Here is a 56,347-nt window from a genome sequence, read left to right as displayed (position 1 = left end):
GTTATGGGTTTGATCGATATTTCCTGTCTCACGGATAGAAGGCATCCCTTTATGCTTGGGATGGCTGCTACTGCCGCACACGCCATCGAGCGCGAGGTCAGCGTACACACGAAAAAAAACGAAGCCGAGCTCATCAGCCATTGTCTGGAAAAAATCGATTCGGATCAGCCGTTTATCGTGTGCAATGAAAAAGACAAAATCGTAGCTGCGAGCAGACCGGTGCGGGAACGTTTTTCTGACTGGAGGAGAATGGATGTCAATGATCTGTATGAGCGCGGGTTTACCGGCGTGCACAAGCAGCCGATTTTCTCCGCCAAAGACGGGAGGCCCCTCGGAAAGTCGATGGCACTGGCTGAAGTGTCCCGCAAAAAAACAGCTCCATCACTCGTACCCCGTTTCATCTATCCGGGAGAAACAGGAACAAGCCGGGCGTTTCAGCAGGCGCTTAACGACATGAGGCTTGCGGCTCAGACGGATGCGAATGTATACATATGGGGGGAGACGGGCTCCGGAAAGGAACTTGCCGCAAGGGCCATTCATCAGGCAAGCGCCCGGAGAAACGGCCCTTTTATCGCCGTCAACTGCGGCGCCATTCCTGAAAGCTTGATGGAGAGCGAATTGTTCGGCTATACCGAAGGCGCATTTACAGGAGCAAAGCGCCGCGGTTCAAAAGGAAAGTTTGAGCAGGCTCACCGCGGTACGATTTTTCTCGATGAAATCGGTGAAATCCCTTATCAGATGCAAGTGGCGCTCTTAAGGATCATCGAAGAGCGGAAGGTCACTCCGATCGGCGGAACCCGTGAAGTTCCCCTCGACATCAGAATCATCACAGCAACACACCGTGATCTGAAAGATCTTCTCCAAAAAGGAAAGATACGTGAAGATCTGTATTACCGCCTTCATGTTTATCCGGTAAAAGTACCGCCGCTCAGAGAGCGCAAAGAGGACATACCTGATTTGTTCCGCCACTATCAGCAGCAACACGGGTGGAAGGCCGATTTTCCGCCGATTTTTTTCAAGCGGCTTCAAGAATATCACTGGCCGGGAAACGTCCGTGAGCTCTTTAATACGTTTGAAAGGCTCAGGGTTTTATTTCCGGACGGCGGGCTGATCGCCCCCTCCCAATACAGTGCGGTGCTGGACGGACTCCATTGGAAAAGCGGCGCGCCTTCTGAAGAAGACCGGCTCACATTCAGAGAACGTGTTCAAAAACAAACGATGATGGAAGCTTTGCAAAAAACGAAAGGAAATGTGTCCGAAGCGGCCAAGCTGGCCGGAATTCCAAGAAGCACATTTTACAAGCGGCTTCGAAAGTATAACCTATAACCTCTCGGCGCCCAAAGCATGACGCTGACACCGGCTAAACAGATTACAGCCCCGGCCCAATCATAGAGGTCGGGGGCTTTTTTGTCCACCAGCCAACCCCAAAGCACAGCCAGAATAATAAATACGCCCCCGTACGCGGCATAGACGCGCCCGAACGATGGAAACGCCTGAAAAGCCGGGATTATACCGTAAATGATTAAAGTCAGCCCTCCGGCTACCCCGTACCACAGCGGTTTGGATTCCCTCAGCCACAGCCATACGAGATAGCCCCCGCCGATTTCAGCCAAGCCCGCCAGCAAAAATAAACCGATTGCGATCAGCATCAACAACACACTCCAATTCAGTTAATTGCCTTTATTCTACACGACATGAAACGGCCGGGAAAGTTCCCGTTTTTCGGGAAAATAAACAGAACGCGAGTATAGGAACTGTCTTTGCCGAACCTGTTGGAACGGCTCCTTCAGCATGATATAAGTAAATTGTAAACGCTTATAAGGGGGCTTTAAAAATGGATAAAACGTATTCGATTGTCATTGCAGGCGGAGGAAGCACATTTACCCCGGGGATTGTATTGATGCTCTTGGACAATTTGGATGATTTCCCGATCCGACAGCTGAAATTGTATGACAATGATGGGGAGCGGCAAGACAAGATAGCCGGCGCCTGTGAAGTGTTGGTTCGAGAAAGGGCTCCGCACATTCAATTTTTAGCGACAACCGATCCGAAAGAGGCGTTTTCCGATGTTGATTTTGTCATGGCTCATATCAGAGTCGGCAAATATGCAATGCGCGAGCTCGATGAAAAGATCCCTCTGAAATACGGAGTCGTCGGCCAGGAGACGTGCGGACCCGGAGGGATTGCGTACGGAATGAGGTCGATTGGCGGCGTCCTTGAGCTCATTGATTATATGGAAACTTATTCACCTGATGCGTGGATGCTGAACTATTCAAACCCGGCTGCAATCGTTGCCGAAGCGACGAGAAGGCTGCGGCCGACATCAAAAGTGCTGAACATTTGCGATATGCCGATCGGTATCGAAGACAGGATGGCTCAAATTCTCGGGCTGTCATCACGGAAAGAGATGGTCGTCCGTTATTACGGTCTTAATCATTTTGGCTGGTGGACGTCAATTTGTGACAAAGACGGCAATGATCTGATGCCGGCGATCAAGGAGCACGTCGGGAAGTTCGGCTATATTCCTGAACATGAACATGAAAAGGCTGAGGCCAGCTGGAACGACACGTTCAAAAAAGCGCGGGAAGTATATGAACTCGATCCTGAGACGCTTCCAAATACGTATTTGCAATATTATTTTTATCCCGATGACATGGTGAAAAAATCAAACCCTGAATTCACGCGGGCGAACGAAGTAATGGAAGGGCGGGAAAAATTCATTTTCGGCGAGTGTGAAAAAATCGCAAAAGCCCAATCCAGCGCCGGCAGCAAAATCAAAATTGATGACCATGCTTCATATATTGTCGACCTTGCGCGCGCCCTTGCTTTTAATACCGGTGAACGGATGCTTTTAATTGTTGAAAATAACGGAGCGATCCAAAACTTCGATTCATCGGCGATGGTTGAGGTGCCTTGCATTGTCGGCAAAAACGGACCCGAGCCGATCACAATCGGCAAGATACCGCAGTTCCAAAAAGGGCTGATGGAACAGCAGGTGTCTGTTGAAAAGCTTGTCGTTGAAGCCTGGATTGAAAAATCGTATCAAAAGCTTTGGCAGGCTCTGATTTTGTCGCGGACCGTGCCGAATGCAAGAACAGCCAAACTGATTCTTGATGATCTGATTGAAGCGAACAAAGCATATTGGCCGGAGCTCTCCGCGGAACATCTTCAGCCGTCGCTTTAAGGATGAAAGCGCCTGGGCTCCTGAGCCATACCGGCCAGCCCAGGCATATCTCCCATTTATTCTCGTATTTTATATAATAGAGACAGAGAATAAATGGGGTGAAAACGATGCAGTTGGAAGAATTAATGAACAAGCATTATAAAAAATTGAACGAAAACGACTTTCATGTTTTGAAATATATTTTGAACCATCAAGACACTTGCTACAAGCTGGGCATCAACGAATTAGCAAAGAAATGCAACGTATCCCGCACATCGATTTTAAGGCTTTCTCAAAAATTGGATTTCAGCGGGTACAGCGAGTTCAGGGTGTTTCTGAAATGGGAGGCTGAGAAACGGGAAGAAGAGCGGGAAGATTGCCATTCCTTTGAAAGCCTCATGAGGGATATGGAAGCAAGCATGAAGTATTTGAAAAATACGGATTTGCGAAAGATGTGTCAGCTCATTGACGAAGCAGGCCGCATTTTTGTCTATGGTTCAGGTACGGCTCAGACGACGTGCGCTTATGAGCTGCAGCGAATGTTTGTTTCTCAGCACCGTTATTTGACGGTGATCAAAGATCAAATCGATTTCGACCTCATGTTTCCTGATTTTAGCCCGGCTGATCTGATCATCATCATTTCGCTGTCAGGAGAAACCCCGTCGCTGATTCCGCAGGCACAGTCTCTGTCGGCAAAAGGCATTCCTTTTATCTCTTTGACGAATTTGAAAAATAATCTGCTCGCCCAGCTCACTCCTTACAATCTCTATGCGCCGAGCCAGACGGTGACGGTTTATCCAAAAACAGAGCTGACTGCTTTTGCTCCCTTTTTTCTCGTTGGGGAAGCGCTGTTTCGCAGCTATGTCGACTATGCTGAAGAAAAGAAAAATCAGGAATAACAGGGGGGATTCGCATTGATGCAAAAAGTACAGCGATTCGGAAGCGCTATGTTTGTGCCGGTTTTGCTATTTGCCTTTGCCGGGATCGTCGTGGGCCTCAGCACATTATTTAAAAATGAGCAGCTGATGGGATCGCTCGCCCGTCAGGACACCTTTTGGTATCAATTCTGGTATATCCTTGAGGAAGGCGGCTGGACTGTCTTCAGGCAAATGCCGCTGTTGTTTGCGGTCGGAATTCCGATCGCACTGGCGAAAAAAGCGCAGGCGCGGGCATGTTTGGAAGCGCTTACTACCTATCTGACCTTCAATTATTTTGTCAGCGCCATTTTGACTGTATGGGGAGATTTTTTCGGTGTTGATATGACACAGGAAGCCGGAGGAACAAGCGGGCTTGCGGAAATCGCCGGGATCAAAACCCTTGATACGAACATTATCGGGGCGATTCTGATTTCATCGATTGTCGTTTATATCCACAACCGCTACTTTGATAAGAAGCTGCCCGATTTTTTAGGAATATTTCAAGGCTCTTCATTCGTCGTTATCATTTCATTTGCGATCATGCTTCCGGTAGCGCTTGCGACCGCGTGGATTTGGCCGATGGTGCAGGGCGGCATTGCGTCGCTGCAAAGCTTCCTTGTCGCCTCAGGAGCATTCGGTGTATGGGTTTACACATTTTTGGAAAGGATTTTGATCCCTACAGGCCTGCATCACTTCATCTACACGCCATTTGTTTTCGGTCCGGCCGTAGTTGAAGGCGGAATTGTCACCTATTGGGCGCAGCATCTCAGCGAGTTCTCGGCAAGCTCTGAGCCGTTAAAAGAGCTCTTTCCTCAAGGCGGATTCGCGCTCCACGGAAACTCTAAAATCTTTGGAATTCTCGGGATCGCGCTCGCAATCTATGTAACAGCCAAAAAAGAAAAGAAGAAAATCGTTGCCGGTCTGCTGATTCCGATCACGCTGACAGCGGTGATTGCGGGGATCACGGAGCCGATCGAATTTACGTTTTTGTTCATTTCGCCGCTGCTGTTTTTCGTGCACAGTCTCTTGGCCGCGACGATGGCAACCTTGATGTATGCTGCAGGGGTGGTCGGAAATATGGGCGGCGGTTTAATCGAGATTTTAACGCTCAACTGGATCCCTCTGTTTCATCAGCATGGCAGCACTTATATTTTTCAAATTTTGATCGGCTTGTCTTTCACCGCCATTTACTTCTTCGTATTCAGGTTCTTGATTGTAAAATTGGATATTGCCACACCGGGGCGTGAAAAAGACCAGCAGCAGGAGACCAAATTTTATTCGAAAAAAGATTACAAGGCGAAAAAAGAGTCCGAAAAAGAGGTTTCTGCGGCGCAGGAAATGGATGAAACCGATCAGGCGGTTCTTTGCATCAAAGCGCTCGGCGGAAAAGAAAATATAGCTGAAGTGACGAATTGTGCGACAAGACTGAGAGTCAGCGTGTATGACGAATCGAAAGTGGAGCCGGACAGTACGTTTAAGTCCTTTGGCGTTCACGGTGTCGTCAGAAACGGAAAAGCCTTGCAAATTATCATCGGTCTTTCGGTTCCGCAAGTCCGTGAAAGGGTTGAGAAGCTGCTGGATCAATCATAATTGTGCCGGGGAAAATAGCATCTCCTGAAACGACAAATGCAAGTTGCGGAGACTTGCATGTACGATTGGGGGGATGCTCTTTTGATGCAGAGACAAGCTAACGCTTCACAGGTTATCCGCATTAGCTCGCTGCATGCCAATTCCCGCTTATTATCTTTTTTTGCAGTTCAGCACGTAAATTTCATTCTTCAGCTGTTCAGATGTTTTAATGACGACTTTTTCGCTGCCATGAAAATCCAATATGCCGTCGTATCTTTCGATGACTTCGTCAATATGTTTGAAGTGGCGGACATGGGCGCGTGAATCATAGTTAGGCACAGAAATCACCATATCGCTTCCTTGAGGAAGACTTGATAAAAACGCTTTGTCTTTCTCTATATGCTCTAACACTTCCAGCAAAACAAAAACATTGTATTTTTGCAGCATCCGGACGATCGTCTCGTCATATACATTCCCTTCGATGAAAGTAAACGAGGGATTATACCTTTTGGCTTCTTCAAGCATTCCTTTGGAAAAATCGATGCCTAAATATTTTCTGTATCCTTTGTCATATAAAAGCTTTGCGAATCTCCCTGTGCCGCAGCCGATATCAACAATCGTTTCATCTTTGGACTCCGGCAATAGACGTGCAGCTTCTTCATACACCTTTTTCCAAGGGCTTTTTTCAAGCGGAATCAGATGTCGGTCAATAAATTGATCATAAAACTCAGCGGGCATTTCCGTTCCCATGTTTTTCACCTCGAAATCTTTTAAATCATCAGTAATAGAAATTATATGTCCGGAAAGAAAATGCGTGCGGGAACAATCCCGCCGGATAAGAAAAGTGGATCCATTCATCACCGTTTCCGCTGCTCCAAAAAATCTATTATCGCGTCTGCTATTTCTTGTGCGCGCGCATGATAGGTATGCCGCGAATGAACGAGACGGTAGCCGTTGTCTGTGATACGCTGCCTTTCTTTTTCCTTTTGAAGATAGTATTTTGCTTTGTCATAAAAGTCTTCAACTTCACAACCAATGAAATGGGTGCCGTCTTTAAAACCAAGATCGTAAATATCTTGATTTGGTTCCGCCAGCAACAGCGTTCTGCAGGCAGGAGCTTCAAAAAATTTTAACAACGGGTAGCGAAGGGTGCTTCCGCACGTGAAAAATATCTTGGCCCTGTTCAGTTCCTGGGCATACTTTTCATTTAAAAAAGCCTGCTTGATTTCTTCTTCATCAGTTATGACATTGCCGGGATGGGGGTGGTGAACAAACCCTTCTTCATGCTTCATGGTCTGCAGTACAGCTTCCCTAAAATGGTACTTTCCTTTTGGAGGGTATCTTTTGTTTCCTTCATGCACGAGCCCCATGAGCAAATAGTCTATCGTTTTTTTTAACTTCCAGTCCTTGAATATTTCTGGATCAACTGCCCATGGGACCCATCTGAATTTTTCTTCGTACTGGGGATATTCATTTAAAAAATGCTCTTTTGTCACTGAAAAAGTTAAATCAATCTGGTTTTCTTCGAAATAACTGCTTCTGATATGTTTATTAAAATGAGAATCGATCACAAACGCGCCGGTGGGGATGTTTGTATCCTTGAGCCCCCTTATGTTTGGGGATAATGAAAAGCCGTAGGCAATGTCGTAGTGGAAAATGAAATCAGGGCGAAATTGGATTTTGTCCAATATATCCGGAAGATAGCCGTCTGTATGCCAGTACATGACTTCGGCAAACTCCTCCAGAGATTTCATCATTTTATACTTTACTTCATGTTTGGGCATGGTCTTCCAAAACGTTTTAATCAGAACCAATATTTTTAAGCATCTCCGCATTTCTTTCTCCTCTCAGGATGTAATCTTTCCCTATTTAATATATGAGGATTAAAAATTGATGTTCAGGCAAGCATGAAAAAGGCGGGAACTGAAAAATATGCGGAATAAAACGGCAAAACAAAAAGGCGATGCACCTGAGATGCACGCCTTTTTTAATGATTTTTCCGTTCATTGGTATCGTCCAGATCGATCCATTCCTGCGACCATTTTTCCATTCCTTTAAGGACCGATTCGAGCGCCTGTCCTTTTTCAGTCAGGGAGTATTCGATCCGCACCGGAGTTTCTGGATACACGTGCCGGTGGATGATGCCCTCGTGTTCGAGTTCTTTTAATCTTTCGGATAACAGCCTTCCGCTGATGGGAAGGGAAGATTCTATATGGCAAAACCGCTGCGGGCCGTTAAGAAGCTGGTGAATGATGAATCCGTTCCAGCGCTGACTTATCATTTTCATTCCTTTTTCAAATTTTGGACATAAAGATGATAGGCTCATATTCCTCACCTCTCTAGGTCTATTATAACGGTATATCAATGAATGAGCAAAGCTCATAAAATGTCTTGACGTAAGTTTGTTATTTATATATACTAACTTACACAAAGTAAGTAACGAACGAAAAAAGGAGGACACTGCAGACTTCTTATACGGATGATATGTTGATAGATGGATAAAGTTGGCGTTCGTCATTGGTTTTTAAAATAAAAAATAAACAAGAGGAGAAAATAATGAACAACAAATACGAATTAGGTGCATTAATTTTACGTTTGGTTACAGGTCTTACATTTTTGCTTCACGGGCTTTCAAAATTTCAAGGCGGGATTGAAAATACTGTAGGATTTTTCAGCAGTGTCGGAATTCCGGGCTTTCTCGCCTATATCGTAGCGATTATCGAATTGGCCGGAGGGGCTTTAATGATTCTCGGGCTCGGTACGCGTGTGATTGGCCTTTTATTTGCGATTGTCATGCTGGGGGCCATTTTCACTGTTAAGCTTTCCGCCGGATTCATGGGAACGGATGGAGGCGCAGGCTATGAATTTGATGTAGCGCTTCTTGCCATGTCTGTATACCTGGGCTTGAGCGGAAGTCGGATGCTATCCCTTGGGGAAGTGATCCTGAAATCAAGGAAAGAAGGAAAAACAGATGACGCAGCAAATTCACCCGGGCACTGAGCTCGGATATGTCAAGCTGAAGGTGAGCCGTCTTGAAAGATCGGTTTCTTTTTACAGGGATGTGATCGGTTTTCAAGTATTAAAACGGGACGGCAAAACGGCGGAGTTCACAGTTGACGGGAAAAATCCGCTTCTGATTATTGAGGAAATTTCAAATGCTGTTGTGCTGCCTGAAAGATCGGCAGCAGGCCTTTATCATTTTGCCATTTTGCTTCCAAATCGAAAGCAGCTCGGCATGGCTGTGAAGCATTTGCTCCGCTCCGGTATTGAACTCGGCCAGGGAGATCACCTTGTCAGCGAGGCGCTTTACTTGTCAGACCCTGATCAAAACGGAATTGAAATCTACCGGGACTGTCCACGCGAGGGATGGAAGCGTGATGAACAGGGGAACTACGTGATGGGTACGGAGCCGGTTGATGTCCAAGGGCTTCTTGAAGAAGCCGATGGTCACGAATGGCAAGGTCTTCCCCCTGAAACAAAAATCGGACACGTTCATTTTCACGTCAGAGATTTGAAGCAGGCGAAAGAATTTTACCACGCTGTGCTGGGATTTGATATCACGGGAGATTATCAGCACATGTCAGCGCTTTTCGTCTCTGCCGGAGGCTACCATCACCATATCGGCTTAAACATCTGGGCCGGACAACATGCGCCATTTGCTCCACGTGATGCGGCAGGCATGGCGTATTACACGGTTCTTCTCCCGAGTCAGGCGGAACTGGACCGAATCGTAAAAAAACTGAAAAGCTCAGGTTATGCCGTTGAGCATCAAGAAAACGCATGGTTTGTTCAAGACCCGGCTTCAGGCATTGATATCAGGTTGACTGCTTGAAAAGGCGAAACTAAGGTGAAACTTTAGTTTCGCCTTTTTTTTATGCCATTCAATCAAAGGACAACAATAGCAAAGAATCAGAATAAACAGACATTAATAACAAAGATTCAGGGGCGGCAGCTGTGCTAACATGAATTTGAAAAATTAACAGGGGTGAAGGTTGATGGCAAAAAGCCTGACTGGCAAGGCGAAACATCCGCCTGTCTGGAATCCGAATATTGACGGCGGACGGTTTTGCAATCCCGTTCTTTTCATGGACTACTCAGATCCGGATGTCGTTCGGAAAGGCAGCGACTTTTTTATGGCGGCCTCGAGTTTTTCCTGTTTTCCCGGAATTCCCGTTTTGCACTCGACAGATTTGGTGAATTGGTCTTTGATCAGCCATGTGTTTGACGAACTCCCCTTCGACGAATACGAGGCCCCTGCTCACGGCAAAGGAGCATGGGCGCCGAGCATTCGGTACCATAACGGGGAATTCCTCGTGTATTTTGCAACGCCTGATGAAGGAATCTTCATGAGCAAAACATCAGATCCGTTTAAAGGATGGGAGCCTCTTATACACGTCAAAAAGACAAAGGGCTGGATTGATCCTTGTCCATTTTGGGATGACGACGGAAATGCTTATTTGATCCACGCCTACGCCAACAGCAGAATCGGAATCAAGAGTAAGCTGAATCTATGCCGAATGAAAAAAGACGGAACGGCATTGAAAGACGATGGCGAGATCGTCTTTGACGGTACGCTGAGCCACCCTACCATTGAAGGGCCGAAACTGTATAAAAAAGACGGCTATTATTATATCTTTGCTCCGGCCGGAGGGGTGAAGACAGGCTGGCAGACGGTTTTGCGTAGCGAGCAGATTTACGGTCCCTATGAAGACAAGGTTGTCCTCCGCCAAGGAAATACAGCGATTAACGGCCCGCACCAGGGAGGCTGGGTTGAGCTTGATTCCGAAGAATCATGGTTTATCCATTTTCAAGATCGCGGAGCATTCGGCAGAGTAGTGCACCTTCAACCTGTCCGCTGGATCGACGGCTGGCCGCTGATGGGCGAAGACATAGACGGCGACGGGATCGGCGAACCGGTTTTGCAATGGGAAAAGCCGAAGACGAACGCCAAAGAAGTGAAACAGCCCTTTGACCATGCCAATGATGATTTTTCTTCAGATCGCCTTGCGCTTCATTGGCAATGGGAAGCGAATCCGCAGCAAGACTGGTACTCTCTCAGCGCCAGTCCCGGCCAGCTTCGCTTGTACAGCCGCGGCATCCCGCATCCGTTCAAACTGAGCCGTCTGCCGAACCTTCTGATGCAGAAATTTTCGGGCCCAAGCTTTACAGCAACGGTCAAATTGTCGCTAAACGCCTTGTCGGACACGATGCTGGCCGGCTTGGCTGTTATGGGAAGGGAATACGCCTATCTCGGCTTTTCGAAATCGGAAAACGGTTATCGGCTTTCTGTATACAAAGGCCGTATGGAAGGTGAACAGGAAGATGTCAAAACAGAAGAGCACGGCGTACAGGCGGAAACGGTCTATTTGCGCATGACTGTTGATGAACAGGCGGTGTGCCGTTTCAGCTACAGCATGGATCAGCGTCATTTCACACAGATTGGTGATTCGTTTCAGGCTGTACCCGGGCTGTGGACAGGTGCCAAGGCAGGTGTATATTGCACTGATACCGAAGGAGCAGACGGACAGGACGGCTGGTGCGATGTTGATTGGTTCAGTGTCGAACCGGCAGGAGGGGAATGTCATGAACGGTGATCACACATATACGAATCCGGTGTTGACCGGTTTTCATCCAGATCCTTCAATTATCAGAGTCGGGGAAGATTATTACATGGTGAACTCAACGTTTCAGTATTTCCCGGCAATCGTTATTTCCCACTCAAAAGATTTAGTCCATTGGAAGATCATCGGCCACGGAATTACGGAGAATGACGGATTGGACCTGTCTGATATCAATGATTCGCACGGCATTTGGGCGCCCGATATCTCGTATCATGACGGAACCTTCTACATTTTCGCGACACACAGGCTGAACGGACCGACCGTCATCAACGGACGAGAGCTGATCCGCAGACAGATTATGATCAAGTCCAGCCGCCCTGAAGGACCTTATTCAAAGCCCGTTTTCATTGATGAAGGCAGCGGCATCGATCCGTCTCACTTCGTTGACGGCGACGGGAAACACTATATGCTGCTCAGTCCTGCCTGCACGCTCTTTCCTTTAAATGACGAGTGCACAGAAGTTTCCGGCGAACCGGTTCAGATTTGGGAAGGGACCGGCAGAAGGGCGCCTGAAGGGCCGCATGTGCTGAAAAAAGACGGGTATTACTACGCGATATTGGCGGAAGGAGGCACCGGATATTCCCACTCGATCACGACAGCCCGCTCGACGCATTTGTACGGTCCTTATGAGCCCTGCCCGTATAATCCGATATTAACGCAGACAGACCCGGATGCTCCGATTCAAAGAGCGGGGCACGGCAAGCTCGTTGAAACCCAGAATGGAGAATGGTGGGCGGTGTATCTATGCGGACGGCCCAATGAGGGAAACTATACAACGGTTGGCAGGGAGACCGCTTTGGATCCCGTCGAATGGAAGGATGACGGCTGGTTTGTCATCAATGGCTTGAACGGCCCTAGCCTGATCCAGCGCGCTCCCAACCTTTCTCAGGTCAAATGGGATGAAAAGAATTTCGACGATTTTGACGATGTTACGCTCGGTCTTGACTGGCAGTTTGTCAGAAATCCCGACCATTCAGGCTGGTCTTTGACCGAAAGACCGGGATATCTCAGGCTGTGGACAGGTGATTGGGATTTACACGACATCCGCGCAAAAAATACGATCGTCAGAAGGGAAAAACACCACCAATACAGCGCCGGCGTGAAACTCGACTTTTCACCTTCGGCGTCCGGCGAGCAAGCGGGGATCGTCTGCTACTACAGCACGAATAATTATTTGAAATGCTGCCTGACCTATGAAGAAGGATTAAAGATCAAGGTCGTGGAAAATCGCTCCGGCTTCCAAAAAACGCTTGGGGAAAAACATGCCGAAGCCGGCCCGCTGTATTTAAAAGCCGTCATCAATAAGCAAAAGAGGGATTTTTACTACAGTTATGAAGGGAAGCATTGGCATCACGCAGGCGGTACTGATGACGCCCGTTTCTTAAGCGATGAGGGTTCGCGTGACGCAAAGGGGCATACGGGAACGATGGTCGGGGTATTCGCCAATAACGGCGGAAGCGGCAGAAAGGCCGCCGCTGATTTTGACTGGTTCCGTTATACCGCATATTAAATGTCTCTGCTTTTTTTCCTGTATTGAAGCGGCGGGATGCCGACGATTTCTTTAAATACTTTATTGAAATGGCTGATATGCTTAAAACCGGTATCCGCGGCGATGTCTAATATTTTCTCGTCTGTATCACGAAGCCGTTTTTTCGCTTCGCGGATCCTGATGTGCCGGATATACTCCTGAAGATGAAAGCCGGTCACTTTTTTAAACACTCTGCTTAAATAGGATGGGCTGATATAAAATTGTCCGGCCAGCCTGTTTAATGTCATCGTTTCTTGAAAGCTGCCGTTGATATATGAAGCGATTTCCGAGATTTTTTCATCCATCGGGTGAAGTGTACGTGTTTGATTGCGTCCGCCGCCCGCAAGGCTCCGGTAAATGGAAAAAAGCAGCTGAAACAGCAGCGCCCTGACGACATCTTCGTGTCCTTCTTTTTTCAGCTTGCACTCCTTCTTCATCTCCATCAGCAGATGTTCGACTGCCGCCTGTTCACGGAGGGAAAATGCGATGAAATTTTGATTTTCCGGGAACGGAAGCAGCCGATAATGGCTGCACTCAAGCAATGGTTCGATGAAATCGTGCGAGAAATTAATCAGGATGCGTTCGAACTCTTGAACTTCTGTGCTTGACGTTCGGTGGAGGTCGTGGGGGTTGATGATGATCATCGAGCCTTTTTCCGCGGTATAGACGCTTTGGTTAATAAAATACGTGCGTTCTCCGCTGAGCAGATAATACAGTTCATAGCCTTCATGAACATGCGGCGCGTTCATCTCGGTAAATCCTTTTCTCTGCATATATTGAATCGAAAAAGAATGCTCGGCTATGAAATATTTAGGATGAAGCATGTCGGGCATTCCTCCTTGAAAACGTTTTCTTATCAAGCGGGAGGGATCATATGAAAAAGTTATGTTGCCTGATCTTGATCTTGGTTTTTTCAGCGGGCTGCACGCAGCAAAAGGCGTCAACAGAAGAGGACGGGGCGCTTGAAATCGATTGGCTCGTACCGCTCCACACGCCGCAGCCTCCGAAGGAGAAGGCGCTTGATATCATTGAAGACAAAACGAATACAAAGCTGAAGCTCATTTGGGTTCCGGATTCAACAAAAGAAGAGCGGATCAATACAACGCTTGCCGGCGGAAGCATGCCTAAAGTGATGACATTGCCTGATCTTGAAGATTCAGCGGTGGTCAGCGCGCTGCGATCGGGAATGTTCTGGGAAATCGGTCCGTATTTAAAAGACTATCCGAATTTAAGAAAGCTTGATAAAACCATTTTAAAAAATATCTCGGTTGATGGCAAAGTTTACGGGATTTATAGAGAAAGGCCGATGGCCAGACAGGGAGTCGTGATTCGGAAAGATTGGCTCGACAATCTCGGCTTGGAAATGCCGGAAACCGTTGATGACCTTTATAAAATAGCAAAAGCGTTCACCGAACAGGACCCCGATCAAAACGGAAAAGACGACACGATCGGTCTTGCCGACCGCAATGACCTCACCTTCGGAGCGTTTAAAACCCTGGCTTCGTACTTTGGCGCACCGAATGAATGGGGGACGGAAGAAGACGGAAATCTGTTTCCTTATTTTAAGCATGAGGCCTATAAAGACACAATGGCATATATGAAAAAGTTTTATGAAGAAGGCCTGATGAACCGGGACTTCGCGGTGACAAGCAAAACGCAGCAGCAGGATTTAGTGATTCAGGGAAAAGCGGGTATCTATATCGGCGCGATGAGCGATGCTATGAACTTGCGTGATCAGGGACTCGCTTTGAATCCCGAATTTCAGCTTGATATCGCAAACCGGATCAAAGGCCCCGACGGCAAGGAGCGCACATGGGCGCTCGGCGGTCATGGCGGGATGTTCGCCATTTCGAAATCAAGCGTCAAGACTGAAGAAGAGGTCAAAAAAATTCTCGCATTTTTTGACAGAATCGCTGAAGAAGACCTCAACAATTTAATGTTGTATGGAATAGAAGGCGTACACTATGAAAAGAAAGGCGACAGCGGCTATTTTCGAAAACAGGAAAACTACCACCTGTGGGAAGCGGAAATTCAGCCGTTAAACCAGCTGATCGGCATCAATAAACAAGCTTTAAAAAGCGCTGAAGATCCGCTGCGCGCCAAAAATGAAAAGCTTGAGGAGGACAACCGGGCAATCGCAGTCCAGAATCCGGCCGAACCGCTGTATTCCGCCGCACAGATGGACAGGGGAACAGAATTGAAGAAAATCATCGATGACGCCACATTCAAATTTATTCTCGGGGAAATCAATGAAAAAAGCTTTGACGAGGCAGTCGTAAAATGGGAGAAGCATGGCGGCGGAACGATCATGAAAGAGCTGAATGAAGATCTGAAAAAGGCAAACTAAACAGAAAAACCCTTTCCGTTTTTTTTCAAAAGGAAAGGGTTTTTAATCATATTTGCTCCAAGTTCGTTTTCTTTAAATTCTGTAAAATAAACAATATAATTCTAGCAAAGGACGAAAAGGAGGAAGCGATATGCAGACTGCCGTTATATATGCACACCCAAATCCAAACAGTTTCAACGGGGCCATTTTAAATCAAGTCATAAAGGCGCTTGAGGACGGTAAGCATTCTTATGATGTCATCGATTTGTACAAAGACCGGTTTGATCCCGTTCTTTTATTTGATGAAAAGAAAAGGCGTTCTGATATGAAGCACGACCCGGAAACCGCCGAATATCGAAGAATTGTCAAAAACGCCGACCATCTGATTTTCATTTATCCGCTTTGGTGGGGCGGGATGCCGGCGATCATGAAAGGATTTATTGACCGCGTTTTTGCCGCCGGAGAAGCTTATACATATCAAGGAAAGCTGCCAAAAGGCCTGCTGAAGGCGCGCGCGGCAACGGTTTACTACACGGCTGACGCTCCGTCGTGGTATTTGCGGTTTTGGCGGCGGGATGCCGACTGGGTGACGGTTAAAGATGTGATGTTGAAGTTTTGCGGCGTACGGCGGGTAAAGCGCCTGCTGTTTGCCGGTGTGAAAGACAGCTCCGAAGGAAAACGAACGCAATGGCTTGACCGTGTCTACCGGTCTATAGCTCCTGCAGATCGGGGGATCAGCGAATGACAAAGGATCTGAAATGGCTGGATTGGGCAAAGGAAATTCAAGCCATCGCCCAGGCGGGGCTAGCCTATACAAAAGATGACTTTGATCGTGAACGTTTTGAGCGGCTTCGCGAGCTGAGCTGCGAAATCATCGCCGATTATGCGGAAGCCGATTTCTCAAAAGTGAAAGAGCTTTTTGCCGGAGAATCGGGCTATCAAACGCCTAAAGTTGATGTGAGAGCCGTGATTTTTAAAGATCATAAGCTCCTCCTTGTCCAGGAAAAAGCAGACGGTAAATGGGCGCTGCCAGGCGGATGGGCAGACATCGGCTTTACGCCGAAAGAAATCGCGGTTAAAGAAACGCTTGAAGAGACAGGTTTGAAGGTCAAGGCGCACAAACTTTTGGCGGTCATGGATAAAATGCGCCACAATCACCCTCCTTCCGCCTTCCACATCTATAAGCTGTTTATTGCCTGTCATATTGTCGGAGGCAAGGCGGAAGCGGGGATGGAAACGCAAAACCTTGGTTTTTTCCCATTGGAGAATCTTCCTGAATTATCTGAAGCAAGGAATACGTATGAACAGATCAAATACCTTTTTGGAAAGCATGAGGAAGTGTATTGCGACTAAGGGAGGAACAGACAATGGATCAGTTGAAATATCCGATCGGCGCATTTTCCAAACCGCTTGAAGCGGACGAAAGGGAACGGAAAAAATGGATCGGGGATCTGAAGCAAGCGCCGCATCTCCTGAGAAGCGCGGTGGCGGGACTAAATGAGGAACAGCTTGATACGCCGTACCGAACCGGAGGCTGGACTGTCCGACAAGTCGTTCACCATCTCGCCGACAGCCATATGAACGGCTATATTCGAAGCAAATTGGCGCTGACAGAGGAGGCGCCTTTGGTCCGCACGTTTGACGAACAGAATTGGGCCGGGCTTACCGATGCCAGAACGCTCGATCCGGATTTGTCGCTGGCGCTTTTGAACACGCTGCATCTGCGCTGGACCGCTCTTTTTGAATCTTTGACAGAGGCGGATTTTGAAAAAGCGTACGTTTATCCTGACACAGGAGAGAAAATGAAGCTGTATCAAGCGCTCGCTCTCTATGTGTGGCACTCACACCATCATATTGCCCATATTACAGAGCTTCGAAAAAGAATGGGTTGGAACTGAAAAAAACGCGCCGCTGCGCGTTTTTTGTTTACCGTTTGTTTTCATAGGGGATTGTTAACACTAACATAACAGCAGAATCGTTGGTTTTTGCTTTTTCTGGCCGGTAAATTAAGGTAAGATATATGAGTTATCACCCCAAATGTGATGGATTTATCCTGTGATTAGAGAGAAGTGGTTTTTCATGAAAAAAAATGCGCTGGCGATTTTAAGGATCGTGATTCCGGCGGCTGTTCTTTTATTTGTCTTTTTTCAAGCGAAAAAAGAACTGGCCGGGCTGTCTTTTAAAGCAACATTTTTGATTATCGATCAAATTAATCGGGTTGACCTGTTTATCCTTGTTTTTCTCGGACTTGCCGCCATTTTGGCGATGACATTATACGATTTTGTTCTGGTTCGCTCCCTCGGAATGAAGGTTTCGAAATGGAAGACGATCAAGGTGTCCTGGATCGCCAACTCGCTTAACAATGTTCTCGGGTTCGGCGGATTGTCCGGTGCAGGATTGAGAACGATTCTTTACAAAGAGCATGTTGATGATGTGAAGAAGCTGATCAGGGGGATCGCATGGCTTGCGTCTTCGATTCTTCTCGGGCTGTCTGTCCTCTGCCTTCTCGTCCTTGCCGGGATTCTGCCTGCCGGAGATCTGTTTACAGAAAAAACGTGGGTGCTGCTGGCTGTTACCGGTACGGCGATAATCGCTCCCGGTGCGGCCGTCATTTTAATGATCAAAAAGAAGAGAAGCGCAGGAGCCAAAAAAGGCATGCGGCTTTCGGTCTTCTTTTCTTATTTGGGTGCATCTGTGATCGAGTGGTTTGCCGCTGCAGCGGTCATGTATTATTCCCTTGTAACGATGGGTGTCGAATTAGACGCGAAAACCGTTCTCGGCGTTTTTACAATTGCATCTGTAGCCGGAATGATCAGTCTCGTTCCCGGCGGATTCGGTTCGTTCGACCTGCTTTTTTTGGTGGGGATGAGCAAGCTTGGAGTTGATCAGGAAATCACTCTGACGGCGATTGTGCTCTACAGGATTGCCTATTCGTTTATCCCTTTTGTGTTCGGCCTTATTTTTGCAGCAGCTGATTTGACTGGGAATACGATGAAGAAGCTCGAAGAAAAGCCGATTATTGCCCCGGCAATAGAAACGACCAATATTCTGTTGATTTTACACAGAGCGCTGTTATTCAGACTGCTGAACGGTTCGCTTTCAGTCATTGCGTTTTGCAGCGGAGCGATTGTGATCGCATCCGTGGCGCTGCCGATTGACAGGATTACATTGATACCGAATATTCCGAAGTACATGCTCGTGTTTTTTAACGGCTTGTCCCTCAGTTTCGGCTTGATTTTGCTGATCCTGCCGCTGGAGCTTTATCGGAGGACAAAGAGATCTTATTATATGACGCTGACCGCTTTGGTGCTTGCCTTTCTGTTCACGCTTTTTAAAGGTTTTAATATTAGCGCGGTCTTCATGATTCCTGTGGTGTTTGTCCTGTTTGTCCTGCTGAGGGGGCAGTTTACAAGGGAGCGGGCTGTCTACACATTCGGGCAAATCGCATGGGGAGCTTTTATCTTTCTCTTTACTTTGCTGAATTACAATATTATCGCTTCAAACATTTGGGAGGCGCTCGGCCATATTCTTGTAAAAGATTATTTTATTCACAGTGAACGCCATGTCGACTTCGCGACGTTTTTTGCGTTATTTTTCGTTCCGCTGTATTTCGTTGTTTTCATCTGGACGTTTAACAGGAAAACGAAAGAGGTCGGTGAAGCTCCTGACCCGGAGAAACTGGAGGCATTCTTAAAAGAAAAAGGCGGAAACGCTTTGAGCCATTTGGGCTTTTTAGGTGACAAGCGGTTTTTTTATTCAAGCGACGGGAATGCGCTGATTCAATTCGCCAAAGTCGGCCAGCGTCTCGTTGTGCTCGGCGACCCGTCCGGCCTGGAAGGCTCGTTTCAGCTCGTGATCAAAGAATTTCTTCATACGGCTGACCAAAAAGGGTATCTTGTCATTTTCTATCAGATCGAACGAGAAGACATGGGGCTCTATCATGATTTCGGATACCGTTTTTTCAAGCTTGGAGAAGAGGCGATTGTCAACCTTGACACCTTTACAATCAGCGGAAAAAAGCGGGCAGGATTAAGGGCGATTCACAACCGCTTTGAACGGGAAAGGTATACATTTCATGTTGAACAGCCTCCGTTTTCGGCAGAATTCCTCAACGAGTTGAGGCAGGTATCTGATGAATGGCTCGGCCGAAAAAAAGAAAAAGGCTTTTCGCTCGGGTTTTTTCATGAAGATTATTTGCAGAAAGCGCCGATTGCCGTTTTAAAAAGCGAAGAAGGCGAGATCGTCGCGTTTATGAATATCATGCCGATGTACCGCGAAGGGGAAATATCCATCGATCTGATGCGCTATTCGAAGAAAGCGCCGAAAGGAATCATGGATGCGCTGTTCATCTATTTATTTCAATGGGGAAAAGAACAGGGCTACACGGCCTTCAATATGGGAATGGCCCCTTTATCGAATGTAGGGATATCGTTTCAGTCTTTCTGGACGGAGCGTTTAGCCGCCGTGATTTTCAACAATGTCAGCTACATGTACAGTTTCAGCGGACTGCGGTCTTTTAAAGAAAAATATAAACCGGTTTGGCGGGGAAAATATTTAGCCTATCGGAAAAACCGATCTCTCCCGGTGACGATGATCCTTGTGACGAGGCTGATCGGAAGGAGAACGAAGTGAGGCCGTTTTTTAAAACGGTCTTTTTTAGATTGCCATTGTAAGAAGCAATGAAAGGCGGTATACTGCAAATGATTGGAAGGAAAGGATCGAACTCGACAAGTGGGGGATCAAAATGAAGCAAATTGAAGTATTAAGATATGACGCATTTTCAAAGACGGCGGGTCTGGGAAACCCGGCGGGCATCGTGCTTGAAGCAGACGGATTGACCGATCGTGAAATGCAGAAGATCGCTGAACAGGCAGGCTATAACGAAACGTCTTTCCTGCTGCCGAGCGAGTCGGCCGACATAAGGATCCGCTACTTTACGCCGGGTCATGAAATGAATCTTTGCGGACATGCGACTGTTGCTTCACTTTATGCGCTTCTGGAAAAAGGCGCGATCGAAGCCGGGGCGGGGCTGAAGGTCGAAACAAAAGCGGGCGTTCTTTCCGTGTATACCGCCTCTGACGGCAATCAGCGGTTTTTGGTGACGTTGGAGCAGGCGCCACCGTGTTTTCAGTCTTTCACAGGAAGCAGAAGCCAACTGGCGGAAGCGCTGGGGATCAGCGAAGCGGACTTTCATGAAGCATTGCCCGTTGTTTACGGCAGCACAGGGATATGGACATTGCTTGTGCCGGTGAGAGATTTGGCCGCAATCCGCAGGATGAAGCCCGTTCAAGCTGAATTCCCCAACATTTTAACCGAGATGCCGCGGGCGTCAGTCCACCCGTTTTGCCTGGAGACGATCCATCGGGATTGCCAGCTTCACGGCAGGCATTTTTCATCGCCTTATTCCGGAACGAGTGAAGATCCTGTCACAGGAACGGCATCAGGAGTGATGGGCGCATATATGAAAACGTACGGAAAGGAATTCTGTGAAGAGGGCCGGACTGATTTTCTGATCGAACAGGGCCAGGAAATGGGGAAAGACGGAAAAGTGAAAATCGAAGTTGCGGAACAAAACGGCATCATGAAAGTGCGTATGACAGGAACCGCTGTATTTGCTGAAAAGCAGAGCTTTGATGTGTAAAACAGACACCGCCTTTTTTAACGAGTGATGATCATTGCAAACGCCAGCGGTAAACATTATAATCAACAATGATAATCATTTTCATTTAAGGGGGCGGCCACATGAACGACACGCTGGAAATTCAAAGTATTCGCGATTGCGTCAGAAATAGAAGAACGATACGAAAGTTTAAACAGGATCCGGTGCCGAAAGAAGTGGTGCTGGAACTTTTGGAAGATGCGGTTTATGCGCCGAACCACAAGCTGACAGAACCGTGGCGGTTCATTTATATCGGGACGGAAAGCGGGAAAAAGAAGCATGCCGACAATTTAAAAGCGGCGTTTAAAGAGCTCAAGCCGAATATGCAGGAAGAACAAATCAATAAGTTCAGGGAGCATATTCTCAGCGTTCCGGCTTTTCTCTTCGTTATTATGAAAGAAGACGAAAACGAACGGGTCAGAAGAGATGATTTTGCAGCCGTCAGCTGTTTGATCCAGAATCTGCAGTTGCTCGCTTGGGAAAAAGGCATCGGCATGGTATGGAAAAGCGGGGAAGTTCTCTCTCATGAAACATTGCACAGGTTAATGGGACTGGAGCGCGATGAGCGGGTAGCAGCTCTCTTGCAGATCGGATATCCTGCGGAAATTCCTGAAGCGAAGCACAGAACCCCGGCCGCACAGCTTTTTACTGAATTAACTTAAAGAATGAGGCCCGGAAATCCCGGGCCTCGATTATTATTTTGACTGCCGCTTTTCCGCGCGCTTATCCGCCGCCTGCATGCGGGCTTGTGCTTCGCGGTCATCCTGATCGGCGAGTTCCGCAGAATATTCTTCGTACACTCCGTCAGCTTCTCTTTTATACTGATCAGGAACTTGAGGGAGCTTTTGCTTGTTTTTGTCACGGTTTTTGTGGATTGCATTTCTGCCCATATGATCACTCCTCATCAATAATCGGCCTGTCAAGCCTTATTGTTCGCTGATCAGGCTCCCGCTATGCATTACGATTTTTCCCTTGCGGCGCGCTCAGCCCTTTTAAATTCGCGCGAATATCTGACTTCCTGCGTCTTATTCAGAGAGGATTTAAAATGCTCCCGTTTTTTCTTGTCAGCCATCTTTTCAAGCCTCCTCAAAACCTCAGTTATTCACAGGCTGTCCGTTTCAACGGCATTTATACAAGTTTTAAGCTTCTTTTAACCGGCGGTTTTCCTCTTCGAATGTTCTCATGCTGTACAGCGTGTACATATCTTTCGGAATTTCATACAGGTGAAATGTATCGCTGCCGGCCCAGTCAAGATCAGTCTTGACGGCATATGGGAGTTTTTCCGCCGCTTTGAGGGAGCGCATATTTGTTTTTCTGATTTTCATAAAAACGGCTTCAATTTGCTTTTCATAAAAAAGCTCGCAAAAAAACGCGTCTTTCGCCCGTTGATTCAAGCCTTTTCCATGATAAGGCTTGCCGAGCCATGTGCCAAGGAAGCCTTTTTGATCTTCGATTTCATACAAGCTGATGCAGCCGACCGGGTTTTCCCATTCATCAAGTATCGTTCGCGATATCAGCTTTCCCCGTTCTTCCTCTTCGATCATGTTTTTGACATGAAACATATACTCTTCAATCGTCTCCGCTTTATTTCTGACAAAAGGGAAGACATCCGGATGAATCATCAGTTCAAAAAGTGCATAGCAGTCGGTCAGTTCCCGTTTCTTCAGCATGGCAGCCCCTCCTTAGTTTGAGGGCGGCTTTTACAGCAGAACGGGACGCGTGAATCCACCCTCGGAATTTTTTAATTTGCGGAAACAGTTGTCCGCGTATCTTGCACATCCATTAAAAAATTCGGGGTGGGAATCGAACCCACTAAAACCAGAGACCTGGTGGCGCACCATTTGCCTTCCCTGTATTGTATGCTGCTAAAAAGATACTTACATTTTACGCAGGTGGGAAAGGAAAAGCTACAAGGCTTTTGCTGGGAAAACAGCTTTTATGTCAAAAGGTGCTGCAGGGCATCTTTCAGTTCGGGATATATGAAATGATAGCCGTTCTGAAGCGCTTTTTTCGGGAGGACGCGCTGTCCTTTCAGCACGAGCATGCTCATTTCTCCGAGGATGCCTTTTATAACAAATTCGGGAACCGGGAGCCAGTGGGGGCGCTTTTCTACTTTCGCGACGGTTTGTCCGAATGTTTCCATCTGAACGGGATTCGGTGCCGTGACATTGACAGGGCCGGACATCTGAGGCTGCTCAATCGCTGATAAAATCATGCCGACGGCGTCTTCGATATGAATCCACGGCACCCATTGCCGTCCTGAGCCGACGCGTCCGCCTGCAAATAATTGATAGGGGAACGCCATTTTTGGGAGCGCCCCTCCGTCTTTTCCAAGCACCATGCCAAAACGCATCCAGACGGTGCGGATGCCAAGCGCTTCGATTGGTTCGGCTGCTTTTTCCCACGAAGCTGTCGTTCTGCTTAAAAAATCCTCAGCTGAGACGGGGGATTCCTCTGTGAATGTCTGTTCAAGACTCGTTCCGTAAATGCCGACTGCGCTCGCCTGAATGAGGGTATTCGGCTTCTTCCGAAGACTTTGTATGATGCGTGCCGACTCCTCCACGGAGAGGAGGCGGCTTGCCGCGATCTCCGCCTTCGTTTTTTCATTCCAAAGGCCGAAAAGCGATTTTCCGGCTAAATTAATCCAAACATCGATATCGGTCAGCTCTGTTTCAGGGCGGGCGCCGTTTTTTTGCCAGAGAACGTAAGAAGTGTTTTTTTGTTCGGTTTCAGCCGGTTTTCTTGTTAAAATATAGACGTGATGTCCCCGGACGGTTAAGGCGTTTGTCAAATGCTTGCCGATAAAACCCGTCCCGCCGGCAATCGCAATCTTCATCATGATTCCTCCCTTTCATGATCATTAACCTTATTGTAAAAGAAGAAAACAAAAGAAGGGAGTTATTTATGCCATATATTACAAAGATTTCTGCCCAGAAAAACAATGAAGAGCGGGTCAATATTTTTCTGGATGAAAAGTATGCGTTCAGCGTCGACCTGGACGTGCTCGTCAAGTTTGACCTGCGAAAAGGCAAAGAGCTTGATGAGCTTGAGATCATTGAGATTCAGTACGGAGACGACGTTAAAAAAGGGTTCAAAAAAGCGCTCGATTATTTGTCATACCGGATGCGCTCGACAAAGGAAGTCAAAGACCATCTCAAGAAAAAAGGCGTCGCAGACTCCGCGATCACAGAAATCCTGCATATGCTCAAAGGTTATAAATATTTGGACGACCGCGAATTTGCAGCTGCATATGTCAGCACCCACAGAAAAACGAGCGGCAAAGGCCCCGATGTCCTATTCAGAGAGCTTAAATTGAAAGGGATCGATGATGAACTGATTCAGGAAGCGCTCAGTTCGTTTTCGTTTTCCGACCAGGTCGAGGCCGCGGTCAAGCATGCGGAAAAAGTACTGAAAAAAGAAAAAAAGCTGTCCTCCAAAGAGACGAAACAGGCCATCGAACAGCACCTTGTCAGAAAGGGGTTCTCCTTCGATGTCATTTCGGCTGCGCTGCAGGAAACGGATTACGAAAACGACGACAGCGCTGAAAGGGAAGCGCTTGAGAAGCAAGGGGAAAAAGCGATGAAGAGGTGCAGTTATGACGGATCATACGAAACGAAAATGAAGGTCAAACAGCATCTGTTCAGAAAAGGCTTTTCAATCGATATGATTGATCAATTTTTAGATGAAAAGGGATGAGAAAATGGAGAAAAGATACAGTGAAATGACTGCACACGAACTGCACCAGGAAATCGCGGGTCTGACCGAAAAGGCAAGAAAAGCGGAACAAATGGGGATTGTGAATGAACTGGCCGTTCACGAACGAAAAATCGCAATGGCGAAAGCTTACCTTCTTGATCCGGCCGATTTTAAAGCCGGCAACGTATACGAAATCGAAGATGGGGGCGATGATTTTCATATCCGCTATTTAAACGGCGTCTTCGCCTGGGGATACCGTCTTTCATCACCTGATCATGAAGAGGCTCTGCCGATTTCTTTATTAAAAGAAAAGGGCTAAGCCAAAAGCTTAAACCCTTTTCGCAAATGTTATCTTGTCCGGATGCGCGTGTTGCGCTGGAGAATGATGAGGTCCTGGGTCTGCTGCGTTTCTCCGTTTACCTGTGCGCGCGCATGCTTTGTGTTTGCCCATGGCTGCGGATAGTTTTGCGTTTTCATCTGGTTAAAATCGTTTGTATACGGTTTGCGATTTGCACACAAAAGAAATCACTCCATCCCAGAAAAGTTTAGCGTTTGCCGGAAGCCCTCATTCTTTCTTGCGGATGAGTATTTGTGCTTCCGTCAGGGCGCTTTGAAGCAAAATCATCTTTGGCCCGGGGCTCGCCTTCAAATTTATTGTTGTTCATGTTCGGAAAGCCTCTTGATTTATTTCGCATCTCTTTTAGGCTCCTCCAATCAAGTCCATAATGTTTGCGTCTTCGGTTCGGAAGACGTAAGGTTAGTATATGAAAAGGACGACGTTTTCAAAAAGAAAGTTTTTTCCTTAGGGAAAGGGGGAAAAGCCAAGTGGAAGAGTACTTTGAAAAGCTGACAAATGCGCTTCTTGAAAAAAATCATATGCTGAGTTACGCACAAGCCAGAACATGGGTTGAACTGCTGTGGGGGGATTTCGAGGCGACATTTGCAAAGGCCGGCCACCCGTACAGAGGAAAAGAGCTGACAGAGCGTGTCGTCAAAGAGTGGATTGAGCACTATGGCAGCAAGTTGCATTTATTTCAAAATGATAAGCCTTCTTACAAGGATCTGTTCTCCGGAGACCGCGGGCTGCTTCATTAAGCATTTCTTTCGAATGCGATTGTCATTGATTCCGGGATTGCCGGTGCTAGCGCCGCATATCAAAAGGAGCCCGGTTGGTGCATGAAGGGCGTGAAGGCAAGGCGAGGCCGGAGCGGGGGCCGTCTGTCCGTTGAAGCGAAGACTGGTGCGGCCGGGTGTTAAAGCTTGCCTGATCCATGACCTTTACATTGTGTCATTCGCCGATTCCCGGGTTGTCGAGAGGAGCCGAAGAGGAACGGGCTCACGGTCCACCTGCAGATAATGGCGGAGGCTTTGCCTGAAGTCATGCAAAAAGCTCTGTCTGCAGCGTCCGGTCTTCCATCATGGAACAGTCGGAGAAATCAGAGCCGGTATTCGCCCGATGACAAAGGACATATTAAGGGAACGGATTTAATTGCGGCGGCGGGCTTTGAGCCCTCCGGTTTGACAATCGGTCCTTACGAGGTTTTCACTGCGGCTTCTTTGGCTTTTGGTGAAGAGCAGGAGTTGAATTTGGAAAAATATGATCCAATGCGAAAAATGTCGTAAAATGGGAAAACCATTAGGCTATCGTGTTTGATTCTAAAGGAATATCATTTTTTTACCACTTGTTCATAGATGTCTGATATAATGACAAAATAATCTTGTAGAAAATAGTACAGCGTGCCCACAGTTTTCCTTTTGTTGTGTGGGAAGCGGCTAGATGCAAGTATCCTGCCAAACGAATGCCGGATGCAATTTTATTATGTCCAAAAGAGGTGCCTTTAAGTGAAGAAAGGATTCGTTTCAATCATTATTCCTTCATACAATGAAGCAAGCAATATTAAATTGATTTATGAATCGTTGAGGAACGAATTTCAATCCATTGATTATGATTATGAAATTTATTACATAAATGATGGAAGCACTGATCAAACATTGGAGGAAATTAAAAAACTAGCCGAAAAAAGCGAGCGTGTGAAATATATTTCGTTTTCACGGAATTTCGGCAAGGAGGCAGCCATCCTTGCCGGTTTTCAGCATGCCCGCGGCGATGCCGTTGTGGTGATGGATGCGGATTTGCAGCACCCGACATACCTCCTGCACGATTTTATTAAAGGGTATGAGGAAGGCTATGATCAAGTGGTCGCCCAGCGCAACAGAAAGGGAGACAACCCTGTGCGCTCCTATTTGTCGTCCCTTTATTACCGTTTTATCAATAATGCGGTGGAAGTCGATTTAAGGGACGGCGTCGGCGATTTTCGTCTTTTAAGCAGAAAAGCCGTCAATGCGATGCTGAAGCTGAGCGAAGGCAACAGGTTCTCAAAAGGGCTGTTTTGCTGGATCGGTTTTGACCAAAAGATTGTTTATTACGAGAACGTCGAAAGGAAAAACGGAAAATCCAAGTGGTCGTTCCGCCACTTGTTGAACTATGGAATCGACGGGGTTGTGTCGTTCAACAACAGACCGCTGAGAATTTGTTTTTACGCCGGTATTTTTATCCTTTTTCTATCGCTTATTTATATCGCGGCGACATTCATCAGCATCTTAAAATACGGTGTGATCGTTCCCGGCTATTTTACGATTATTTCCGCCGTCCTGTTTCTCGGCGGCATCCAGCTTCTCAGCCTCGGAATCATCGGCGAATACATCGGGCGCATTTATTATGAGACGAAAAAGCGGCCTCATTACTTAATACAGGAGGCAAACATCGCTCATGGAGAAACTCATGAAAATCGTGAATCCTGAATTTATTCGCTTTGCCGTCGTCGGCGCAGTGAATACTTTGAATTACTATGCGGTGTATTTGCTGCTGCATGTTTTGCTTCAGTTGAATTATATGGTTTCACATATTGCCGCTTTTTTCGTCAGTCTTGTGATTTCTTTTTTCTTGAACTGCTACTTTACATTTAAAATCAAGCCGACGCTGGCAAAGTTTTTGCAATTTCCGCTGACACAGCTTTTTAATTTGACGGTATCTTCTTTGTTCGTCTATACGTTTGTGAATTTTTTCAAGATGAACAGTGAGGCAGCTCCGCTTGTCTCCATGTTTTTAACCGTTCCTCTGACATTTTTAGTGACAGGGAAGATTTTGAAAAAAGACAGGGGAAGAGTATGAAGAAAACAGTTTTTTTATTTGTGATCGCAAGCGTTGCAGTTTCCTTGGCCGCCCATTCCTTTTTTCTGTATGAATGGGCGCATGACCGCTACATGACTGGGAACGGTGACGGACTTGCACAAATGATCATTTTTAAGTCGTTTCTTTTTGAACAATACAAACAAGGGAACTTCTTTTATTCGTATTCTTTCGGTCTCGGAGGCGGGATCTACAGCCAGCTCGGCTATTATTTCACGACGTCTTTTGTCTTCATCGCTTCATCCGCGGCCGTTTTTCTGATGCAGCTTTTGCATTTGGCCGGGGATGCGGACCCTTTGTTTTGGGCGCAGGCCTCCGTATTCATCAGTGTCATCAAGCTAAGCCTGATTATTTTAGCGGCAGCGTATGCGTTAAACGGCATGGTGAAAAACAAGCTTGCCGCCTTTACAGGTGCGGTCTTATACGGCACGTCGGTCATCTATTTCAGGCACACGGTGTTCTGGGAATTTTTCAGCGACGCCATGCTGTGGCTGCCGCTGCTTGTTGCCGGAGCCGAGAAAGTCATCAGGGAAAAGCGGACAGGACTGTTTATTACGGCTTGTTCTTTAACGCTGATCAATAACTTTTATTTTGCTTATATCAACTTGATTTTCATTGCGATCTATATTATCTTCCGCTGGCTGATCCGGCTTGACCCGGAAAATGAGGCGCCGAGGTGGAAACAATTCAGGATGTTCGCCGCTTCATGTCTGATTTCTTTCGGAATCAGCGCGGTTTCCTTTGTGCCTGCAGTTTACGGATTTTTAAACAATTTACGGCCGCCGTATGAACAGGCTGTCGCTGTATACGATCTGACGGACAACATTCTGTTTTCAAGCCGCATTGTTTTGCTGCCGGCTGTCTTTATGCTGTTCTTGTTCGCGTTTTCGTTCTATAAAAATAAAACGTTCAGGCTGTTTGCCTCAATCAGTGTGCTGCTTGTGCTTCTGCACTACAGCCCGCTTGCGGCAAGCGCGTTCAACGGTTTCTCCGCTCCGCAGAACCGCTTTGAATACCTGCTCGCTTTTACGATCGGGGGAGCGGCGGCCGCAGGAATGACCGAACTGAAAAACATCAGGCGGAAAGAGATGATATGGTCTATCCTGCTTGTCCTTCTGGTTTATATCGCGGTCATTTGGCGGAAAGACTTGGATTTATCACTTATGCAAAATTGGAGCATGATTGTGCTTCTGTTCCTGACAATCGCCATCTTTACGGCGGCGGGGTTTCAATATAAGAAATCGCAGCTTTTTTTGCACGTCTGCATTTTATTATCGTCCGTTCTCGTGGCGAACACGTATCAAAAGTATGTTCTGTCTGAGTCAAGCGGCATTAAAAACGTCACGAAAAGCTATTTGACCAGCAATGAGTACAATGGCGAAGAACAGCGCCGCCTCCTGAACAACATTCGAAAAGACGATAACGGTGACCCCTATACAAGGATCGACTGGATGAACGGCGTGCGCAACAATACTCCGCTGATGCAGGATTTTAACGGCTTCAGCGCCTACTCAAGCATTCTCAATCGCGATCTTCTTCTGTTTTATTGGGAAGACCTGCAAATCGATATGGGAAGGGAAAGCGTCAGCCGCTACGCATCGATGGGCGACCGGGCCAACTTGTACAGCCTGCTGTACGGCAAGTATTACATGACGGAAAAAGAGAATGCCGCCAATGTTCCGTACGGGTTTATCAAAACGGATCAATCAGAGCACTACGCGGTCTATAAAAACAAATACACCATGCCGTTTATCCGGACCGCGCGAACAGTGTTTACGGAAAAAGATTTAGCGGATGCGCCTGTTTTGGCGCGGGAGCATGCGATGCTTGAAGGAATCGTGCTTGAGAATGGCGATGATGGAAAAGTGCAGCCGCCGGACGTTTCTGATTTGATGAAGCAGACGAAGCTGAAAACCGAAGGGGCGAGCTATCATAATGGCGTCCTCGACGTCACGGCCGAAAATGGCGGGATCGATCTCATTCCCGAAGGCGGGCTTCCGAAAGAAGGCGACTATTATGTCGGATTTTATTTAAAAAGCCTTGCAAAAGACCAATTCTTCAACTTGCGGGTCAATGATTATGTAACATCAAGAAAATCGAACGAGTCGATTTACAAAACAGGTGTTTACGATTTAACGATCAGGGTTCCGAAAACAGATAAAATATCAATCAGGCTGCCAAAAGGGAAATATCAATTGGACCATTTGAGCCTGCACCAGGAAGACTATCAATTGCTGAAAAAAGCGGCCGCCCAAAAAGCCCCGGCCGCCGACTTGGACTGGCGGAACAATCAAGTGTCCATCAGCTTTGACAATCAAAATGGAGACCGCTACATGGTCCTGCCGGTTCCGTACGAAAAAGGCTGGGAAGTCACTGTAAACGGAAAACCGCAAACCGTCCATAAGGCAAATTACGCGTTTATCGGATTTTCCATAGAAAAAGGGAAGAACGACATCCGGCTCGTTTATTACCCGCCGTACTTCAAAGCTGCCTTGGCCGTGACAGTCATCAGCCTCATCATCGGAATCTGGTACGGCAGAAGGAGAAAAAAGCTTGGCTCTTAAACAGAGCCAAGCTTCAGCGTGTCGAGAAACCCTCGCATTCGTTGTCAGGCCTGCGCGTCGGTGCTCACGAATTACAACATTCGCTCCGCTCCGATGCTCGGCCTTCCTAGACTGCAAGGGTTTTCAATCACGCTGAAAGGATGACAAAATCTTAAAACTGAAAACCGTTTTAAGATTTTGTCAACAATCTAAAAGCTTGGCTCTTAAACAGAGCCAAGCTTTAATTTTTTCTGAAGTTTTTCCTCGCTGAAAATCCATCCCGTATAGGAGGTGATTAATTCGAGCGTGTCTCTGTCGATGTGCGCGATCGCCACGAAAGGGTAGTGTCCTTTGCTGCGGTATCGCAGATCGATAAAGCGGACTTCGTAGTGATCCTTATACGTATCGATCTCCCATTTGTAAACCGGTGAGAATGAAAGAAACGCCGAAATGTTCTTATCCTGTTTCGCCGCTTTCATCACGTCCGTATCCGGCACAGGCACCCTGTTGAAGGTGTCGACGATGACGACGTTTCCGTCCATGCTTCGTCCGACATAAAAAGCCGATTTTGCTTTGACGGCGATTCGCCACTGCCTGAATTTCATCGTAGGAGAAATAATGATTTCTTCAATATCTTCGATTTTTTCACGGAGCTCATGCTTGATGTTCCTCTGCATGAAATACCTCACCAGATAATAACCGGTCAAGACGATGTAAAGAGCCAAAAACGTATAGCCCTGATGCGCGCCTGCCAGCCAAAAGGCGATGGCTATGAGATGGCTGACGAAAATAAACGGATCAAATGTATTAATCAAGCCGAGCGCTACCCATTTCCTTGAAAAAGGTCTGATCGCCTGTGTTCCGTATGCATTAAAAATATCCACGAACACATGAAGCGCGACCGCGGCAAAGGTCCAAAGCCACAGGTGAAGCAGGTTGGCTTCTGGATAAAACAGCATGAGAATGCCCGGAATCATCAGCGACCAGGCGAGAACAGCGGGGATGGAATGGGTGAATCCCCTGTGGTGCCTAATATAAACAGCGTTATTTTTCAATTTCAAAACGGTATCGATATCCGGAGCCTGAGATCCGGCGATTGTCGCAATCATCACGGCTTGAGCCATTGATGGGTCCATTCCGACAACTGGATCAAGCGTCGCGATGCCTCCGAGTGCAACGCCCATGACAACATGTGTGCCAGTATCCATTGGTGACCTCCCCTAATGGTGCTAGAAAATCATTTTTATTTTCCAAAAACAGAACGAACGATGGACATTGCCTGAAATATTTAACGCTTTTGCTTTCTTCACTTTTAATGTAACATGTTATCGTATATGCATATAGTTTACAACAAAAAGCCGAAGTAACAAAAGATCGGTATGCAAATGTGACGTGCACAGGCAAGGAGAAGTTTCATGATGGATCTGCAAAAGAAATTAGAGCAAAAAAACATCAAACAATTTCAAGAAGATTTAATTTCTTGGTATGAGCAAGAAAAACGGGATCTGCCATGGCGCTCAGACAGCGACCCTTATAAGGTATGGGTGTCAGAAGTGATGCTTCAGCAGACGAGAGTGGACACGGTGATTCCTTACTTCAACAACTTTATTGAAAAGTTCCCGACCGTTGAAGCGCTCGCTGAAGCCGACGAAGAAAAAGTGCTTAAAGCTTGGGAAGGACTGGGATACTATTCAAGAGTTCGGAACTTGCAGAGCGCTGTCAGGGAAGTTCACGAACGATACGGGGGAGTGGTTCCTCCTTCAAAAGAGGAATTCGGCAGCTTAAAAGGTGTCGGCCCTTATACAAGAGGCGCGGTGCTGAGCATCGCCTACAATCAGCCGGTCCCCGCGGTGGACGGAAATGTCATGCGGGTCATGTCACGGATTCTTTCCGTATGGGATGATATCGCAAAGCCTAAAACCAAAACCCTGTTTGAAAAAATTGTCGAAGCGTTTATTTCCGAAGAAAAACCGTCCGAATTTAACCAGGGGCTGATGGAGCTTGGCGCTGTCATCTGTACGCCGAAATCGCCATCCTGCCTTCTCTGTCCCGTCCGAGAACACTGTTCCGCTTTTGCAGAAGGCTGTGAAAAAGAGCTTCCGGTTAAAAGCAAAAAGAAAAAACCTTCGGTAAAAACTCTTGCAGCCGTTGTCCTGACTGATGAAGAAGGATACATCTATATCCATAAAAGACCGGCATCAGGCCTTTTGGCAAACCTTTGGGAATTCCCGAACACAGAAACGCAGAAAGGACTGAAGCACGAGCGCGAACAGCTTGCGGCTTTTTTGGAAGAAGCAGCCGGAATAGAAGCCGAAATCGGTCCGCTTGAAGGAATCGTAGAACACGTGTTTACACACCTTGTCTGGAACATTTCTGTCTTTTTCGGGAAAACGCTCGATCAACCGGATGATTCATACTTTAAAAAGGTCACGAAAGAAGAGCTCGCTGAATATGCCTTCCCGGTATCGCATCAGAAAATATGGAATATGTATATGAAATAGGCAGCTTGACTGTGCATGCTGTCCGTTAGTCGTACTGGATGGTGGTGCCGTGCGTATAATCGGCTTCCTGGCGGCGCAGTCCGCCTCTTGCTTGAATTTCTTTCACAACCTCCAGGTACTCGGCATGCCCTTCTTCATTAAGGAATGGCATGATTTGCTGGAAGGCGCGGTGAAAATAGAGAAGCTCCGCATCTTTCCACTCGTTTTTCGGCGTGTGATCGAGCTCGCTCATATCGCGTCCTACGTACATAAGGCGAATGCCTCCTTTTTTGATCGTGTTATGAGCTATTTTTTATCAGATTTTCAATCACTATACTAGGAGATGAATGACAGATGGAACAAAGAAAATGTGCCCTTATTACAGGAAGCAGCCGCGGCGTCGGCAAAGCAGCCGCCCTGAGGTTTGCCGAAAACGGCTACAATATCGTCATCAACTATGCAAGAAGCAAAAAAGCGGCCCTTGAAACGGCTGAAGAAATCGAAAAGCTCGGTGTCAAAGCATTGGTCGTCAAGGCGAATGTCGGGCAGCCGGCGAAAATAAAAGATATGTTTCAGCAAATCGAGGAAGCCTTCGGCAGACTGGACGTGTTCGTCAACAACGCTGCATCCGGCGTATTGCGCCCCGTCATGGAGCTTGAAGAAAGCCATTGGGACTGGACGATGAACATCAATGCGAAAGCTCTGCTATTCTGCGCGCAGGAAGCGGCAAAGCTGATGGAGAAAACGGGAGGCGGCCACATTGTCAGCATCAGTTCGCTCGGTTCGATCCGTTATTTGGAAAACTATACGACAGTCGGCGTTTCAAAAGCTGCGCTTGAATCATTGACAAGATATCTCGCAGTTGAGCTTGCGGCGGAAAACATCATCGTCAATGCGGTTTCGGGAGGCGCGATCGATACAGATGCCCTGAAGCATTTCCCGAACCGCGAAGAACTTTTGGAAGATGCCCGGCAAAATACGCCTGCCGGCCGCATGGTTGAGATTAGCGACATGGTCGATGCGGTGGAGTTTTTAACGTCGGGGAAAGCGGATATGATCCGCGGACAGACGATCATTATTGACGGCGGCCGTTCACTGCTCGTATAAATTTTTCGCGTTCAATGAATAGGATATCATCCTCCTGCACAATCTAATGGTCGTGGAGGTGATATACAATGGCTAACCAACAATCCAAAACAAACGCACAAAAAGTAAGACAACAAAACCAAGCTTCTGCACAAGGTGGTCAGTTCGGCACTGAATTTGCCAGCGAAACTGACGCGCAGCAAGTAAGACAAAATAACCAACAAGCTGAGCAAAAAAAACAGCAAAACAGCTAATCACTGAAACAGGAAAAAGCACTTCACCATCGGATGAGGTGCTTTTTTCTTTTCGTTTTTTGATCCGACAAAACATCCGAATCTTAGCCAGAATCAGTCAAAGGACATCCGGCATGTATAGAGAAATGTTAGTTAGGCAATAAATGGAGTAGAGCATAGAATGGAGGATCCCGAATGCCGGAATTTGAAAACTTGGTTCAGGGGCAGATGGAGATTATGGATAAGCTGCTGTATCTGCAAGCGGAGATTGAAAGATGCCAGAAAATTGAAAAAGAACTGGCAGCCCTTGAAAAGAAAGCCCAGCTTTTATCGATCCGGGAAGATATATCCCAGAAGCGGAAAGATCTTGCTCAAATTCAGGATTTATTCCAAAAGCAGACGGAGCAGGTGATTCAGGCTTATCAAAGAATCGAAGCATGAGCCTCTCTTTATCGTTTTTTAGAAAAGAGCCATTCCTGTTCGGGAGTGGCTGTTTTATTTTCATTTTTTATTTTCAAACGTTATAATAAATAAAAGAACTGTCGGACAGGCGATGTGACACACTGACTTGTAAGGCTTTTGCAAAGAAAGTAGGGGAGAAAAACATGGGCTTTCCCAAGGAAGGAGAAACCATTCAAATTCATAGCTATAAGCACAATGGACAGATTCATCGGATTTGGAATGAAACAACGATTTTAAAAGCAACGGAATTGTGCATCATCGGCGCCAATGACCGGACAATGGTCACAGAATCTGACGGCCGGACATGGGTGACGCGAGAGCCCGCAATTTGTTATTTCCATGCAAAGCAGTGGTTTAACGTCATCGGCATGCTTCGCGAAGACGGGATTTATTACTATTGCAACATCAGCTCGCCGTTTGCTTTGGACGATGAAGCCATCAAATACATCGACTATGATTTAGACGTGAAAGTCTTTCCGGATATGACGTATCATATTCTTGATGAAGATGAGTACGCTGATCATAAAAAGGCGATGAATTATCCGAAGGAAATCGACGGCATTTTAAGGTATCACTTAAATACGTTGCTGCATTGGATACACCAAAGAAAAGGCCCGTTTGCATCTGAATTTATTGATATTTGGTATGAACGGTATTTGCATTATACAAAATAAACCTGAAAAACCTGTTGAGACCAACAGGTTTTTTGCGGTGTACTCACACATCAAGATATAGAGGGGGGAAGACGTGTGGGGGTAATCAGAAGGTACATGGAATTTGTGAAGCCGTATAAATGGAAAATCGTTTTGACGGTTTTAATCGGTATTATTAAATTTTCTATTCCGCTGGTCATCCCGCTTCTGCTGAAATACGTCGTGGACGACATCATCCAGGGGAGCGGGACTGCTGAGGAAAAAACATCCACATTATTCATGGTAATGGCGGTTATGTTCGCCATTTTTTTGGTGCTTCGGCCGCCTGTCGAATATTACCGTCAGTATTTCGCGCAGTGGACGGCAAGCAAGGTGCTTTATGATATCAGGGACAAGCTTTTTGCGCATATACAAAAGCTGAGCCTCAGGTATTATGCGAACACCCGCGCAGGAGAAATTATTTCAAGGGTCATCAATGATGTCGAGCAGACGAAGGAATTCGTCATCATCGGATTGATGAATGTATGGCTTGACGTGATGACGATTTTTATCGCCATCGCCATTATGATGACGATGGACGTGAAGCTGACGCTTATTTCGATCGTGCTGTTTCCGCTTTACGGACTGTCTGTTAAATTCTTCTACGGCAGGCTCAGAAAGCTGACGAGAGAACGTTCCCAAGCGCTGGCCGAAGTGCAGGGCCATCTTCATGAAAGGGTTCAGGGAATGCCTGTCATCAGGAGTTTTGCGATCGAGGATTATGAACAAAAGCAATTTGATCACGAGAACGGGAATTTTCTCGGTAAAGCAATCCGCCATACGGCCTGGAATGCCAAAACCTTTGCCGTCGTCAATACGGTTACAGACCTCGCTCCGCTGATCATCATTACGGTTGCAGGTTATCATGTGATTCACGGGAACCTTACTGTAGGAACGATGGTGGCGTTTTTCGGATATATCGAACGCCTCTACAACCCGCTGCGCCGCCTGATCAATTCCTCGACAACATTGACGCAGTCGATCGCATCAATGGACAGGCTGTTTGAATTTATTGATGAACCGTATGATTTAAAAGATAAGCCCAATGCTGTAAAAGCAGAGCGATTAAAAGGGATTGTTGAATTTAAAAACGTTTCCTTTCAATACGAAAAATCGGAGGAAATGATTTTGCAGGATCTTTCTTTGAAAGCCGAACGGGGCGAAACGGTTGCGCTCGTCGGGATGAGCGGAGGCGGCAAATCGACGCTTGTCAGCCTCATTCCGAGATTCTACGATGTCTCAGCCGGAAGCCTGGAGATCGACGGCATCGATGTGCGCGATTATGAGGCGCGAAGCCTTAGAAACCAAATCGGCATGGTTCTCCAGGATACGTTTTTATTCAGCGAATCGGTACGCGAAAACATATCGATCGGGAATCCCGAAGCTTCGATGGAAGACATCATTGAAGCGGCAAAAGCTGCGAATGCCCATGATTTTATTATGGAGCTGCCGCAAGGCTATGATACAAAGGTCGGAGAAAGGGGAGTCAAGCTGTCCGGAGGCCAAAAACAGCGGATATCAATCGCCAGGGTGTTCCTGAAGAACCCGCCGCTCTTAATTTTGGATGAAGCGACGTCAGCGCTTGACCTTGAAAGCGAGCACTATATCCAGGAAGCGATGGAAAAGCTCGCGAAAGACCGGACGACCTTTATCGTTGCTCACAGACTGTCGACGATTACCCACGCTGACAAAATCGTTGTCATCGAAAACGGACGTGTCGCGGAAATCGGCACACATGACGAACTAATGAGCCGCGACGGGCACTATAAGCATTTATTCACCATTCAAAAATTAAACTAAAACCGCAAAAAGCCTGACTTTCGTTTGAAGCTGAACGGATGTCAGGCTTTTTCTTTCCCCGCAAATTTCGTACATATTTCCTATCTCGTTTAAATACAATTTAAAAAATACAAGCTCCGGAGGTGTATAAGTGACAAAAGAAAAATTGCTTGAAGTATCGGATTTATCGATTTCGTTTCAAAAGAAAAAGTCCGAAACCCCGATTGTGCAAGGCGTTTCTTTCGATCTCCATCCCGGAGAAATCATGGGAGTCGTCGGAGAGTCCGGCTGCGGCAAAAGCGTCACCTCTTTGGCTTTAATGGGGCTGAACGCAAACACCCGGACGACGGGCCGGATCAAGTTTCAAAACAAAGACCTTCTCATGCAGTCTGAAAAAGAATGGAGACAGATGCGCGGCAATGACATCGCGATGGTTTTTCAAGAGCCGATGACCTCCCTCAATCCCCTTTTTACAATTGGCGATCAACTAACAGAAGCACTCTCCAGCCATACCAATATTCATAAAAAAGAAGCAAGAAGAAAAGCCGTTCAAATGCTGGATACCGTCGGCCTGCCGAGGACGGACCAGCTGATGAAGCAATATCCCCACGAACTGTCGGGAGGCATGAGGCAGCGGGTCATGATCGCAATGGCATTAATTTGCGAACCGAAACTGCTGATTGCCGATGAACCGACAACAGCTCTCGACGTCACCATCCAGGCTCAGATTCTGTCCCTTTTGAAAAAAATGAATGCCGAATTTAACACAGCCATTCTCCTTATTACCCATGACCTTGGCGTCGTTCACAATACATGTGAACGCGTGATGATCATGTATGCCGGGCGGATCGTTGAAGAAGGCGGTGTCACCGCTGTTTTTGACAGCCCGAAACACCCCTATACAAAAGGCTTGTTCGCCTCTATTCCGGCATTCACAGGCAAATCCGAGCGTCTGTCTTCGATTGAGGGGCAGGTGCCGAAACCGGGGTCGATAAAAAAAGGCTGTATGTTTGCGCCGAGGTGCCCTCATAAACGCGAACGCTGCGTAGAGGAGGAGCCTGGATTGAACAGGCTGGCGGATGACCATGCTGTAAGCTGCTTTCTCTACGAAGAGGAAGGTGCTTTCACATGAATCATGAACTGCTGAACGTCCAAGAGCTGAAAACGTATTACCGCGTGTCCCGCAAGAAAATCGTCAAAGCGGTCGATGATGTTACACTGTCAGTCAAAAAAGGCGAAATCGTAGGGATCGTCGGGGAATCCGGCTGCGGAAAATCAACCTTGGGAAAATCGATACTGCGGCTGACCGAACCGACTTCTGGAAAGGTGACGTTTCTCGGGCGGGAGATGACCGGCCTTGATGCAAAACAGCTTCGCAACATGAGAAGGCATATACAAATGATTTTTCAAGATCCGTACGCTTCATTGAATCCGCGCATGAAAATAAAAGATATTTTGGAGGAACCGCTGATCGTTCATAAACTCGGAACGAAGGCGGAAAGGAGAGAAGTCGTTCGCTCGATGCTTGAAATTGTCGGTCTTGATGCTTCATACGGCGACCGATATGCACACCAATTCAGCGGCGGCCAGAGGCAAAGGATCGGTATTGCAAAAGCGCTGATCACAAAGCCGAAATTAATCATTGCCGATGAGCCTGTTTCCGCGCTTGATGTATCCGTTCAGGCGCAGATCTTAAATCTGCTGTCTGATCTGCAGGAGGCATTCAATTTAACGTTTCTGTTTATTTCGCATGATCTCGGGGTCGTCCGCTATATCAGCGACAGGGTAGCCGTGATGTATTTCGGAAAGATTGTCGAGATGGCGGACGCCGACTCTTTATTTAGAGAACCGAAACACCCCTATACAGAAACACTGTTAGCGGCAGTACCCGTCATCGGCAAAGGAGAGGCGGTTCATACGGCGCCGGATATTGCCGCGCCCCGCATGAGTGAAAAGGGCTGTCCTTTTTACAGCCGATGCATGAAGCGGGCGGACGTCTGCCTTGAAGCGGAGCCGCTTCTTGAAGAGACTGCGGACGGGCATTATGCTGCATGCCATTTTACCAATAAGGAGGCTGTACGATGAAAAAGAAAAGCTGGCTGATCTGTTTGGGAATGATTCTGTCTGTTTCCGCTTTTTTAATGGGATGCTCCGGTAACGAAAGCGGAAAGAACGACGGAGGGACGAACGGCGGAAAAGATACGCTGATCATCGGCAGAGGAGGTGATTCGACATCGCTTGATCCGATCACAACGACAGAAGGCGAAGCGTTTAAAGTGACGATCAATATGTTTGAGACCTTGCTGAATTACGGGGAACAAGACACAACGCTGAAGGAAGGCCTCGCGGTGAAATGGGACGCTTCAGATGACGGTTTGACCTACACATTGGAGCTGAGAAAAGGCGTGAAATTCCATGATGGAACGGATTTTAATGCAGAAGCCGTCAAATACAATTTTGAGCGGTGGATGAACGGGGATGAAGAAAAATTTCCTTACTACGGCATGTTCGGAGGCTATAAGAAAGATGAGGGGCACGTCATCAAAGACATAAAAGTTCTCGACGACCATAAGATTCAGTTCATTTTAAAACGCCCGCAAGCGCCGTTTTTAAAGAACCTTGCCATGACTTCTTTCGGGATTGCAAGTCCTGCCGCCATTGAAAAATACGGCGAAAAATTCAGGGAGCACCCCGTCGGCACTGGCCCTTACAAATTTGTCGAATGGAAGCCGAACGACCGGATCGTCCTTGAGAAAAATGAAGACTATTGGGATCAAGGCAAACCGAAATTGCAGAAGATCATTTTCAGAGCCATTCCTGAAAACTCAGCCCGCTTAAATGCATTGAAGACGGGCGAAATCGACCTAATGGATGGCGTCAATCCGTCTGATATCGAAAGCATCAAAGCAGACGCCAATCTGAAAATATTTGAAAGGCCTTCAATGAACGTCGGGTATCTCGGAATGACAACGACGAGAAAGCCATTTGACAATAAGCTGGTCCGCCAGGCGCTGAACCATGCTGTCGATAAACAGGCGATTATCGACTCCTTCTACGGAGGTCTCGCTGAATCTGCCAAAAACCCGCTCCCTCCTTCGCTTGAAGGGTACAACGATCAGATAAAGGAATATCCGTATGATTTAAAAAAGGCAAAAGAACTCTTAAAAGAAGCCGGATTCCCGGACGGGTTTAAAATGAAGCTTTGGGCAATGCCTGTTCCGCGGCCGTATATGCCGGACGGTATGAAAATAGCCGAAGTGATACAATCAAGCTTCGAAAAAATCGGCGTCAAAGCGGAAATCGTCACTTACGACTGGGCGACGTATTTGGATAAGGTGAGCAAAGGAGAAGCTGACGCGTTTTTGATGGGCTGGACCGGAGACAATGGAGATCCGGACAATTTCATTTATACGCTGCTTGATAAAGATAATATCGGCGGTAACAACTATACGTACTTCAGCAATGACGAGCTTCATGACATCTTAATCGAAGCGCAGTCAGACCCTGACCAAAAGAAGAGAAATAAACTGTATCAAGATGCGCAGGAGCTCCTCCATGAAGAATCGCCTTGGGTTCCGCTTGTCCATTCCACGCCGATTTTGGCCGGTTCAAAAGATATCGAAGGATATGCTCCGCATCCGACAGGGAGTGAAGTATTGTCCAGCGTAGAGTTTAAATAGGTGGTGACAGCCATTGCTTGCGTACTGTTTAAAACGGACGGCTATGCTGATCCCCGTTCTCATCGGCATGACACTGGTCGTTTTTTCGATCATCCGCTTTATTCCCGGCAACCCCGCCCAGGTTATTCTCGGTCAGAGGGCGACAAAGGAAGCGGTGCAGCAGCTGACCGTCCAGCTCGGCCTTGATCAGCCGTGGTATGTGCAATACGCCAGATATATCGGGGATTTGCTGAAAGGGGATCTCGGGACATCAATCCGCACGGGAGCGGCGATTACGCAAGAAATAAAGCCGTATTTGTTCGCCACTCTCGAGCTTGCTTTTTTCGCGATGCTGATCGCAGTGTTTGTCGGCGTGAATGCCGGAATCATCAGCGCGTGGTTTAAGAATTCGGTATTCGACTATATTGCGATGCTGGTTGCTTTAATCGGCGTGTCGATGCCGATTTTTTGGCTCGGTCTGATGGGCCAGTGGTTCTTTTCGATCGAGCTCGGCTGGCTGCCGACAACGGGAAGGGAGAATGTCAGAAATCCGGTCGAAGCCTTTACCTACATTCATACACTGGACACCCTTTTGCACGGAAGATTTGATCAGTTTGCAGAAACCATCCGCCATTTAATTTTGCCGGGAACCGCTCTTGCCACCATTCCCGCCGCGATCATTGCGAGAATTACGAGAGCCAGCATGATAGAGGTGCTGCAGTCCGATTATATCCGCACGGCAAAAGCAAAAGGCGTGCATATGTTTTTCGTCATCTATAAGCACGGTTTAAAAAATGCATTCATTCCGGTATTGACCGTCATCGGCCTGCAAACCGGACTGTTACTGGGCGGCGCAATTTTAACAGAGACTATTTTTGCCTGGCCCGGCATCGGCCGGTACATTTATGATGCGATCAGCTACCGCGACTACCCGGTTATCCAATCGGGCATCCTCGTGATCGCCTTCATCTTCGTCATGATTAACTTCATTGTTGATCTGCTGTACGCCGTCATCGATCCGAGAATTAAATATTAGGAGGCGGGAAACATGGTTGTGCTTCAAAATGAACAGCAGAGGGAGGACGTGAAGGTGCGTTCGCCTTTGGCGGAACATATTCGGCGGTTTTTTGAGCATAAATTGGCTGCCGCCGGCACGATTCTAGTCGCGCTGTTTATCCTGCTAGCCATCTTCGCGCCGCTCATCGCACCATACGGAATAAACGACCAGTCACTGTCAGACAGGCTCGCCGCTCCGTCTGCGGAACACCTTTTTGGCACGGATGACTTTGGCAGGGATATTTTCTCTAGGGTGCTTTACGGCGCAAGGCTGTCTTTATGGGTCGGCTTTTTCTCCTGTTTGGCATCGGCCTTGGCGGGGACGCTGCTAGGGCTGATCGCCGGTTTTTACGGCAGATGGGCTGATGCATTGATTTCACGGCTGTTTGATATCATGCTCGCGTTTCCGAGCATTCTGCTGGCGATCGCCATTGTAGCGATTCTGGGGCCTTCTCTTGAAAATGCCCTGATTGCCATCGCCATCATCAACGTTCCGACGTTTGGCAGGCTCGTTCGTTCAAAAGTGCTCAGCATCAGGCAGGAGGAGTATATCTTATCAGCGCGTGCTGTCGGGATGTCCAATATAAGGCTGATGTTTAAACACATTCTCCCCAACAGCATGGCCCCGGTTATCGTTCAAGCGACGCTGAATATTGGAACCGCGATTATAGAAGCGGCCGCGCTCGGATTTTTAGGGTTGGGGGCGCAGGCGCCGAACCCCGAGTGGGGAAAAATGCTTGCGGATGCCAGGCCTTACTTGGCGCAGGCTCCATGGACATTGTTTTTTCCGGGATTTGCGATCATGCTGACCGTTCTCGGCTTTAATCTGATGGGAGACGGCCTGCGCGACACCCTTGATCCGAAAATGAAGGAAGGAAAATAAAAAACCGGTTAACATATTCGTTAACCGGTTTATTCTTCCTCAACTTCAAGCTCGCTGTCTTTTTTGTGGTACGTCTGAAAGCTTGAGAGCAAGGTTTCCAAATGCTCAAGCTGTTCTCGGTATTCTACAGTGCTCGCCATAATGGTCAGCATATTGTAGTCCAACAGTTCTTCTTTTAATTTGTCCTGGTTTTTCAGGAATGATTCGGTCAAGTGCTGTTTGTACACGTCTCCTTCTTCGTGCAGGTCGACGTGATCCTGCGTTTTGATCCTGCCGACGAATCTCATTAAAATTCGTTCGTGCCAATGGAGGAGATAATCGAGCTCTTCGACCAGCGTTTCTTGAAATTCTTCAGGCATGTGATAAAACTCGTTTTCAAGCCGGTGCAGCTTTTTCAGGGCATCAAGCGCACGGTTGGATGCAATGATCGCCTGTCTGAACAGCACGAGCTTTCGCTGTTTTACATATGTGGAACGTTTTAAATAGCTTCTTTCTTCTTTGTAGAGCAAGTAAAGGTGGTCAACCTTCATCATTTTTTCTTTCAGTTTTTCAATGTCTTCTTTCAGCATGGAATGTTCCGTTGTCTTCCGCGTCAACAATCTGATCCATTTAATGACTTCATCTGTATTTTCAACAATATGGCTGACGAGCTTCGTTTCATATTTAGGCGGCAGAAAAATCAGGTTGACCAAGAACGCAGACAACACGCCCAAAATAACCGTTCCGGTTCTCACCAAAGCAAACCATAAAAAGTTGTCGCCGGAGCTCTCCAGTATGGCAATAACGGTGACAAGAGCGATCGAAATCGTGTTCTCGATCTTCAGCTTCAAGTTGATCGTAATGACGATTACCGCCGTCAATCCGATGATGATCGGACTGGGTTCAAAAATAAGTCCAAAAATAATGGCTGTGGCTGCTCCGATAATGTTCGCCTGCACTTGATCGACAATCGTCAAAAATGAACGATAGATCGAAGGCTGGATCGCGAAGATAGCCGCGATTCCCGCGAAGACAGGAGTCGGAAGGCCGAGCCAAGACGCGAGGTAAAGCGCAAGCGTAATGGCAATGCCTGTTTTGAAAATACGGGCACCAAGTTTCATTAGGCTGTACTTGCATCCCTTTCTATAATAAAATTCGTTCTTTACAGAAAATGAATTGTAGTGAACATTCCCTCTCTGTTAATTTGCCAAACAATAAAGTAATATACAGCGATCTTCCGAAATATTCAACCCATTTTTAAGAAAAAACAAATCATTGACAAAAAAGAAAAACAAGCCGGCGGAAAGTGCCTGTTCACCGCGCTTTCAAAGTGCTCCGCATTTGATAAAAAAGAGAGCGGATCCGCTCTCTTTTTACATGCGCTGTTTCAATTGTTTAAATGAGTCATCCACGGCTTTGAGCGTATCTTTAATGTCCTCTTCCGTGTGCGCGGTGGTGATAAACCATGCTTCATATTTTGAAGGCGCAAGATTGATTCCGCGCTCAAGCATCAGTTTGAAAAAGGCCGCGAACATGTCTCCGTCCGTATTTTCGGCTTGCTCATAGTTTTCGACTTTTTCGTTCGTGAAGTATACGGTGAGCGCGCCTTTTAGACGGTTGACAGTGATGTCGATGCCGTGGGTCTCGGCATGTGCCAGGATGCCTTCTTCAAGCATGGCGCCGAGGCGGTCAAGTTTTTCGTATGTGCCTTTTTCTTTCAGCACTTCAAGGCAGGCGATGCCAGAGAGGATGGAAGCCGGATTCCCCGCCATCGTGCCCGCTTGATAAGCAGGTCCGAGCGGTGCGACTTGTTCCATAATCTCTTTTCTGCCTCCGTAGGCGCCGATCGGCAGGCCGCCGCCGATGATTTTGCCGAGCGCCGTCAAATCAGGTTTGACGCCAAGAAGATCCTGGGCGCCGCCGTACATAAAGCGGAAAGCGGTAATGACTTCATCGTAGATGACCAGGGCTCCCGCCTTATGTGTCAGTTCATTGACCTGCTCGAGGAATCCGCTCTTCGGTTCGACGATCCCGAAGTTTCCGACAATCGGTTCAACGAGGACTGCCGCAATATCGTTCCCCCATTTATCGAGCGCTTCTTTATAGCTGTCGATATCATTGAAAGGAACGGTAATCACCTCGTTGGCGATGCTTTTTGGAACCCCGGCGGAATCAGGCGTGCCGAGCGTTGACGGTCCTGAACCGGCCGCCACCAGCACAAGATCGGAATGGCCGTGGTAGCAGCCGGCGAACTTGATGATTTTCGTTCTGCCTGTATAGGCCCGGGCGACGCGAATCGTCGTCATCACAGCTTCCGTTCCCGAATTGACGAATCTCACTTTATCCAAGGCAGGAATCGCTTCCTTAAGCATCTTGGCAAATGTCACTTCATGCTTTGTCGGCGTACCGTAAAGCACCCCGTTCTCAGCAGCTGTTTGAATCGCTTTCGTGATATGCGGGTGGGCGTGGCCCGTAATAATCGGTCCGTACGCGGCAAGGTAGTCTATGTATTTGTTGCCGTCCACATCCCAAAAATAAGCGCCGCTTCCCCTTTCCATCGCGACGGGAGAACCTCCGCCGACCGCTTTGTAAGACCTTGAGGGGCTGTTGACGCCTCCGACTATATGTTGAAGAGCTTCTTCATGAAGCTTTTCAGATTGAGTATGCTGCATAATATCCTCCTCATTTTTGCACCTTTATCTATTTCTATATTTTCTATATTGTAACACGAGGCGGACAGAGCGCAAAAAAGAAGCCGCCGAACATTTGAACAAGAGGGCGCTGTTTTTTATAATGGGGGAAAGCAAGCGATTAAACATAACAGGAGGCAAAACAATGACTGTTGAAATTGGACAAAAGGTGCCTGATATTGAACTGCTGGGCGATCACGGAGAAAAAGTAAAGCTGTCGGATTTTGAAGGAAAGTATGTCGTGCTCTATTTTTACCCGAAAGATATGACGCCGGGATGCACAACGGAAGCGTGCGATTTCAGAGACCGTCATGAAAGCTTTGCGGAACTTGATGCCGTCATTATCGGAGTCAGCCCCGACGATCAGGCAAGGCATGAAAAATTCAAGCAAAAACACGATCTGCCGTTTCTGCTGCTCGTCGATGATGAACACAAGCTCGCTGAAAGCTTTGACGTATGGAAGCTGAAGAAGAATTTCGGCAAGGAATACATGGGTGTCGAACGGTCGACATTCCTGATTGATAAAGAAGGCCGCCTTGTGAAAGAGTGGCGGAAAGTAAAGGTAAAAGACCATGTCGCAGAAGCGCTTCAAGCAGTAAAAGAAATCGCGGAAGCATAAAGCTCGCTGGGGAGGCCGGACTGTATTTTAGTTTGGTCTCTTTTTACGCTCATATTCGCCTGTCTGATCGGCCATGCTGATCATAGCGGCATTTTTCGCCTTAAAAATAGCTTTTTCACAGGGATTGGAATTGACAAAGATTCTGATCAGGAGTTACACTAATTATAAACGTTATAATGTAAGAATTTTTTTTAGAAGAGAGGTGCATGACGATGGCTGAACATAACCTGAAAGAAGCGTTGGAAGCGTTGAAGGAAACCGGGGTGCGAATTACTCCTCAACGTCATGCCATTCTGGAATTTCTCGTGAATTCTATGTCTCATCCAACTGCAGATGATATATATAAAGCTCTGGAAGGGAAATTTCCAAACATGAGCGTAGCAACGGTCTACAACAATTTGCGGGTTTTTAAGGAATCAGGGCTCGTTAAGGAATTAACGTACGGAGATTCCTCCAGCCGGTTTGACTTCGTGACTTCCGAGCATTATCACGCAATTTGCGAACGCTGCGGGAAAATCGTCGACTTTCATTATCCCGGCCTCGACGAAGTGGAGCAGCTTGCTTCACATGTGACAGGATTTAAAGTCAGTCACCATAGACTGGAGATATACGGTTTATGTCAGGAATGCGACAAAAAAGAAAGCCATTAAAAAGAGCTGGCCGCTTTTTTAACGGTCAGCTTATTTTTGTTGCAGCATTTACTGAGACTTTCGATTATACGATTCGTTAAACTCTTTTCCTTCGAGGTTTTTGTCCAATGTCAAAGGCTCCCTGCAATGCATGCACATATCAACCCGGCCTAAAATCTTGGTCGGTTTTTCACAGTTTGGACAGACGACTTGAACCGCTTTCGTTGAAAGCATGCCGATCCAAAAATAAACCGCTGTGCTCAACAAGATAGACAATACCCCCAAGATCATAAACACCGACATCAAGAGGACCGAGGACCTAAAAAAGACCCCGACATACATAATAATGAAGCCTATAAATACAAGGCTCAACGCAAACGTTCTGATTTTGTTGATTTTACTAGAGTATTTGGCCATATCCATCCCCCTGTCTCTAATATAGCATATCAAAGATGTGTTATTCTTTAATTAAAACGAATCAATTGGAAAATTTCTATAGAGAGTTTTGGGGAAATTGATTATAATAATTCAATGTGTTTTCAAAATAAAGGAGTTTTTATTGGCTCGTAGAAATAGGTAGAAACAAGAGAGAAGCTTTTATGCAACGTATTTACATCGTATTGGAGGAATGGTGATGGAAAATCTTCTCCGTCCGATTTACCAAGAAAGAGCAAGCCGCCCTGACACACTCGCTGTCATGCTGATTGAGAGGAGAAATCAAACTTCATCTGCAACAGATAATTTTGATGCGGCATTGTTGATTATCGTTAATAAGGCTGAAGACCCTGTATTCGTGAAGCATTATGATTTCGACGGAAAAACGGCTTCTCTTCATATTATTTCTGTTGAACAGCTTCAGGAATGGATTCTGCTTGGAACAAACAGGAGAATCATAGACTGGGTTCTCAATGGAAAGGTGCTTTTCGACCGAAACGAATTTATCGCCAAGCTGATTGAGCAGCTCAATACATTTCCGTTTTCAGAAAGAAAACTAAAAATCGGACTTGAATACGGGAAATTAATCAGAAGATATATAGAAGGAAAATCGTTTTTTGAGGACGGTCAATTTTTGGATGCCTACAATTCCATCGTACACGCCCTCCACCATTTGGCCAGAATCGAAGTGATCGATAAGGGGTTTCACCCTGAAGTTACGGTATGGAACCAAGTCCGCCACATGGAACCTCAGGTTTATAAATTGTATAAGGAATTAATTGAAAGCAATGAAAGCTTGCAAAAACGGCTGGAGTTATTATTCCTCGCAAGCGATTTTCTCATTCATTCAAAAGCCGAAATAGGGGCTGCCTATATTCTCAATGTCATGGATGAAAAATCGGTTTGGCAATTTGCCGAACTTCTTAAACATCCGGATCTCAAGTATTTCACGACAGACCTGGGAGTTATACTGGAGTTCTTGGCTGAAAAGGATTTAGTCGGAGTAAAGCCGATAGAGACAAAGGGCCAAAAGATTTTTCACCGAGGATATTTTATTAAAAAAGTGTTGACACTAATTTATAACGGTGATATATTATTAAGCGTCGCTGTTAGCGGAACGGTTTTTGAACAGAAAGCAGCAGCGACGAAAAATCAAAAAAACATTTGACACTTCTCGTTGAAAATGTTATACTAATAAAGTCGCTTCGGACAGAAGCGGAAATGATCTTTGAAAACTAAACAAGACAAAACGCACCTGTTAATTCATTAAATAAATCGCACATGCGAATGTGCGTAGTCAGGGGCCTGCACGATGCAGGCCATGCAGATGTTGTCACAGAATGTGACGAACTTAATCTGCTCTCCATTACTTCATGGAGAGTTTGATCCTGGCTCAGGACGAACGCTGGCGGCGTGCCTAATACATGCAAGTCGAGCGGACCGACGGGAGCTTGCTCCCTTAGGTCAGCGGCGGACGGGTGAGTAACACGTGGGTAACCTGCCTGTAAGACTGGGATAACTCCGGGAAACCGGGGCTAATACCGGATGCTTGATTGAACCGCATGGTTCAATCATAAAAGGTGGCTTTTAGCTACCACTTACAGATGGACCCGCGGCGCATTAGCTAGTTGGTGAGGTAACGGCTCACCAAGGCGACGATGCGTAGCCGACCTGAGAGGGTGATCGGCCACACTGGGACTGAGACACGGCCCAGACTCCTACGGGAGGCAGCAGTAGGGAATCTTCCGCAATGGACGAAAGTCTGACGGAGCAACGCCGCGTGAGTGATGAAGGTTTTCGGATCGTAAAACTCTGTTGTTAGGGAAGAACAAGTACCGTTCGAATAGGGCGGCACCTTGACGGTACCTAACCAGAAAGCCACGGCTAACTACGTGCCAGCAGCCGCGGTAATACGTAGGTGGCAAGCGTTGTCCGGAATTATTGGGCGTAAAGCGCGCGCAGGCGGTTTCTTAAGTCTGATGTGAAAGCCCCCGGCTCAACCGGGGAGGGTCATTGGAAACTGGGGAACTTGAGTGCAGAAGAGGAGAGTGGAATTCCACGTGTAGCGGTGAAATGCGTAGAGATGTGGAGGAACACCAGTGGCGAAGGCGACTCTCTGGTCTGTAACTGACGCTGAGGCGCGAAAGCGTGGGGAGCGAACAGGATTAGATACCCTGGTAGTCCACGCCGTAAACGATGAGTGCTAAGTGTTAGAGGGTTTCCGCCCTTTAGTGCTGCAGCAAACGCATTAAGCACTCCGCCTGGGGAGTACGGTCGCAAGACTGAAACTCAAAGGAATTGACGGGGGCCCGCACAAGCGGTGGAGCATGTGGTTTAATTCGAAGCAACGCGAAGAACCTTACCAGGTCTTGACATCCTCTGACAACCCTAGAGATAGGGCTTCCCCTTCGGGGGCAGAGTGACAGGTGGTGCATGGTTGTCGTCAGCTCGTGTCGTGAGATGTTGGGTTAAGTCCCGCAACGAGCGCAACCCTTGATCTTAGTTGCCAGCATTCAGTTGGGCACTCTAAGGTGACTGCCGGTGACAAACCGGAGGAAGGTGGGGATGACGTCAAATCATCATGCCCCTTATGACCTGGGCTACACACGTGCTACAATGGGCAGAACAAAGGGCAGCGAAGCCGCGAGGCTAAGCCAATCCCACAAATCTGTTCTCAGTTCGGATCGCAGTCTGCAACTCGACTGCGTGAAGCTGGAATCGCTAGTAATCGCGGATCAGCATGCCGCGGTGAATACGTTCCCGGGCCTTGTACACACCGCCCGTCACACCACGAGAGTTTGTAACACCCGAAGTCGGTGAGGTAACCTTTTGGAGCCAGCCGCCTAAGGTGGGACAGATGATTGGGGTGAAGTCGTAACAAGGTAGCCGTATCGGAAGGTGCGGCTGGATCACCTCCTTTCTAAGGATATTATACGGAATATAAGACCTTGCGGTCTTATAGACAGGTGCGTTTGGATCTTGTTTAGTTTTGAAGGATCATTCCTTCAGACATAGGAGCACCTGCTAAATGCGCCACATCCTGTGGCAACGCATGTGTTAGCACCTCCTGTGCGTTGTTCTTTGAAAACTAGATAACGAAAGTAGACATCACATTCAATTAGTAATGCAAGATATCACGTAGTGATTCTTTTTAACGGTTAAGTTAGAAAGGGCGCACGGTGGATGCCTTGGCACTAGGAGCCGATGAAGGACGGGACGAACACCGATATGCTTCGGGGAGCTGTAAGCAAGCTTTGATCCGGAGATTTCCGAATGGGGAAACCCACTGCTCGTAATGGAGCAGTATCCATATCTGAATTCATAGGATATGAGAAGGCAGACCCGGGGAACTGAAACATCTAAGTACCCGGAGGAAGAGAAAGCAAATGCGATTCCCTGAGTAGCGGCGAGCGAAACGGGAACAGCCCAAACCAAGAGGCTTGCCTCTTGGGGTTGTAGGACACTCTGTACGGAGTTGCAAAAGAACGAGGTAGATGAAGAGGTCTGGAAAGGCCCGCCATAGGAGGTAACAGCCCTGTAGTCAAAACTTCGTTCTCTCCTGAGTGGATCCTGAGTACGGCGGAACACGTGAAATTCCGTCGGAATCCGGGAGGACCATCTCCCAAGGCTAAATACTCCCTAGTGACCGATAGTGAACCAGTACCGTGAGGGAAAGGTGAAAAGCACCCCGGAAGGGGAGTGAAAGAGATCCTGAAACCGTGTGCCTACAAGTAGTCAGAGCCCGTTAACGGGTGATGGCGTGCCTTTTGTAGAATGAACCGGCGAGTTACGATCCCGTGCAAGGTTAAGTTTGAAAAGACGGAGCCGCAGCGAAAGCGAGTCTGAATAGGGCGCATGAGTACGTGGTCGTAGACCCGAAACCAGGTGATCTACCCATGTCCAGGGTGAAGTTCAGGTAACACTGAATGGAGGCCCGAACCCACGCACGTTGAAAAGTGCGGGGATGAGGTGTGGGTAGGGGTGAAATGCCAATCGAACCTGGAGATAGCTGGTTCTCTCCGAAATAGCTTTAGGGCTAGCCTCAAGGTAAGAGTCTTGGAGGTAGAGCACTGATTGGACTAGGGGCCCCTACCGGGTTACCGAATTCAGTCAAACTCCGAATGCCAAAGACTTATCCTTGGGAGTCAGACTGCGAGTGATAAGATCCGTAGTCGAAAGGGAAACAGCCCAGACCGCCAGCTAAGGTCCCAAAGTATACGTTAAGTGGAAAAGGATGTGGAGTTGCTTAGACAACCAGGATGTTGGCTTAGAAGCAGCCACCATTTAAAGAGTGCGTAATAGCTCACTGGTCGAGTGACTCTGCGCCGAAAATGTACCGGGGCTAAACGTATCACCGAAGCTGCGGACTGTTCTTGCGAACAGTGGTAGGAGAGCGTTCTAAGGGCTGTGAAGCGAGACCGGAAGGACTCGTGGAGCGCTTAGAAGTGAGAATGCCGGTATGAGTAGCGAAAGAGGGGTGAGAATCCCCTCCACCGAATGCCTAAGGTTTCCTGAGGAAGGCTCGTCCGCTCAGGGTTAGTCGGGACCTAAGCCGAGGCCGAAAGGCGTAGGCGATGGACAACAGGTTGATATTCCTGTACCACCTCCTCACCATTTGAGCAATGGGGGGACGCAGGAGGATAGGGCAAGCGCGGTATTGGATATCCGCGTCCAAGCAGTTAGGCTGGGAAATAGGCAAATCCGTTTCCCGTAAGGCTGAGCTGTGATGGCGAGCGAAATATAGTAGCGAAGTTCCTGATTCCACACTGCCAAGAAAAGCCTCTAGCGAGGTGAGAGGTGCCCGTACCGCAAACCGACACAGGTAGGCGAGGAGAGAATCCTAAGGTGATCGAGAGAACTCTCGTTAAGGAACTCGGCAAAATGACCCCGTAACTTCGGGAGAAGGGGTGCTCTGTTAGGGTGCAAGCCCGAGAGAGCCGCAGTGAATAGGCCCAGGCGACTGTTTAGCAAAAACACAGGTCTCTGCGAAGCCGTAAGGCGAAGTATAGGGGCTGACGCCTGCCCGGTGCTGGAAGGTTAAGAGGAGCGCTTAGCGTAAGCGAAGGTGCGAATTGAAGCCCCAGTAAACGGCGGCCGTAACTATAACGGTCCTAAGGTAGCGAAATTCCTTGTCGGGTAAGTTCCGACCCGCACGAAAGGCGCAACGATCTGGGCACTGTCTCAACGAGAGACTCGGTGAAATTATAGTACCTGTGAAGATGCAGGTTACCCGCGACAGGACGGAAAGACCCCGTGGAGCTTTACTGCAGCCTGATATTGAATGTTGGTACAGCTTGTACAGGATAGGTAGGAGCCTTGGAAACCGGAGCGCCAGCTTCGGTGGAGGCATCGGTGGGATACTACCCTGGCTGTATTGACCTTCTAACCCGCTGCCCTTATCGGGCAGGGAGACAGTGTCAGGTGGGCAGTTTGACTGGGGCGGTCGCCTCCTAAAAGGTAACGGAGGCGCCCAAAGGTTCCCTCAGAATGGTTGGAAATCATTCGCAGAGTGTAAAGGCACAAGGGAGCTTGACTGCGAGACCTACAAGTCGAGCAGGGACGAAAGTCGGGCTTAGTGATCCGGTGGTTCCGCATGGAAGGGCCATCGCTCAACGGATAAAAGCTACCCCGGGGATAACAGGCTTATCTCCCCCAAGAGTCCACATCGACGGGGAGGTTTGGCACCTCGATGTCGGCTCATCGCATCCTGGGGCTGTAGTCGGTCCCAAGGGTTGGGCTGTTCGCCCATTAAAGCGGTACGCGAGCTGGGTTCAGAACGTCGTGAGACAGTTCGGTCCCTATCCGTCGCGGGCGCAGGAAATTTGAGAGGAGCTGTCCTTAGTACGAGAGGACCGGGATGGACGCACCGCTGGTGTACCAGTTGTTCTGCCAAGGGCATCGCTGGGTAGCTATGTGCGGACGGGATAAGTGCTGAAAGCATCTAAGCATGAAGCCCCCCTCAAGATGAGATTTCCCATTCCTATAAGGAAGTAAGATCCCTGAAAGATGATCAGGTTGATAGGTCTGAGGTGGAAGTGTGGCCACACATGGAGCTGACAGATACTAATCGATCGAGGACTTAACCTAATAAAATAAGTGAACGCTGGCTAAATACGCCACATCGTGTGGCAACGCCTGCATGACCCACATCCTGTGGGCCTCGTCTGCCCGTTATCTAGTTTTGAGAGAATAATTTCTCAAAAAATGCACTTGCATTTTTTCAAATACATAGTATAATGATCTTTGTCACTAAATTGTCTGGTGATGATGGCGAAGAGGTCACACCCGTTCCCATGCCGAACACGGAAGTTAAGCTCTTCAGCGCCGATGGTAGTTGGGGGCTTCCCCCTGCGAGAGTAGGACATCGCCAGGCAGGCATTATTCCGCAGTAGCTCAGTGGTAGAGCTATCGGCTGTTAACCGATCGGTCGCAGGTTCGAATCCTGCCTGCGGAGCCATTTATTGGAGAGCTGTCCGAGTGGTCGAAGGAGCACGATTGGAAATCGTGTAGGCGGCCAACGCCGTCTCAAGGGTTCGAATCCCTTGCTCTCCGCCACTTTAAATACATCTGGCCCGTTGGTCAAGTGGTTAAGACACCGCCCTTTCACGGCGGTAACACGGGTTCGAATCCCGTACGGGTCACCATTCTTTTTTGGACAGCACGCTGAAAAGTATCAGGTTTACACCAAAGCTTTTTAAAGGAAGGCATGCTAAGATCGCAACGTCCTGCTGCAACGCATGCACTTGTAGGTCCTGTACTTCGGAGGATTAGCTCAGCTGGGAGAGCATCTGCCTTACAAGCAGAGGGTCGGCGGTTCGATCCCGTCATCCTCCACCATTTCTATGAAAATCATATTATCGCGGGGTGGAGCAGTTCGGTAGCTCGTCGGGCTCATAACCCGAAGGTCGCAGGTTCAAATCCTGCCCCCGCAACCAAATTACTCATTAATGGTCCGGTAGTTCAGTTGGTTAGAATGCCTGCCTGTCACGCAGGAGGTCGCGGGTTCGAGTCCCGTCCGGACCGCCATTTAAATAGAGGCTCGGTAGCTCAGTTGGTAGAGCAACGGACTGAAAATCCGTGTGTCGGCGGTTCGATTCCGTCCCGAGCCACCATTTGCCGGTCTAGCTCAATTGGTAGAGCAACTGACTTGTAATCAGTAGGTTGGGGGTTCAAGTCCTCTGGCCGGCACTGTTTTGGAGGGGTAGCGAAGTGGCTAAACGCGGCGGACTGTAAATCCGCTCCCTCAGGGTTCGGCGGTTCGAATCCGTCCCCCTCCACCATGTTTTTAGGGGCATAGTTTAACGGTAGAACAGAGGTCTCCAAAACCTCCGGTGTGGGTTCGATTCCTACTGCCCCTGCCAATTTTAATTCACAATTTATGGCGGTTGTGGCGAAGTGGTTAACGCACCAGATTGTGGCTCTGGCACTCGTGGGTTCGATTCCCATCAATCGCCCTTAATATTGGGCTATAGCCAAGCGGTAAGGCAACGGACTTTGACTCCGTCATGCGCTGGTTCGAATCCAGCTAGCCCAGTTTTCATCTTTCTTTATCATCCTGCATATGATAAGATGAATATTAGTTAAAATGCGGAAGTAGTTCAGTGGTAGAACACCACCTTGCCAAGGTGGGGGTCGCGGGTTCGAATCCCGTCTTCCGCTCCAATTCTTAAATGATGGCGGCATAGCCAAGTGGTAAGGCAGAGGTCTGCAAAACCTTTATCCCCGGTTCGAATCCGGGTGTCGCCTTATTTCCCGTGCCGGGGTGGTGGAATTGGCAGACACACAGGACTTAAAATCCTGCGGTAGGTGACTACCGTGCCGGTTCAAGTCCGGCCCTCGGCACCATTGATCACACACATGCCGGTGTGGCGGAATTGGCAGACGCGCACGACTCAAAATGCGGTTTACCATTCCGATGACATAAACGCTAATATGACGGGCGATCTACGATTTGTAGGTCGCTCTTTTTGCGTTATATGCGTAAGATTCCGTTGTTTTGTCGCCGACGAATAAAATTCGGAGGTGCAGCGATGGCGCGGCGGTCAAATAAGTTAGTAACCGATCAAGCATCGGACAAGCCCGAAATTGAATTGACGGATTTTGAAACGGCTTTTAATTCGTTTATCCGCGAATGTAAGCTGAAAAATTTATCGAAACACACCGTTAAGTATTATCGCGATGAATTACTCGCATTTCGTACGATGCTTGAACGGCAGGGAATTTCGACAAAACCCGGTGATATCACGCTGAAAATTATTAAGGAAAACGTTATAGTCTACATGATGGAAACGTTAAATCGAAAGGAAACTTCGATCAATACGCGACTGCGGGCGATTCGGGCGTTCTTTAATTTCCTCGAAAAAGATCGTCAAATATACGAAAATCCAGTACGGGAACTTTCGCTCTTGAAGCAGAAGAAGGAAGTTGTAGAAACGTTCTCACGCGACCAATTAAAGGACTTACTGAGACAGCCGGACTTAGGGACGTTTACTGGTTTTCGCGATTATACGATCATGCTCTTACTTATTGAAACCGGTGTGCGGGTACGGGAGTTGACGGATATTTGCGTTAAGGATATTCGGTGGGAAGATTCGCAAATAAGGATCGATGGGAAGGGATATAAAGAGCGCCTTGTACCGATACAAGCGACGATGAAATGCCAGTTAAGGAAGTATGTACAAATACGCGGAGACGTACCGAACGAGGCTTTGTTCGTTACGATAGATAATACTCCGTTGACAATTCGCCAGGTACAAAACCGTTTAAGAAAGTATGGACGAAAGGCAAATATTAAAAACGTTAGATGCTCGCCTCATACTTTCCGACACACCTTTGCGAAAATGTCCGTTCAAAATGGAGCCGATGTTTTTGCGCTTCAGGCAGTTTTAGGGCATACGAGCTTAGATATGGTTCGGAATTACGTTAATTTATTCAGCAGTGATGTCATGGATGCTCACAAGAAATTCAGCCACGTAGAGAAATTGTTTTAACCTCGTCTTTTTAGGCGAGGTTATTTTTTTGTTTAAAAAGCCGTCCGATCCGAGAAGTTTATGTGCAACTTATAATGAACACATAATTTTTTTGAAATTGATGTCCCAATAATAAAGATTGACTACGTGTTTTATAAGTGAAGGCAGAAGAAATTTCGAATTTATTGTGCGGTTTTGATAAGTCGCGGGTATTATTTCGTGAAGGAGGTCATGAAGAATGGCAAACGAACTTGATAAGTTCCGATACGAACAGTTAGACGATAGCACAGCAGAATTTCTTCGCATCAAGGAGTCTAAAATGCGTGAGATCGTCGGGAAAGCATATACGGATTTAGGCCGGGAGTTAAAGGAAGCCCAAGAAAGGTTATCCAACCATAATAAATACAAAGGAGCGTTTGAAAAGTGGCTTCATCATATTGGTATGAATCGTGAACAGGCTAACCGATTGATCCGAAGATTCGAT

51 protein-coding genes, 15 tRNA genes, 3 rRNA genes and 3 pseudogenes (1 of these 72 cut by a window edge) are annotated in these 56,347 nt (G+C 47.5%); 56 read left to right on the top strand and 16 right to left on the bottom strand.

Going from position 1 to position 56,347, the window contains the following annotated elements; all coding sequences use genetic code 11:
* Positions 1-1,326: the 3' portion of a sigma-54-dependent Fis family transcriptional regulator gene (locus ACVC9U_RS15145; RefSeq protein WP_075755159.1), read on the top strand. It extends 510 nt beyond the left edge of the window; 1,326 of the gene's 1,836 nt are visible here — the last part of the coding sequence; its start codon lies beyond the left edge, outside the window; its stop codon occupies positions 1,324-1,326.
* Here the strand turns inward: ACVC9U_RS15145 and ACVC9U_RS15140 are convergent.
* Positions 1,296-1,652 (bottom strand): YnfA family protein, encoded by a 357-nt coding sequence (locus ACVC9U_RS15140; protein ID WP_441391244.1) that lies wholly within the window; start codon positions 1,650-1,652, stop codon positions 1,296-1,298. The two genes, ACVC9U_RS15145 and ACVC9U_RS15140, sit on opposite strands and share 31 nt — an antisense overlap.
* A 182-nt stretch (positions 1,653-1,834) precedes the next feature.
* On the opposite strand from ACVC9U_RS15140, the gene glvA reads away from it, so the two are divergent.
* From glvA to ACVC9U_RS15125, 3 genes are all read left to right on the top strand, one after another.
* Entirely contained in the window at positions 1,835-3,184 is a 1,350-nt protein-coding gene (gene glvA, locus ACVC9U_RS15135) for a maltose-6'-phosphate glucosidase (protein ID WP_145652943.1), read from the top strand.
* A 107-nt stretch (positions 3,185-3,291) separates the two neighbouring features.
* Positions 3,292-4,062, top strand: a complete 771-nt coding sequence (locus ACVC9U_RS15130; protein ID WP_441391243.1) for a MurR/RpiR family transcriptional regulator — start codon at positions 3,292-3,294, stop codon at positions 4,060-4,062.
* A gap of 15 nt (positions 4,063-4,077) precedes the next feature.
* On the top strand, positions 4,078-5,670 hold the full coding sequence (locus tag ACVC9U_RS15125) for an alpha-glucoside-specific PTS transporter subunit IIBC (protein WP_441391242.1): 1,593 nt from the start codon (positions 4,078-4,080) through the stop codon (positions 5,668-5,670).
* Positions 5,671-5,820: 150 nt separating this feature from the next.
* On the opposite strand, the gene ACVC9U_RS15120 is transcribed toward ACVC9U_RS15125, so the two are convergent.
* The 3 genes from ACVC9U_RS15120 to ACVC9U_RS15110 all read right to left on the bottom strand — a co-directional run bounded on the left by ACVC9U_RS15120 (position 5,821) and on the right by ACVC9U_RS15110 (position 7,975).
* Positions 5,821-6,399 (bottom strand): class I SAM-dependent methyltransferase, encoded by a 579-nt coding sequence (locus ACVC9U_RS15120; RefSeq protein ID WP_075755196.1) that lies wholly within the window; start codon positions 6,397-6,399, stop codon positions 5,821-5,823.
* 107 nt (positions 6,400-6,506) lie between these two features.
* The gene (locus ACVC9U_RS15115; RefSeq protein WP_441391241.1) at positions 6,507-7,484 is read right to left on the bottom strand and encodes a glycosyltransferase family protein; all 978 of its coding nucleotides are present in this window, start codon (positions 7,482-7,484) and stop codon (positions 6,507-6,509) included.
* 152 nt (positions 7,485-7,636) lie between these two features.
* Entirely contained in the window at positions 7,637-7,975 is a 339-nt protein-coding gene (locus ACVC9U_RS15110) for a winged helix-turn-helix transcriptional regulator (RefSeq protein WP_075755165.1), read from the bottom strand.
* Positions 7,976-8,205: 230 nt separating this feature from the next.
* Between ACVC9U_RS15110 and ACVC9U_RS15105 the strand changes: the two genes are divergently transcribed.
* From ACVC9U_RS15105 to ACVC9U_RS15090, 4 genes are all read left to right on the top strand, one after another.
* The gene (locus tag ACVC9U_RS15105; RefSeq protein WP_075755167.1) at positions 8,206-8,649 is read left to right on the top strand and encodes a DoxX family protein; all 444 of its coding nucleotides are present in this window, start codon (positions 8,206-8,208) and stop codon (positions 8,647-8,649) included.
* Positions 8,621-9,481 (top strand): VOC family protein, encoded by an 861-nt coding sequence (locus ACVC9U_RS15100; RefSeq protein WP_441391240.1) that lies wholly within the window; start codon positions 8,621-8,623, stop codon positions 9,479-9,481. Before ACVC9U_RS15105 ends, ACVC9U_RS15100 begins: the two co-directional genes overlap by 29 nt.
* Before the next feature lie 163 nt (positions 9,482-9,644).
* Entirely contained in the window at positions 9,645-11,243 is a 1,599-nt protein-coding gene (locus tag ACVC9U_RS15095) for a glycoside hydrolase family 43 protein (RefSeq protein WP_441391239.1), read from the top strand.
* A complete protein-coding gene (locus ACVC9U_RS15090; RefSeq protein ID WP_075755173.1) occupies positions 11,233-12,780 on the top strand; it encodes a glycoside hydrolase family 43 protein in 1,548 nt (515 codons plus the stop codon). The genes ACVC9U_RS15095 and ACVC9U_RS15090 overlap by 11 nt, the downstream gene beginning before the upstream one ends.
* Here the strand turns inward: ACVC9U_RS15090 and ACVC9U_RS15085 are convergent.
* Entirely contained in the window at positions 12,777-13,622 is an 846-nt protein-coding gene (locus ACVC9U_RS15085) for a helix-turn-helix transcriptional regulator (RefSeq protein WP_075755175.1), read from the bottom strand. The two genes, ACVC9U_RS15090 and ACVC9U_RS15085, sit on opposite strands and share 4 nt — an antisense overlap.
* A 50-nt stretch (positions 13,623-13,672) precedes the next feature.
* On the opposite strand from ACVC9U_RS15085, the gene ACVC9U_RS15080 reads away from it, so the two are divergent.
* From ACVC9U_RS15080 to ACVC9U_RS15050, 7 genes are all read left to right on the top strand, one after another.
* Positions 13,673-15,145 (top strand): extracellular solute-binding protein, encoded by a 1,473-nt coding sequence (locus tag ACVC9U_RS15080; RefSeq protein ID WP_441391238.1) that lies wholly within the window; start codon positions 13,673-13,675, stop codon positions 15,143-15,145.
* 130 nt (positions 15,146-15,275) lie between these two features.
* Positions 15,276-15,869, top strand: a complete 594-nt coding sequence (locus ACVC9U_RS15075) for an NAD(P)H-dependent oxidoreductase (RefSeq protein ID WP_441391237.1) — start codon at positions 15,276-15,278, stop codon at positions 15,867-15,869.
* Complete coding sequence (locus ACVC9U_RS15070) at positions 15,866-16,477, top strand: NUDIX hydrolase (protein WP_441391236.1); 612 nt, start codon at positions 15,866-15,868, stop codon at positions 16,475-16,477. Before ACVC9U_RS15075 ends, ACVC9U_RS15070 begins: the two co-directional genes overlap by 4 nt.
* Before the next feature lie 14 nt (positions 16,478-16,491).
* Positions 16,492-17,022 carry a YfiT family bacillithiol transferase gene (locus ACVC9U_RS15065; RefSeq protein ID WP_441391235.1) on the top strand — a complete coding sequence of 177 codons (531 nt, stop codon included), beginning with the start codon at positions 16,492-16,494 and terminating at the stop codon, positions 17,020-17,022.
* A 181-nt stretch (positions 17,023-17,203) separates the two neighbouring features.
* On the top strand, positions 17,204-19,756 hold the full coding sequence (mprF, locus tag ACVC9U_RS15060) for a bifunctional lysylphosphatidylglycerol flippase/synthetase MprF (RefSeq protein WP_441391234.1): 2,553 nt from the start codon (positions 17,204-17,206) through the stop codon (positions 19,754-19,756).
* Positions 19,757-19,868: 112 nt separating this feature from the next.
* Positions 19,869-20,765, top strand: a complete 897-nt coding sequence (locus tag ACVC9U_RS15055; protein ID WP_441391233.1) for a PhzF family phenazine biosynthesis isomerase — start codon at positions 19,869-19,871, stop codon at positions 20,763-20,765.
* A gap of 101 nt (positions 20,766-20,866) precedes the next feature.
* A complete protein-coding gene (locus ACVC9U_RS15050) occupies positions 20,867-21,445 on the top strand; it encodes a nitroreductase family protein (RefSeq protein ID WP_252607367.1) in 579 nt (192 codons plus the stop codon).
* A gap of 33 nt (positions 21,446-21,478) precedes the next feature.
* Here the strand turns inward: ACVC9U_RS15050 and ACVC9U_RS15045 are convergent, their stop codons facing one another.
* The 4 genes from ACVC9U_RS15045 to ACVC9U_RS15030 form a co-directional block, all read right to left on the bottom strand.
* The gene (locus tag ACVC9U_RS15045) at positions 21,479-21,673 is read right to left on the bottom strand and encodes a YfhD family protein (RefSeq protein WP_020450618.1); all 195 of its coding nucleotides are present in this window, start codon (positions 21,671-21,673) and stop codon (positions 21,479-21,481) included.
* A 68-nt stretch (positions 21,674-21,741) separates the two neighbouring features.
* Positions 21,742-21,855 (bottom strand): YfhE family protein, encoded by a 114-nt coding sequence (locus ACVC9U_RS15040; RefSeq protein WP_023856002.1) that lies wholly within the window; start codon positions 21,853-21,855, stop codon positions 21,742-21,744.
* Between the two features lie 67 nt (positions 21,856-21,922).
* Positions 21,923-22,453 carry a GNAT family N-acetyltransferase gene (locus ACVC9U_RS15035; protein WP_441391232.1) on the bottom strand — a complete coding sequence of 177 codons (531 nt, stop codon included), beginning with the start codon at positions 22,451-22,453 and terminating at the stop codon, positions 21,923-21,925.
* 266 nt (positions 22,454-22,719) lie between these two features.
* Positions 22,720-23,619: a TIGR01777 family oxidoreductase gene (locus ACVC9U_RS15030; RefSeq protein WP_441391231.1), complete on the bottom strand. Its 900-nt coding sequence runs from the start codon at positions 23,617-23,619 to the stop codon at positions 22,720-22,722.
* Between the two features lie 68 nt (positions 23,620-23,687).
* On the opposite strand from ACVC9U_RS15030, the gene recX reads away from it, so the two are divergent.
* Positions 23,688-24,479, top strand: a complete 792-nt coding sequence (recX, locus tag ACVC9U_RS15025; protein ID WP_145652972.1) for a recombination regulator RecX — start codon at positions 23,688-23,690, stop codon at positions 24,477-24,479.
* Positions 24,480-24,483: 4 nt separating this feature from the next.
* Complete coding sequence (locus ACVC9U_RS15020; RefSeq protein WP_003179919.1) at positions 24,484-24,798, top strand: YfhH family protein; 315 nt, start codon at positions 24,484-24,486, stop codon at positions 24,796-24,798.
* 29 nt (positions 24,799-24,827) lie between these two features.
* Here the strand turns inward: ACVC9U_RS15020 and ACVC9U_RS15015 are convergent, their stop codons facing one another.
* Both ACVC9U_RS15015 and ACVC9U_RS15010 read right to left on the bottom strand, forming a co-directional pair.
* Positions 24,828-24,998: a YpzG family protein gene (locus ACVC9U_RS15015; RefSeq protein WP_003179922.1), complete on the bottom strand. Its 171-nt coding sequence runs from the start codon at positions 24,996-24,998 to the stop codon at positions 24,828-24,830.
* 26 nt (positions 24,999-25,024) lie between these two features.
* Entirely contained in the window at positions 25,025-25,174 is a 150-nt protein-coding gene (locus tag ACVC9U_RS15010) for a small, acid-soluble spore protein K (protein WP_003179924.1), read from the bottom strand.
* A 130-nt stretch (positions 25,175-25,304) separates the two neighbouring features.
* Here ACVC9U_RS15010 and ACVC9U_RS15005 point away from each other — a divergent pair, with 130 nt between their 5' ends.
* From ACVC9U_RS15005 to ACVC9U_RS14985, 5 genes are all read left to right on the top strand, one after another.
* Positions 25,305-25,574: a YfhJ family protein gene (locus ACVC9U_RS15005; protein ID WP_145652976.1), complete on the top strand. Its 270-nt coding sequence runs from the start codon at positions 25,305-25,307 to the stop codon at positions 25,572-25,574.
* 285 nt (positions 25,575-25,859) lie between these two features.
* Positions 25,860-26,102, top strand: coding sequence for a hypothetical protein (locus ACVC9U_RS15000; RefSeq protein ID WP_441391230.1), 243 nt, complete (start codon positions 25,860-25,862; stop codon positions 26,100-26,102).
* A 219-nt stretch (positions 26,103-26,321) separates the two neighbouring features.
* On the top strand, positions 26,322-27,281 hold the full coding sequence (locus ACVC9U_RS14995) for a glycosyltransferase family 2 protein (protein WP_441391229.1): 960 nt from the start codon (positions 26,322-26,324) through the stop codon (positions 27,279-27,281).
* On the top strand, positions 27,250-27,651 hold the full coding sequence (locus ACVC9U_RS14990) for a GtrA family protein (RefSeq protein WP_065644619.1): 402 nt from the start codon (positions 27,250-27,252) through the stop codon (positions 27,649-27,651). Before ACVC9U_RS14995 ends, ACVC9U_RS14990 begins: the two co-directional genes overlap by 32 nt.
* Positions 27,648-30,233, top strand: coding sequence for a YfhO family protein (locus ACVC9U_RS14985; protein ID WP_441391228.1), 2,586 nt, complete (start codon positions 27,648-27,650; stop codon positions 30,231-30,233). The genes ACVC9U_RS14990 and ACVC9U_RS14985 overlap by 4 nt, the downstream gene beginning before the upstream one ends.
* A gap of 203 nt (positions 30,234-30,436) precedes the next feature.
* Here the strand turns inward: ACVC9U_RS14985 and ACVC9U_RS14980 are convergent, their stop codons facing one another.
* Positions 30,437-31,420, bottom strand: coding sequence for a metal-dependent hydrolase (locus tag ACVC9U_RS14980; protein WP_145652984.1), 984 nt, complete (start codon positions 31,418-31,420; stop codon positions 30,437-30,439).
* Between the two features lie 207 nt (positions 31,421-31,627).
* On the opposite strand from ACVC9U_RS14980, the gene mutY reads away from it, so the two are divergent.
* On the top strand, positions 31,628-32,713 hold the full coding sequence (mutY, locus tag ACVC9U_RS14975) for an A/G-specific adenine glycosylase (protein WP_075755185.1): 1,086 nt from the start codon (positions 31,628-31,630) through the stop codon (positions 32,711-32,713).
* 25 nt (positions 32,714-32,738) lie between these two features.
* Here the strand turns inward: mutY and ACVC9U_RS14970 are convergent, their stop codons facing one another.
* Positions 32,739-32,963, bottom strand: coding sequence for a hypothetical protein (locus tag ACVC9U_RS14970; RefSeq protein ID WP_020450628.1), 225 nt, complete (start codon positions 32,961-32,963; stop codon positions 32,739-32,741).
* A gap of 83 nt (positions 32,964-33,046) precedes the next feature.
* Between ACVC9U_RS14970 and fabL the strand changes: the two genes are divergently transcribed.
* The 10 genes and pseudogenes from fabL to ACVC9U_RS14920 all read left to right on the top strand — a co-directional run bounded on the left by fabL (position 33,047) and on the right by ACVC9U_RS14920 (position 42,542).
* A complete protein-coding gene (gene fabL / locus ACVC9U_RS14965; protein ID WP_441391227.1) occupies positions 33,047-33,799 on the top strand; it encodes an enoyl-[acyl-carrier-protein] reductase FabL in 753 nt (250 codons plus the stop codon).
* An 83-nt stretch (positions 33,800-33,882) separates the two neighbouring features.
* A pseudogene (locus ACVC9U_RS14960) lies at positions 33,883-34,032 on the top strand (gamma-type small acid-soluble spore protein); the annotation flags it as partial.
* 174 nt (positions 34,033-34,206) lie between these two features.
* The gene (locus ACVC9U_RS14955; protein ID WP_003179940.1) at positions 34,207-34,452 is read left to right on the top strand and encodes a YgaB family protein; all 246 of its coding nucleotides are present in this window, start codon (positions 34,207-34,209) and stop codon (positions 34,450-34,452) included.
* A gap of 164 nt (positions 34,453-34,616) precedes the next feature.
* A complete protein-coding gene (gene ntdP, locus ACVC9U_RS14950; protein WP_003179942.1) occupies positions 34,617-35,147 on the top strand; it encodes a nucleoside tri-diphosphate phosphatase in 531 nt (176 codons plus the stop codon).
* Between the two features lie 75 nt (positions 35,148-35,222).
* Positions 35,223-36,965: an ABC transporter ATP-binding protein gene (locus tag ACVC9U_RS14945; protein ID WP_003179944.1), complete on the top strand. Its 1,743-nt coding sequence runs from the start codon at positions 35,223-35,225 to the stop codon at positions 36,963-36,965.
* 130 nt (positions 36,966-37,095) lie between these two features.
* Entirely contained in the window at positions 37,096-38,076 is a 981-nt protein-coding gene (locus tag ACVC9U_RS14940; protein ID WP_003179945.1) for an ABC transporter ATP-binding protein, read from the top strand.
* Positions 38,073-39,029: an ABC transporter ATP-binding protein gene (locus ACVC9U_RS14935; RefSeq protein ID WP_003179948.1), complete on the top strand. Its 957-nt coding sequence runs from the start codon at positions 38,073-38,075 to the stop codon at positions 39,027-39,029. The genes ACVC9U_RS14940 and ACVC9U_RS14935 overlap by 4 nt, the downstream gene beginning before the upstream one ends.
* Positions 39,026-40,624, top strand: a complete 1,599-nt coding sequence (locus ACVC9U_RS14930) for an ABC transporter substrate-binding protein (protein WP_441391226.1) — start codon at positions 39,026-39,028, stop codon at positions 40,622-40,624. Before ACVC9U_RS14935 ends, ACVC9U_RS14930 begins: the two co-directional genes overlap by 4 nt.
* 13 nt (positions 40,625-40,637) lie before the next feature.
* Positions 40,638-41,639 (top strand): ABC transporter permease, encoded by a 1,002-nt coding sequence (locus tag ACVC9U_RS14925; RefSeq protein WP_145652999.1) that lies wholly within the window; start codon positions 40,638-40,640, stop codon positions 41,637-41,639.
* A gap of 12 nt (positions 41,640-41,651) precedes the next feature.
* Entirely contained in the window at positions 41,652-42,542 is an 891-nt protein-coding gene (locus tag ACVC9U_RS14920; protein ID WP_003179955.1) for an ABC transporter permease, read from the top strand.
* A 29-nt stretch (positions 42,543-42,571) separates the two neighbouring features.
* Here the strand turns inward: ACVC9U_RS14920 and ACVC9U_RS14915 are convergent, their stop codons facing one another.
* Both ACVC9U_RS14915 and ACVC9U_RS14910 read right to left on the bottom strand, forming a co-directional pair.
* The gene (locus ACVC9U_RS14915) at positions 42,572-43,642 is read right to left on the bottom strand and encodes an FUSC family protein (RefSeq protein WP_003179957.1); all 1,071 of its coding nucleotides are present in this window, start codon (positions 43,640-43,642) and stop codon (positions 42,572-42,574) included.
* 252 nt (positions 43,643-43,894) lie between these two features.
* Positions 43,895-45,193, bottom strand: a complete 1,299-nt coding sequence (locus ACVC9U_RS14910) for a glutamate-1-semialdehyde 2,1-aminomutase (protein WP_009329014.1) — start codon at positions 45,191-45,193, stop codon at positions 43,895-43,897.
* A 163-nt stretch (positions 45,194-45,356) separates the two neighbouring features.
* Here ACVC9U_RS14910 and bcp point away from each other — a divergent pair, with 163 nt between their 5' ends.
* The gene (gene bcp / locus ACVC9U_RS14905) at positions 45,357-45,830 is read left to right on the top strand and encodes a thioredoxin-dependent thiol peroxidase (protein ID WP_003179960.1); all 474 of its coding nucleotides are present in this window, start codon (positions 45,357-45,359) and stop codon (positions 45,828-45,830) included.
* Positions 45,831-46,042: 212 nt separating this feature from the next.
* Positions 46,043-46,480, top strand: a complete 438-nt coding sequence (perR, locus tag ACVC9U_RS14900) for a peroxide-responsive transcriptional repressor PerR (protein ID WP_003179961.1) — start codon at positions 46,043-46,045, stop codon at positions 46,478-46,480.
* Between the two features lie 48 nt (positions 46,481-46,528).
* On the opposite strand, the gene ACVC9U_RS14895 is transcribed toward perR, so the two are convergent.
* On the bottom strand, positions 46,529-46,876 hold the full coding sequence (locus tag ACVC9U_RS14895) for a YgzB family protein (RefSeq protein WP_003179962.1): 348 nt from the start codon (positions 46,874-46,876) through the stop codon (positions 46,529-46,531).
* Between the two features lie 217 nt (positions 46,877-47,093).
* On the opposite strand from ACVC9U_RS14895, the pseudogene ACVC9U_RS14890 reads away from it, so the two are divergent.
* The 21 genes and pseudogenes from ACVC9U_RS14890 to ACVC9U_RS14790 form a co-directional block, all read left to right on the top strand.
* Positions 47,094-47,957: pseudogene (locus ACVC9U_RS14890) on the top strand (nucleotidyltransferase-like protein); the annotation flags it as partial.
* Positions 47,958-48,264: 307 nt separating this feature from the next.
* Positions 48,265-49,814 (top strand): 16S ribosomal RNA (locus ACVC9U_RS14885).
* 236 nt (positions 49,815-50,050) lie between these two features.
* Positions 50,051-52,981: ribosomal RNA gene (locus ACVC9U_RS14880) — 23S ribosomal RNA — on the top strand.
* A gap of 170 nt (positions 52,982-53,151) precedes the next feature.
* Positions 53,152-53,267, top strand: a 5S ribosomal RNA gene (rrf, locus tag ACVC9U_RS14875).
* The 16S, 23S and 5S rRNA genes sit together here with 15 tRNA genes alongside, the layout of an rRNA operon.
* 9 nt (positions 53,268-53,276) lie before the next feature.
* Positions 53,277-53,351 (top strand) — tRNA-Asn (locus ACVC9U_RS14870).
* A 6-nt stretch (positions 53,352-53,357) separates the two neighbouring features.
* Positions 53,358-53,449, top strand: a tRNA-Ser gene (locus ACVC9U_RS14865).
* A gap of 14 nt (positions 53,450-53,463) precedes the next feature.
* Positions 53,464-53,538, top strand: a tRNA-Glu gene (locus tag ACVC9U_RS14860).
* A 117-nt stretch (positions 53,539-53,655) separates the two neighbouring features.
* Positions 53,656-53,731: transfer RNA gene (locus ACVC9U_RS14855), tRNA-Val, on the top strand.
* A gap of 21 nt (positions 53,732-53,752) precedes the next feature.
* Positions 53,753-53,829: transfer RNA gene (locus ACVC9U_RS14850), tRNA-Met, on the top strand.
* Between the two features lie 14 nt (positions 53,830-53,843).
* Positions 53,844-53,920 (top strand) — tRNA-Asp (locus ACVC9U_RS14845).
* A 10-nt stretch (positions 53,921-53,930) separates the two neighbouring features.
* Positions 53,931-54,006, top strand: a tRNA-Phe gene (locus ACVC9U_RS14840).
* 3 nt (positions 54,007-54,009) lie between these two features.
* Positions 54,010-54,082 (top strand) — tRNA-Thr (locus tag ACVC9U_RS14835).
* A 7-nt stretch (positions 54,083-54,089) separates the two neighbouring features.
* A tRNA-Tyr gene (locus ACVC9U_RS14830) sits at positions 54,090-54,174 on the top strand.
* Between the two features lie 7 nt (positions 54,175-54,181).
* Positions 54,182-54,255, top strand: a tRNA-Trp gene (locus ACVC9U_RS14825).
* Between the two features lie 20 nt (positions 54,256-54,275).
* Positions 54,276-54,348 (top strand) — tRNA-His (locus tag ACVC9U_RS14820).
* Between the two features lie 8 nt (positions 54,349-54,356).
* A tRNA-Gln gene (locus ACVC9U_RS14815) sits at positions 54,357-54,428 on the top strand.
* A 53-nt stretch (positions 54,429-54,481) separates the two neighbouring features.
* Positions 54,482-54,556: transfer RNA gene (locus tag ACVC9U_RS14810), tRNA-Gly, on the top strand.
* A gap of 13 nt (positions 54,557-54,569) precedes the next feature.
* Positions 54,570-54,640 (top strand) — tRNA-Cys (locus ACVC9U_RS14805).
* Between the two features lie 10 nt (positions 54,641-54,650).
* Positions 54,651-54,739: transfer RNA gene (locus tag ACVC9U_RS14800), tRNA-Leu, on the top strand.
* A 185-nt stretch (positions 54,740-54,924) separates the two neighbouring features.
* Positions 54,925-55,884 (top strand): tyrosine-type recombinase/integrase, encoded by a 960-nt coding sequence (locus ACVC9U_RS14795; RefSeq protein WP_441391225.1) that lies wholly within the window; start codon positions 54,925-54,927, stop codon positions 55,882-55,884.
* Positions 55,885-56,101: 217 nt separating this feature from the next.
* A pseudogene (locus tag ACVC9U_RS14790) lies at positions 56,102-56,347 on the top strand (hypothetical protein); the annotation flags it as partial.

This window comes from Bacillus sp. GM2 (assembly GCF_056155945.1).
Note: the sequence above shows the minus strand (reverse complement) of the source record. Positions and strands in the feature narration are given on the sequence as shown.

Bases quoted from the DNA above. Each gene is read 5' to 3' on its own strand.
- ACVC9U_RS14980 (WP_145652984.1), bottom strand. From the start codon at position 31,420: ATGGATACTGGCACACATGTTGTCATGGGCGTTGCACTCGGAGGCATC.
- ACVC9U_RS14795 (WP_441391225.1), top strand. From the start codon at position 54,925: ATGGCGCGGCGGTCAAATAAGTTAGTAACCGATCAAGCATCGGACAAG.
- ACVC9U_RS15100 (WP_441391240.1), top strand. From the start codon at position 8,621: ATGACGCAGCAAATTCACCCGGGCACTGAGCTCGGATATGTCAAGCTG.
- ACVC9U_RS15030 (WP_441391231.1), bottom strand. From the start codon at position 23,619: ATGAAGATTGCGATTGCCGGCGGGACGGGTTTTATCGGCAAGCATTTG.
- ACVC9U_RS14985 (WP_441391228.1), top strand. From the start codon at position 27,648: ATGAAGAAAACAGTTTTTTTATTTGTGATCGCAAGCGTTGCAGTTTCC.
- ACVC9U_RS15095 (WP_441391239.1), top strand. From the start codon at position 9,645: ATGGCAAAAAGCCTGACTGGCAAGGCGAAACATCCGCCTGTCTGGAAT.
- ACVC9U_RS15080 (WP_441391238.1), top strand. From the start codon at position 13,673: ATGAAAAAGTTATGTTGCCTGATCTTGATCTTGGTTTTTTCAGCGGGC.
- ACVC9U_RS15130 (WP_441391243.1), top strand. From the start codon at position 3,292: ATGCAGTTGGAAGAATTAATGAACAAGCATTATAAAAAATTGAACGAA.
- ACVC9U_RS14915 (WP_003179957.1), bottom strand. From the start codon at position 43,642: ATGAAACTTGGTGCCCGTATTTTCAAAACAGGCATTGCCATTACGCTT.
- ACVC9U_RS15090 (WP_075755173.1), top strand. From the start codon at position 11,233: ATGAACGGTGATCACACATATACGAATCCGGTGTTGACCGGTTTTCAT.
- ACVC9U_RS15020 (WP_003179919.1), top strand. From the start codon at position 24,484: ATGGAGAAAAGATACAGTGAAATGACTGCACACGAACTGCACCAGGAA.
- bcp (WP_003179960.1), top strand. From the start codon at position 45,357: ATGACTGTTGAAATTGGACAAAAGGTGCCTGATATTGAACTGCTGGGC.
- ACVC9U_RS14955 (WP_003179940.1), top strand. From the start codon at position 34,207: ATGCCGGAATTTGAAAACTTGGTTCAGGGGCAGATGGAGATTATGGAT.
- ACVC9U_RS14895 (WP_003179962.1), bottom strand. From the start codon at position 46,876: ATGGCCAAATACTCTAGTAAAATCAACAAAATCAGAACGTTTGCGTTG.
- fabL (WP_441391227.1), top strand. From the start codon at position 33,047: ATGGAACAAAGAAAATGTGCCCTTATTACAGGAAGCAGCCGCGGCGTC.
- ACVC9U_RS15065 (WP_441391235.1), top strand. From the start codon at position 16,492: ATGGATCAGTTGAAATATCCGATCGGCGCATTTTCCAAACCGCTTGAA.
- mprF (WP_441391234.1), top strand. From the start codon at position 17,204: ATGAAAAAAAATGCGCTGGCGATTTTAAGGATCGTGATTCCGGCGGCT.
- perR (WP_003179961.1), top strand. From the start codon at position 46,043: ATGGCTGAACATAACCTGAAAGAAGCGTTGGAAGCGTTGAAGGAAACC.
- mutY (WP_075755185.1), top strand. From the start codon at position 31,628: ATGATGGATCTGCAAAAGAAATTAGAGCAAAAAAACATCAAACAATTT.
- ACVC9U_RS14920 (WP_003179955.1), top strand. From the start codon at position 41,652: ATGGTTGTGCTTCAAAATGAACAGCAGAGGGAGGACGTGAAGGTGCGT.
- ACVC9U_RS15085 (WP_075755175.1), bottom strand. From the start codon at position 13,622: ATGCTTCATCCTAAATATTTCATAGCCGAGCATTCTTTTTCGATTCAA.
- ACVC9U_RS15070 (WP_441391236.1), top strand. From the start codon at position 15,866: ATGACAAAGGATCTGAAATGGCTGGATTGGGCAAAGGAAATTCAAGCC.
- ACVC9U_RS15035 (WP_441391232.1), bottom strand. From the start codon at position 22,453: ATGCTGAAGAAACGGGAACTGACCGACTGCTATGCACTTTTTGAACTG.
- ACVC9U_RS15040 (WP_023856002.1), bottom strand. From the start codon at position 21,855: ATGGCTGACAAGAAAAAACGGGAGCATTTTAAATCCTCTCTGAATAAG.
- ACVC9U_RS14970 (WP_020450628.1), bottom strand. From the start codon at position 32,963: ATGTACGTAGGACGCGATATGAGCGAGCTCGATCACACGCCGAAAAAC.
- ACVC9U_RS15110 (WP_075755165.1), bottom strand. From the start codon at position 7,975: ATGAGCCTATCATCTTTATGTCCAAAATTTGAAAAAGGAATGAAAATG.
- ACVC9U_RS15050 (WP_252607367.1), top strand. From the start codon at position 20,867: ATGAACGACACGCTGGAAATTCAAAGTATTCGCGATTGCGTCAGAAAT.
- ACVC9U_RS15055 (WP_441391233.1), top strand. From the start codon at position 19,869: ATGAAGCAAATTGAAGTATTAAGATATGACGCATTTTCAAAGACGGCG.
- ACVC9U_RS15105 (WP_075755167.1), top strand. From the start codon at position 8,206: ATGAACAACAAATACGAATTAGGTGCATTAATTTTACGTTTGGTTACA.
- ACVC9U_RS15000 (WP_441391230.1), top strand. From the start codon at position 25,860: ATGCAAAAAGCTCTGTCTGCAGCGTCCGGTCTTCCATCATGGAACAGT.
- ACVC9U_RS15010 (WP_003179924.1), bottom strand. From the start codon at position 25,174: ATGCGAAATAAATCAAGAGGCTTTCCGAACATGAACAACAATAAATTT.
- ACVC9U_RS14935 (WP_003179948.1), top strand. From the start codon at position 38,073: ATGAATCATGAACTGCTGAACGTCCAAGAGCTGAAAACGTATTACCGC.
- ACVC9U_RS14930 (WP_441391226.1), top strand. From the start codon at position 39,026: ATGAAAAAGAAAAGCTGGCTGATCTGTTTGGGAATGATTCTGTCTGTT.
- glvA (WP_145652943.1), top strand. From the start codon at position 1,835: ATGGATAAAACGTATTCGATTGTCATTGCAGGCGGAGGAAGCACATTT.
- ACVC9U_RS15115 (WP_441391241.1), bottom strand. From the start codon at position 7,484: ATGCGGAGATGCTTAAAAATATTGGTTCTGATTAAAACGTTTTGGAAG.
- ACVC9U_RS15045 (WP_020450618.1), bottom strand. From the start codon at position 21,673: ATGGGCAGAAATGCAATCCACAAAAACCGTGACAAAAACAAGCAAAAG.
- ntdP (WP_003179942.1), top strand. From the start codon at position 34,617: ATGGGCTTTCCCAAGGAAGGAGAAACCATTCAAATTCATAGCTATAAG.
- ACVC9U_RS14990 (WP_065644619.1), top strand. From the start codon at position 27,250: ATGGAGAAACTCATGAAAATCGTGAATCCTGAATTTATTCGCTTTGCC.
- recX (WP_145652972.1), top strand. From the start codon at position 23,688: ATGCCATATATTACAAAGATTTCTGCCCAGAAAAACAATGAAGAGCGG.
- ACVC9U_RS14910 (WP_009329014.1), bottom strand. From the start codon at position 45,193: ATGCAGCATACTCAATCTGAAAAGCTTCATGAAGAAGCTCTTCAACAT.
- ACVC9U_RS15075 (WP_441391237.1), top strand. From the start codon at position 15,276: ATGCAGACTGCCGTTATATATGCACACCCAAATCCAAACAGTTTCAAC.
- ACVC9U_RS15120 (WP_075755196.1), bottom strand. From the start codon at position 6,399: ATGGGAACGGAAATGCCCGCTGAGTTTTATGATCAATTTATTGACCGA.